At 51.0% G+C, this 57,671-nt stretch carries 42 protein-coding genes, 1 tRNA gene and 1 CRISPR repeat array (1 of these 44 running past the window's edge); of the genes, 22 read left to right on the top strand and 21 right to left on the bottom strand.

Annotation, left to right across the window (positions count from 1 at the left end; translation table 11 throughout):
• Nucleotides 1-249: 249 nt before the first annotated feature.
• Nucleotides 250-3,438, top strand: a complete 3,189-nt coding sequence (locus EA58_RS15935) for an AAA family ATPase (RefSeq protein ID WP_036755031.1) — start codon at nt 250-252, stop codon at nt 3,436-3,438.
• Nucleotides 3,439-3,507: 69 nt separating this feature from the next.
• Here EA58_RS15935 and EA58_RS15940 read toward each other — a convergent pair whose 3' ends face one another.
• The 3 genes from EA58_RS15940 to EA58_RS15950 all read right to left on the bottom strand — a co-directional run bounded on the left by EA58_RS15940 (nt 3,508) and on the right by EA58_RS15950 (nt 6,813).
• Nucleotides 3,508-3,981 (bottom strand): hypothetical protein, encoded by a 474-nt coding sequence (locus EA58_RS15940; protein ID WP_152548081.1) that lies wholly within the window; start codon nt 3,979-3,981, stop codon nt 3,508-3,510.
• A gap of 124 nt (nt 3,982-4,105) precedes the next feature.
• The gene (locus EA58_RS15945) at nt 4,106-4,573 is read right to left on the bottom strand and encodes a hypothetical protein (protein WP_036755038.1); all 468 of its coding nucleotides are present in this window, start codon (nt 4,571-4,573) and stop codon (nt 4,106-4,108) included.
• A gap of 413 nt (nt 4,574-4,986) precedes the next feature.
• Nucleotides 4,987-6,813: an NAD(P)-binding protein gene (locus tag EA58_RS15950; RefSeq protein WP_036755041.1), complete on the bottom strand. Its 1,827-nt coding sequence runs from the start codon at nt 6,811-6,813 to the stop codon at nt 4,987-4,989.
• Between the two features lie 541 nt (nt 6,814-7,354).
• Between EA58_RS15950 and EA58_RS15955 the strand changes: the two genes are divergently transcribed.
• Complete coding sequence (locus EA58_RS15955) at nt 7,355-10,297, top strand: leucine-rich repeat domain-containing protein (RefSeq protein ID WP_161781066.1); 2,943 nt, start codon at nt 7,355-7,357, stop codon at nt 10,295-10,297.
• Between the two features lie 528 nt (nt 10,298-10,825).
• Nucleotides 10,826-13,780, top strand: coding sequence for a leucine-rich repeat domain-containing protein (locus EA58_RS15960; RefSeq protein WP_161781067.1), 2,955 nt, complete (start codon nt 10,826-10,828; stop codon nt 13,778-13,780).
• Nucleotides 13,781-13,900: 120 nt separating this feature from the next.
• Here EA58_RS15960 and EA58_RS15965 read toward each other — a convergent pair whose 3' ends face one another.
• The 3 genes from EA58_RS15965 to pepA are packed head-to-tail and all read right to left on the bottom strand — an operon-like array spanning nt 13,901 to nt 18,787.
• The gene (locus EA58_RS15965; RefSeq protein ID WP_036755050.1) at nt 13,901-16,762 is read right to left on the bottom strand and encodes a valine--tRNA ligase; all 2,862 of its coding nucleotides are present in this window, start codon (nt 16,760-16,762) and stop codon (nt 13,901-13,903) included.
• A 26-nt stretch (nt 16,763-16,788) separates the two neighbouring features.
• Nucleotides 16,789-17,229 (bottom strand): DNA polymerase III subunit chi, encoded by a 441-nt coding sequence (locus EA58_RS15970; protein WP_036755053.1) that lies wholly within the window; start codon nt 17,227-17,229, stop codon nt 16,789-16,791.
• Between the two features lie 49 nt (nt 17,230-17,278).
• Nucleotides 17,279-18,787, bottom strand: a complete 1,509-nt coding sequence (gene pepA, locus EA58_RS15975; protein ID WP_036755056.1) for a leucyl aminopeptidase — start codon at nt 18,785-18,787, stop codon at nt 17,279-17,281.
• 192 nt (nt 18,788-18,979) lie between these two features.
• Here pepA and lptF point away from each other — a divergent pair, with 192 nt between their 5' ends.
• Nucleotides 18,980-20,080 (top strand): LPS export ABC transporter permease LptF, encoded by a 1,101-nt coding sequence (lptF, locus tag EA58_RS15980; RefSeq protein ID WP_036755058.1) that lies wholly within the window; start codon nt 18,980-18,982, stop codon nt 20,078-20,080.
• Nucleotides 20,080-21,150: an LPS export ABC transporter permease LptG gene (gene lptG / locus EA58_RS15985; protein WP_036755060.1), complete on the top strand. Its 1,071-nt coding sequence runs from the start codon at nt 20,080-20,082 to the stop codon at nt 21,148-21,150. The genes lptF and lptG overlap by 1 nt, the downstream gene beginning before the upstream one ends.
• Nucleotides 21,151-21,261: 111 nt before the next feature.
• On the opposite strand, the gene EA58_RS15990 is transcribed toward lptG, so the two are convergent.
• On the bottom strand, nt 21,262-21,756 hold the full coding sequence (locus tag EA58_RS15990) for an RDD family protein (RefSeq protein ID WP_036755062.1): 495 nt from the start codon (nt 21,754-21,756) through the stop codon (nt 21,262-21,264).
• A gap of 269 nt (nt 21,757-22,025) precedes the next feature.
• Between EA58_RS15990 and EA58_RS15995 the strand changes: the two genes are divergently transcribed.
• The 4 genes from EA58_RS15995 (at nt 22,026) to EA58_RS16005 (ending at nt 23,676) form a co-directional block, all read left to right on the top strand.
• Nucleotides 22,026-22,112 (top strand) — tRNA-Leu (locus EA58_RS15995).
• Between the two features lie 153 nt (nt 22,113-22,265).
• Nucleotides 22,266-22,415, top strand: coding sequence for a hypothetical protein (locus tag EA58_RS21735; protein WP_161781068.1), 150 nt, complete (start codon nt 22,266-22,268; stop codon nt 22,413-22,415).
• Nucleotides 22,416-22,611: 196 nt separating this feature from the next.
• Nucleotides 22,612-23,262: a hypothetical protein gene (locus EA58_RS16000; protein ID WP_152548082.1), complete on the top strand. Its 651-nt coding sequence runs from the start codon at nt 22,612-22,614 to the stop codon at nt 23,260-23,262.
• Between the two features lie 60 nt (nt 23,263-23,322).
• Nucleotides 23,323-23,676, top strand: coding sequence for a hypothetical protein (locus EA58_RS16005; RefSeq protein ID WP_036755067.1), 354 nt, complete (start codon nt 23,323-23,325; stop codon nt 23,674-23,676).
• An 84-nt stretch (nt 23,677-23,760) separates the two neighbouring features.
• Here EA58_RS16005 and EA58_RS16010 read toward each other — a convergent pair whose 3' ends face one another.
• Nucleotides 23,761-24,354 carry a TetR/AcrR family transcriptional regulator gene (locus EA58_RS16010; protein WP_036755070.1) on the bottom strand — a complete coding sequence of 198 codons (594 nt, stop codon included), beginning with the start codon at nt 24,352-24,354 and terminating at the stop codon, nt 23,761-23,763.
• A 121-nt stretch (nt 24,355-24,475) separates the two neighbouring features.
• On the opposite strand from EA58_RS16010, the gene EA58_RS16015 reads away from it, so the two are divergent.
• The 8 genes from EA58_RS16015 to EA58_RS16050 all read left to right on the top strand — a co-directional run bounded on the left by EA58_RS16015 (nt 24,476) and on the right by EA58_RS16050 (nt 32,323).
• Nucleotides 24,476-25,558 carry an MBL fold metallo-hydrolase gene (locus EA58_RS16015; protein ID WP_081819717.1) on the top strand — a complete coding sequence of 361 codons (1,083 nt, stop codon included), beginning with the start codon at nt 24,476-24,478 and terminating at the stop codon, nt 25,556-25,558.
• Nucleotides 25,559-25,799: 241 nt separating this feature from the next.
• Nucleotides 25,800-26,318: a CRISPR direct-repeat array (repeat unit 29 nt; unit sequence GTGTTCCCCGTAGGCACGGGGATGAACCG).
• 463 nt (nt 26,319-26,781) lie between these two features.
• Nucleotides 26,782-27,990, top strand: coding sequence for a NupC/NupG family nucleoside CNT transporter (locus tag EA58_RS16020; RefSeq protein WP_036755073.1), 1,209 nt, complete (start codon nt 26,782-26,784; stop codon nt 27,988-27,990).
• A gap of 136 nt (nt 27,991-28,126) precedes the next feature.
• Nucleotides 28,127-28,804, top strand: coding sequence for a MarC family protein (locus tag EA58_RS16025; RefSeq protein ID WP_051642153.1), 678 nt, complete (start codon nt 28,127-28,129; stop codon nt 28,802-28,804).
• Nucleotides 28,805-28,902: 98 nt separating this feature from the next.
• A complete protein-coding gene (locus EA58_RS16030; RefSeq protein ID WP_051642154.1) occupies nt 28,903-29,349 on the top strand; it encodes an Hsp20/alpha crystallin family protein in 447 nt (148 codons plus the stop codon).
• Between the two features lie 115 nt (nt 29,350-29,464).
• A complete protein-coding gene (locus EA58_RS16035; RefSeq protein WP_036755076.1) occupies nt 29,465-29,914 on the top strand; it encodes a c-type cytochrome in 450 nt (149 codons plus the stop codon).
• A 179-nt stretch (nt 29,915-30,093) separates the two neighbouring features.
• Nucleotides 30,094-30,978: a mechanosensitive ion channel family protein gene (locus EA58_RS16040; protein WP_051642163.1), complete on the top strand. Its 885-nt coding sequence runs from the start codon at nt 30,094-30,096 to the stop codon at nt 30,976-30,978.
• 356 nt (nt 30,979-31,334) lie between these two features.
• Nucleotides 31,335-31,910 (top strand): GNAT family N-acetyltransferase, encoded by a 576-nt coding sequence (locus EA58_RS16045; protein WP_036755079.1) that lies wholly within the window; start codon nt 31,335-31,337, stop codon nt 31,908-31,910.
• A gap of 5 nt (nt 31,911-31,915) precedes the next feature.
• Nucleotides 31,916-32,323: a GFA family protein gene (locus tag EA58_RS16050; RefSeq protein WP_200872196.1), complete on the top strand. Its 408-nt coding sequence runs from the start codon at nt 31,916-31,918 to the stop codon at nt 32,321-32,323.
• Nucleotides 32,324-32,439: 116 nt separating this feature from the next.
• Here the strand turns inward: EA58_RS16050 and EA58_RS16055 are convergent, their stop codons facing one another.
• On the bottom strand, nt 32,440-34,662 hold the full coding sequence (locus EA58_RS16055) for a methyl-accepting chemotaxis protein (protein WP_036755084.1): 2,223 nt from the start codon (nt 34,660-34,662) through the stop codon (nt 32,440-32,442).
• Between the two features lie 330 nt (nt 34,663-34,992).
• Here EA58_RS16055 and EA58_RS16060 point away from each other — a divergent pair, with 330 nt between their 5' ends.
• Nucleotides 34,993-35,172 carry a hypothetical protein gene (locus EA58_RS16060; RefSeq protein WP_036755086.1) on the top strand — a complete coding sequence of 60 codons (180 nt, stop codon included), beginning with the start codon at nt 34,993-34,995 and terminating at the stop codon, nt 35,170-35,172.
• Between the two features lie 54 nt (nt 35,173-35,226).
• Here the strand turns inward: EA58_RS16060 and EA58_RS16065 are convergent, their stop codons facing one another.
• Nucleotides 35,227-36,138 (bottom strand): D-alanine--D-alanine ligase, encoded by a 912-nt coding sequence (locus EA58_RS16065; protein ID WP_036755089.1) that lies wholly within the window; start codon nt 36,136-36,138, stop codon nt 35,227-35,229.
• Between the two features lie 409 nt (nt 36,139-36,547).
• Between EA58_RS16065 and EA58_RS16070 the strand changes: the two genes are divergently transcribed.
• The gene (locus tag EA58_RS16070; protein ID WP_036755325.1) at nt 36,548-37,045 is read left to right on the top strand and encodes a gluconokinase; all 498 of its coding nucleotides are present in this window, start codon (nt 36,548-36,550) and stop codon (nt 37,043-37,045) included.
• A gap of 208 nt (nt 37,046-37,253) precedes the next feature.
• Here the strand turns inward: EA58_RS16070 and EA58_RS16075 are convergent, their stop codons facing one another.
• The 11 genes from EA58_RS16075 to EA58_RS16125 form a co-directional block, all read right to left on the bottom strand.
• The gene (locus tag EA58_RS16075) at nt 37,254-39,176 is read right to left on the bottom strand and encodes a beta-N-acetylhexosaminidase (RefSeq protein WP_036755092.1); all 1,923 of its coding nucleotides are present in this window, start codon (nt 39,174-39,176) and stop codon (nt 37,254-37,256) included.
• 9 nt (nt 39,177-39,185) lie between these two features.
• Nucleotides 39,186-40,073: a glucosamine kinase nucleotide-binding domain-containing protein gene (locus EA58_RS16080; RefSeq protein WP_036755095.1), complete on the bottom strand. Its 888-nt coding sequence runs from the start codon at nt 40,071-40,073 to the stop codon at nt 39,186-39,188.
• Nucleotides 40,066-41,802, bottom strand: a complete 1,737-nt coding sequence (locus EA58_RS16085; RefSeq protein WP_036755098.1) for a glycoside hydrolase family 9 protein — start codon at nt 41,800-41,802, stop codon at nt 40,066-40,068. Before EA58_RS16085 ends, EA58_RS16080 begins: the two co-directional genes overlap by 8 nt.
• 53 nt (nt 41,803-41,855) lie before the next feature.
• Nucleotides 41,856-42,851, bottom strand: a complete 996-nt coding sequence (locus tag EA58_RS16090; protein WP_036755102.1) for an ABC transporter ATP-binding protein — start codon at nt 42,849-42,851, stop codon at nt 41,856-41,858.
• A gap of 23 nt (nt 42,852-42,874) precedes the next feature.
• A complete protein-coding gene (locus tag EA58_RS16095) occupies nt 42,875-43,840 on the bottom strand; it encodes an ABC transporter ATP-binding protein (protein WP_036755105.1) in 966 nt (321 codons plus the stop codon).
• Nucleotides 43,837-44,868 (bottom strand): ABC transporter permease, encoded by a 1,032-nt coding sequence (locus EA58_RS16100; RefSeq protein ID WP_036755107.1) that lies wholly within the window; start codon nt 44,866-44,868, stop codon nt 43,837-43,839. Before EA58_RS16100 ends, EA58_RS16095 begins: the two co-directional genes overlap by 4 nt.
• A 2-nt stretch (nt 44,869-44,870) precedes the next feature.
• Nucleotides 44,871-45,860 (bottom strand): ABC transporter permease, encoded by a 990-nt coding sequence (locus EA58_RS16105; RefSeq protein ID WP_036755109.1) that lies wholly within the window; start codon nt 45,858-45,860, stop codon nt 44,871-44,873.
• A gap of 143 nt (nt 45,861-46,003) precedes the next feature.
• A complete protein-coding gene (locus EA58_RS16110; RefSeq protein WP_036755111.1) occupies nt 46,004-47,677 on the bottom strand; it encodes an ABC transporter substrate-binding protein in 1,674 nt (557 codons plus the stop codon).
• Nucleotides 47,678-48,316: 639 nt separating this feature from the next.
• Entirely contained in the window at nt 48,317-51,748 is a 3,432-nt protein-coding gene (locus tag EA58_RS16115; protein ID WP_036755328.1) for a response regulator, read from the bottom strand.
• Between the two features lie 269 nt (nt 51,749-52,017).
• Nucleotides 52,018-53,058: a 16S rRNA (guanine(1207)-N(2))-methyltransferase RsmC gene (gene rsmC / locus EA58_RS16120; RefSeq protein WP_036755113.1), complete on the bottom strand. Its 1,041-nt coding sequence runs from the start codon at nt 53,056-53,058 to the stop codon at nt 52,018-52,020.
• Nucleotides 53,059-53,132: 74 nt separating this feature from the next.
• Entirely contained in the window at nt 53,133-54,215 is a 1,083-nt protein-coding gene (locus tag EA58_RS16125) for an AI-2E family transporter (protein WP_036755115.1), read from the bottom strand.
• Nucleotides 54,216-54,694: 479 nt separating this feature from the next.
• Between EA58_RS16125 and EA58_RS16130 the strand changes: the two genes are divergently transcribed.
• The 3 genes from EA58_RS16130 to EA58_RS16140 all read left to right on the top strand — a co-directional run.
• Nucleotides 54,695-56,926 carry a polymorphic toxin type 17 domain-containing protein gene (locus EA58_RS16130; protein ID WP_200872193.1) on the top strand — a complete coding sequence of 744 codons (2,232 nt, stop codon included), beginning with the start codon at nt 54,695-54,697 and terminating at the stop codon, nt 56,924-56,926.
• A 15-nt stretch (nt 56,927-56,941) separates the two neighbouring features.
• Nucleotides 56,942-57,220 carry an Imm31 family immunity protein gene (locus tag EA58_RS16135; RefSeq protein WP_036755117.1) on the top strand — a complete coding sequence of 93 codons (279 nt, stop codon included), beginning with the start codon at nt 56,942-56,944 and terminating at the stop codon, nt 57,218-57,220.
• A 271-nt stretch (nt 57,221-57,491) separates the two neighbouring features.
• Nucleotides 57,492-57,671, top strand: the 5' portion of a protein-coding gene (locus EA58_RS16140; RefSeq protein ID WP_036755118.1) for a bacteriocin immunity protein. 75 nt of this gene lie beyond the right edge of the window; 180 of the gene's 255 nt are visible here — the first part of the coding sequence; its start codon is at nt 57,492-57,494; the stop codon falls past the right edge of the window.

Below are 57,671 nucleotides of genomic sequence, written 5' to 3' on the forward strand. Positions count from 1 at the left end.
AACTTTTTTTCCCCCCCCCCCCCCGCAATTCCCCGTGTTTAGCAGCCCATCTTAGCTTTTTGAATTTCAGGTTTTGTCATCGCTATTTTGTGCGGTGGATCATCGTTGTTGATTCAGGATGTGTTGTTTTTCCTCGTGTGTTATGACACGACGCAGTTATTCCGTTCGTGATATGCCTGTTGATGCGTATTTTGTCTTGAGCATGGTATATTTTGACAAAACCGAATGATCTGACTGACGGAGTGAGCAATGGGACCCAAGGATGGGCGTATTCCTTTAAATGTTTCTTTCTTAAAAACACTGAGAAAACGTTGTGGATTAAGTCAGGAAAAAGTTGCAGAGCAGTGCCTGGAGAAAGGGCTTTACGTCTCTGTATCTTCGATTAAGCGCGCAGAGTCAGGCATGAATGTACTTTATCGCACGGCAATGAGCCTGGCCGATTTCTATGCTGTACCTGTTGGGCAGTTGTTAGCGGACGCGACGCCTGTAGCGACCGGAACACTCTCGAAACTGCCTTTCTATGACAGACAGTTGCTGACCGTTGTGCTGGAGATGAAAGCGCTGACACAAAAGGCGCAGGTCGAAGCACTGATGGATGGTACTCATACTCATTGTTGTCATCAGGACAATGTTATTGCGCTCGGCTGGTGTGTTCATGAAAGTGACGAGTATGTCTTCGAGCGAATTCGTCGCCTGTGTGCCATGTTGCAGTTTACTTTCAAGTCTGAGATCCGACTTTTTGTTGAGGCTGCGAGCGTCGGGCAAGACGGCGAATCGAAATGGATGACAGGGGCTGACGCTACAGATTTTATGGTGAGTGATCGAATGATGGCGATCCTCAGTCGTATTTCATGGGGAGATATTGTCGCTTGTCCGTGTTTTGTCTCTTCAAACTGTGCCCGACCCAAGGGGGAGTTTGCTCCAGAAGACGTTCGTTTTGCGCATTGGCGGGTTGTGTCGATGTGTCAGGTGAATACGGACTATTTTGTTGGTCGTACTCATGAGCTGGAGAGGCTGCAAAACGGTGTCAGGTTGTTTACCGAAACGCAAACTGGCATGGGGTATTGTCTTTCAGGAATGGCAGGGATTGGGAAAACACGCTTATTGCTGAAAACGCTGGAGTATGCTGAATGTTTGGGCTGTCGGGTGACGCAGGTTCAACTGCTGAATTACGGCATTGTTGATACACGTTCTCCGTTAACCCTACTGGTACGGGCACTGTTTGAATGTGATAAAGAGGATGCAGATGATGTGATTCGGGGGAGAATCTCAGTGTCTGCGATTCCATCGTCACATCACTTATTTCTGTACTGGCTCATGGGCGTCACCCTGCGGGATTCTGAAAAGAAATTATTAGACCTGATGGAATTTCAGGCACTGCAGCAGGCTGTCGAACAGAGTCTGACCGATTTGATTCAGGTTCGATGCGACATGCCTTTCCGTATTATTGCTGTGGAAGATATTCATTGGGCTGATCAGGTTTTTATGGGAGTGATTCAAGTGCTGTCTAAGCATGCCCGTGAATCAAACTTCTTGTTATTGCTGACATTCAGGCAACAAAATCAGCTGGCGGTCAAGCAGGCGTGGCTCGATGAGGTTGAGGTCATTGAACTGTCGTCGCTCTCTGAGGAAGAGTCTTATCAGTTAGCACAGTACATGGCGCCAGAACAGGACGAAATGATTCAGCATTGTGTTGAACTGGCGCAGGGGCATCCGCTGTTTTTAAGGCAAACTTTATTGTGTTCCCGGCTGGATCATGAAATTCCGGAGTCGTTAGAACATCTGGTGATGGTGCAGTTAAACCAGCTCGATGAAACGGATTTGAGTGCTGTGAAATCTGCCTCTGTTTTTGGTCAGTGTTTTGATCTGGAACAACTGAGGTTTGTGATTGGGGTGCCTGACTATGAGCCGGATAAACTGCTGGAATTGGGGTTGGTTAAGCCTGTGAATCATCAATTGATGTTTCATCATGATCTGATTTGTCATGCGATTCATCATCAGCTCACTGAGCCGGAGTTGATTGAAGTGAATCAACGCTGTGCAGCTTGGTATGAAAGCCGGGATAAACAGCAGCATGCATTGCATGCCAAGCGGGCGAGAGATGAAAATGCCTTCGGTATTCTGGTGGATGCAGCTCGATCGTATCTGGACAACTTTCAGTTTGAAAAGGCATTGAATCTGATTGAAGAAGCTCTCGATATTGCCCCTGAGACAGATCAGGCATTTACACTGAATTTCAAAGGCAATTGCCTGTATGCCATGGGGCGGCTGGAAGAAAGTATTCATGCGCTTGAGCAGGCTGTGACTTGCCTTTGTCGCGATCAGGAAAAAAGCCAGTATTATCTGGATTTGGTCAGACCCTATCGATTAACGGATGAAACGGAAAAAGCGCTAACGATTCTGGATCTTGCTCAGGCATTCGCAGAACAGACTCAGCAGTATGTCTTGCTTTCCGAGGTGCACTCAATGCGTGGGAATATGCTATTTCCCAGTGGCGATGTGGCAGCCTGTGAAGTGGAACATCAGCAAGCGTTGGCTTACAGCCAACAAGCCGGTAGTCGAGTTGCCATTGCAAAGTCATTTGGTGGGCTGGGAGATTGTGCCTATGCACAGGGAAAAATGACCACTGCCTATCAGTATCTTCAGGAATGCCTTTCCATTTGCGAACAAGAAGAATTACTCAGCATTGAGGCGGTAAACCGTTATATGCTGGCGACCGTGATGATCTATCAGCTTCGGTCAGGGCAGGCACTACAGCATGCCCAGCAAGCCTCGACACTGGCTTATCTGACAGCAAACCGGCGAGCGGAGATCGTCTCCAGACTGACTTCCGGCTGGATTTTTCTTGACCGTCAGGCACTGGTTCAGGCTGAAAATGAAATTGAAACGGCTTTGCGCATTGCAGAACAACTGAAAGCGAGTCGGTTTATTGCTTTTCTGCTGGAATCTAAAGCTCGCCTTTACTGGCAAAAAGGCGAGGTGGCCGCTGCGGAGCATGCGATCGATCAAGGGTTAGCGCTGGTCAATGAGCATCAGCTATCTCGTTTTATTGGCCCTTGGTTATGTGCAACCAAGGCGTTTGTGAGTCAGTCTGAAGCGGTTGCAATGGCCGCTTTAGCACAAGGAGAAGCCTGGCTGGAATCTGCTTGTGTCGGTCATAACTACCTCAGGTTTTATCAGCAGGGAATTCAGGCAGCATGGCGGCTGAAGAAACCGTCTCTTTTACGGCGATACAGAAAGGGATTGGCCGCATTTGCGACAGCGGAGCCAAATCCTTGGTGTGATTTTTATGTGGAGCAGGCGGATTTGATGTTGGCATTGATACGGAATGAAGCATCTGTCGCAAACTTGTTGAAGTTTAATCAATATGCAGAGACGGTTGCTTTGCCGGGCGCAATTATTCCGCTTACGGAGCTGAATAACTTACTGAGTCACTGACATAGTTTCAAGAAGAGGGTAGCTCAATGATGCTTTGAATTCAGCTACCCGACACTGTGAAAACGATGTTTAACTAAAGTGGGTATTCCCCGTGAATGCACCGACAGTGATGATACTATTGCAGTTTGTGGTGAAATAGTAATTCGGCTCAGGACATAATCCGGGCGCGACTAACGGCCAGTACAGGTCAATTGCCCCCACAAAAGCGTCGCCGCAATTCGTACGGTGAAGCAAGTCTGAAGCCAGTTGAAAAGCCTGTGAAATATCAATTGCGATCTTCTCAATATCGATACCACGAATGCCGACTCGTGCCGGAATTTCCTGTGGCCCACCGACCAGGTGATATTCTGGCCCTGGCCAAGTGATTTTATTCGTGAAAACCAGCCAGGTTTTTGCCGATGCACCGGATGTTCTGAATACTTGGTCCAGATCTTCAATACAATGAATTGTTGATTTACTGGACGTATATGTTTCATCCATGAGTGGTGCGTACGTTACTGAATTATCATGATTTGCTGTTTTTTCTAACGTTGTTGTAGCCATTTTATGAACCTCGATCAATTGAGTTTGTTGGGGTTGGGGTTATTTCATGTGATTTTCAGTTTTAACAATCGATTTGGGGAATAGAATCGGGGTTGCCAATCAGTCCCGATTCAATCGGTTTTACTTAAACGAGTGCGTGTTTGAGTTCATCTTTCACTGCGTTTGATGATTTGTCAGTCGCGTTCTGGATTGACACTTCACAGTGGTTACCATCGATGAAAGTATTTGCGTACAGCACTTTACTTTCAGGATCATGCTTGCTTCGGCTAATCGCTTTTGTTGTATCTTTTCCAGATAAAACAGCATGAAGTTCTCCGTCAACGAGTTTCCATGCACAGATAGAAGATTTCTCGACACTGAAAAATGGCTTGGTGACTTTGACTATCGAGGAGGTTAAAGAAAAGTCCATATAGCTGTCTTTCGTACCAGCGACTTTATAATAAAAAGTGTCGTTGGTGTTTTTGTATTTTACTTGCTGAAATTCAACGGCTTGAGATTCAGAACCATCGCCGTAAAATGTCCCGCTTTTATTGAGTCGAACATAGCCAAAGTCCTGACCTTCGAATTTCAGTTTTAAAATTTTTGTGCTCATCTTATTTTCCTTAATGTTTGCTGATGACGTTGTTTTGTGCAGAATGACAAGTGAAAGGAAAGCTTCACTCATTCAACTGCAATTTCGAGATTTATCATGTTCGACTATATTTTTATGACGGAATATAATCATTCAATCAAGATCTCATATTGATTTGTGAACCCTTGATTCACTGGGGTTACTATAATCAATGTTGGTTTTATTTATCATTCCACTTCCGTATCAGTTGCTCTTGTTTTTCGGTTTTTAAGATGAAATAACAGAGAAAAATAAGGCGGGAGATGACCATTGAATCTGTCTTATGACATGTGAATTAGAGGCATCTGAACCTGAAGTGAGCCGATGAGAATTAATTGAGATAAATAAAAAGCCGCACCAGTGAGGTGCGGCTTGGTTAATATGAAAAAAGTTATTTATTTTCGTGCAGAGAGCGACTGAATCAGCGTTTCTGCGGCAACTTTCGCTTGTCTCCAGCACGTTTCCTGTAACCCGACTTCCGCACACCAGGAGCCGGCAAAGGTAATTGGTACATAACCTTTTAGAACATTCTCCGGCAGGTTAGTGTGATATGCCGAGATCTCTTTCTGGCTGAGGTGGGCATCTTTGTCGTATACATTGTGGTTGAAATAGTAAATGGCTTTTTGATCATCTCGGCCAAGCAGGTTTTTGCTCGTCTCTCTTTTAAAGTGGCGTTGGGTGGCCTGAGGCAGGTGTTCAAACGAGGTGCCGCAGATAAATTCGAGATCCTGTTCTGAACGGACATTCAGTGTTGAGGTATCGACGGTGCGCAGCACAAACTTATCGTCAATTGGCTGGGTCGGATTCAGGGTAATAAAATAGCTCAGTTCCGGCGCGTGTTTGATATGACTGTTTTGCCAGTCGTTCTGGTGGCGGTTTTCCTGGAAGGTAATGCTGTATGGCAGCATGGTTTCGCCATGACGAATGGACACATTGAACGTACGCCAGCTGTTTGTATCAGATGCCATGACACTGGCATCGGTATGAACGATCCCAATACTCTGAGTGTATTTGATACGCCCGACAATGGGTGCCAGTTGATTCCCTTGTTCAGCATACTGGGCGCTAAATTGCAGATTCTGGCGGACCTGGCTGGCCAGAATCGTACTGATGACCCCTTGATAAAATGAGGGAATCTCAGGGTTTGTTGTCCCCTTGAGCAGGAAGCCGCCTTCAATGGCTTCCAGATTGGCTTCAACATCGAGATGAATATGCAGTGACAGATTGTCTGCTTGCTCGTACTGGGTACGCAGATAGGTTTCTAAATGCTCAATCCAGGTTCGGGCACCACCGTAAAAATAACGGCGGTCAGGTTTGCCAGCTTTGCCGCCCCCTTCCTGATATTTGAAATAGCCAAATGGTGCAGCGACAGGGAGTTGAGCCGGACCAATATCTGAGGTGAAGAACATCGCGGCAACACGTGGCAGGAATAGATTATCCCGGACCTCCGTGATGGCCGTGGCCAGCGTTTCGCCACTTAACTCCGACTTGTCCTCCAGCTTTTTCAATAAGTTGAGGACTAAATCGTTTGGAGCTAACTGTGTTGATTGCTCAGAGAACAGATGCGGCTGTTTCGCAGCGGCCAGAATGAGCTGTTCGAAAAAAGCAGATAACGACAGGTTCCAGGCGTCTTCAAGCTGTGTTTCGGTTAAGTGAGAGCCATAGTCAACAATCGTATTGAAAATGCAGCCGATTTTGGTCGACTCTAACTGACCTGACGGATTTAACTTTTCCAGACTGAATCGTCTGTCCAGCGGACGCGACAGGGGCAGGTTATCGTCATCGGTATACAGCCATTGATTGTTGAAGGAGAAGAAACAGGCACCATCTTCGATCGGTTTCATGTTGGATTCATTGGCGGTGGTGCCGTTAAATGGGCCATTGATGGTTTCAGTATTCAGATATCCGGTATTCAGCATCACGTCTTTTAAGGTGGTATATTCGCTGAGATTGATATCATTCACCCCCATATCTGCCCAGCGAACCAGATTTTTATATTCGTACAGGTCATCTTTTTCTGATTTACTGGAAAAGCTTTCACCCAGTTTGACGATTACCGTATGTACATTCCCCCCAAGGTGATTATTTTTTTCAAAAAGGTGAATGTCATAGTGTTCGGATTTGTTCTTTAAATGATTGAGTAAGTAATATGCGGCAGCCAGCCCGGATGTACCACCACCAAGAATCGCGATATTATTTTTTGTGCTCAGCTCTTTGTTCATATTTATTTTTCCTCGTGAGTTTAAAAAGAATGAATGCGTCCACGATCATTCACTCGGTATGAAATACCATGGTCAGTTTGAGTTGAGGATATTTGATTGTAAAGAGAAGTAGATCAATTTGATGTTTGCAAGTTTTTACTGTCAGACATGTTTTTAATACTGTCTGATGATGAAAGGTTTTTTATTGAGTCTGATGAATGAGTTTCGAGTGATCGATAAATCATAACTTTGTCAGATAAAAAGGGCGGATGTGTGGGGCCTTCAAACAATCCTCCTGAAAAGCCTCGCTTACAGACGGAAGGGGCAACAGTGAAATGACTGTATAAATCACCTTCAGTTGATGAATCTGATGTGAAAAAGGATTGAAGGGGGAAAATGGCATATGTGATGACTTGTATACTCGCCCATACTCATTGTATTATGCACGGTGTTTTATTGTGCTTTGTTTTGCTGTTCAGGCGCAGACTTTGTATCCAATCATCTCAGCCAATGGAAAATCATGATGATCTCATTTTCAAAAATCAGACAAGCATTGATATTTATGTCTGTGATTGCTCTGACTGCCTGTAATGGCGGTGATGGGCAATCGAAGAAGCAACCTTCAGTCACTGCATCAACTCAAGTTAATGGTCAGATTTTTAAAGGACCCGTTTCGTATGCAACGGTGAGTGCTTACGATGAAATTGGAAATTACCTGGGGGAAACCGTGACTGACGAGAAAGGTTTCTATCAGCTGTCTCTGGATTCGTCTTATCGGGGAGTGGTCCGGATTGACGCCAAAGGGGGCAATTATGTTGACGAAGCAACTGGCGTGTTGACCCCACTGACAGAAAGTTTGAGTGCACTTAGCGTGCTATCAGAAAATGAAACGGTCATGAATGTGACACCGCTGACAGAGCTGGCTGTGCGTGCCACGAATACTGATCATTCACCAGGAAAGGTTGTATGGGCAAACCGCCATATCGCGGACTTAATGGCCTTGGATCTTGATATTGTTAGTGAGACTCCGGTTGATTTGCTGGATACGGCACATCGAGGAAAATCCGGTGCTAATGTGGATTACGCGTTAGTGATTGCCGGAATGACCCAAATGGCAGAGACGCAAGGGATCGACTTTGGCAAATTGGTAAATGCCTTCAGGCTGAATGGCAATGGTCAGGTAGAGGATGAGCAGCAATTAACACGATTAAATACAGGAATTAACGCCTTTCTGGATTCAGTGCAGAACAAGGTTATTGTTGATCGGAAGCGGTATTACCGGAATAACCCACCGGTCTTAGAACGATTAGCGTGGCAAAATGTATTTGAAGGTTTTGAATTCAGATTTGCACCAAAGGTGAGTGATGACAGGGGGGGATTGACTTACCGATGGCAGCAGACTTTTGGGCCAGAAATTCAGTTTGAGGGGACAAATACAGCGGCAATTACGTTCCGTGCACCTGTAACTGAGGAAAAAGAGACGTTTGAGTTTCAGCTCACGGTCACAGACTCTGGTGGTTTGAGTGTCAGTCAAAAGTATGTTGTCAATGTTATGCCGACTCCTGTGATCTCCGGGGTTGCTTTCAAAGGACCTATTCAGGGGGCAATCGTTAAAATTACTCAGGTAGACGGTACATTGATTGGGGAAACCACGACAGCATCGGATGGCCGGTATCAAATCAAGAACACCCATGCTTATCAAGGTTTAGTCATTGCAGAAGTGACGGGTGGCACTTATGTCAGCGAAGCGACGGGACAGACTGTATCGTTAGAACAGACCCTGCGTGCGGTCACAAACATGAAAGCCACAAATACGTCGTTGAATATCACCCCTTTTACTGAGCTCGCTTTTCGCCGGGCAAAACATTTAGGGGAAACCCTGGACGTTAGCAAGGTTGAACAAGCTGCAAGTGATGTGTCCCGGGCATTTGGCGTATTTGGTCTTGTCAACAATGAACCCCTGAATCTCATGGATCCGTCGAGCAAGATTAACAGTTTCAGCACTGAGTCTGATTATGCGCTATCTCTGGCTGCCGCTATGGTTGCAATGCATGAAGATTCACAAAGCTTAGCTGAATGGCTGGATCGTGTGTCTGAAGATTTATCTGATAACGGAAAAATTGATGATATTGAGACACTGAATGCTTTGTATAGAGGGGTCTACAGCTTTATTAAATCACCTCAGAATAAAGCCAAAATTACAGAGCATGACAGCATCGTATATCGGAGTTTCTATCGAAGTACACCACCTACAATAGTGTCAATTTCTCCGAGTGATGGTCATGAAAGGGCGCAAATCAATGTGTTTGTACAGGCTCAAGATACGGGGATTGGTGGCATCCGTTTTTATTCTTTAGAGCAGCAAAGTGGGCCGGCAGCCGATTTCATAGAGAATCAATTTGAAAGTCCTCTAAAAATAAGATTGCCCGAACTGAATGGAGAGCAAGCAGAAACTCTGACCTTTAAACTCACGGTCAGAGACTGGGATGAACTGACCGCTTCCGCCACATTCTCGATTCAAGTACAGCCTTACCCAGACATTGTTCTGGATAAAATTATCGATCCGCAACTGCGTCAATGCATTGAATCTCACTCTCCGAAAATTCATGATATCGGGGGCTTAAGGAGCCTTCAATGTGGCCTTGATTACGTGGGGATCAGTCAGTTGGACGGCATGGAGCAATTTGTCTATCTGACAAACTTTGAGGTGCTGGCGAAAAACCAGATCAGGGATCTCACACCTTTGGCAGACCTGCCAAACCTGAGCAGCCTTGCAGTTGAGCAAACGGTGATGACGGATCTGACGGCATTGACAGTGCTCAAAAAGTTGAAGTACTTAAGCCTCACGGATAGTTCGCTATTGACTGACTTTAGCGCACTACCTCAATTGACTGGATTGCAGGACGGGAATTTTTATGGGACAGGTTTGAGTGATGGTCAGATCTTCCAGCAGTTACCGACACTGAAGGCGATCAACATCGGGAAAACGCAGGTTCATGATTTTAGTTTCTTAAAGGATAATAGCCGAATGAGTTCACTCGGGGTCTCTGACTTGGAACTTACGCATCTCGACCCGCTTGAGCTGGAACATCAACCCAATTTGTATGAACTGGATCTTTCGGGCAACCCGTTAACTGATATCACGCAACTGGCAGCGTTAACGAAATTGAGACGGTTGAATTTGTCAGGAGCGAAAGTTTCTGACTTGTCGCCTTTGGCCACTTTGACGCGTTTAATGAGAGTTGATGTTTCTGATACTGAGGTGACCGATCTGTCGGTGTTCAGGGAATTTAAAAGTGTCCGTGAGATTTATTTACAAGGGTTTAAGGGCAACGACCTCAGTCCGCTGATTGACCTGAAGAAAGCACAACCCCCCAGGTATTTGAGAAGGGTTGATCTCACGGGAGCAGTTCATGTGCCTTGTTCACAAATATCTACGCTGAGAAATCTGGGCGTTAGCACTGCAGTTGTTCCTGAGCCTGGCGTCACCTGTACTGCTGATTAGGTGTTGTCATGTTTTCAGCGACATAACAATAAAAAAGAGGCCATCCGGCCTCTTTTTTATGTCTGATGCCAACTGAAACGCTTACAGCGCCGCGATGGTTGCTTTTGGTTCTTCCTGTTTGATCCCAGTCTCTTAGTGACCTTTCAGCATCTCGTGCTCTTTGATAACGACAGCTTCCGGGGCTGTTGCGATTTGGAAAGGCCCGCAGCCTCCTTTCTTCAGTCACGGAAATCCATACACAGCGCGATTCTTCATGGACACCATGTGATCAATCTTTATCTAAGCGGCAGATCATCAAACGAAAGGCGAAATTTTTCAAATATTCTGCTGTATTGCTGAATCACTTATGAGTCTGGTTGTATATTTTTGGTATTTCATTATCTTATGTGCTTGCGCGCATAGCCTGCGGAAAGACAGTATAAATTTGCTTGAGCCATCTTCTGTGACTGTGCGTTTCTATTTTTTGATGTCAGCTCATGGAAGATAGTGATGATCTCATTTTTAAAAATCAGACAAGCATTGATATTGATGTCTGTGATTGCTCTGACTGCCTGTAATGGCGGTGACGGGCAATCGAAGAAGCAGCCTGCAGTCACCGCATCGACTCAGATTCAGGGGCAGATTTTTAAAGGGCCAGTCGCATATGCGACGGTGCAAGCTTTTGATGGGGCTGGAAATTATCTGGGGCAAACCGTGACTGACGAGAAAGGTTTCTATCAGCTGTCTCTGGATTCGTCTTATCAGGGGGTGATCCGGATTGCCGCTGCCGGGGGCAATTACATTGACGAAGCAACGGGTGAGTTCACGCCACTCACTGAAATATTGAACGCAGTGACAGTGCTGTCAGAACCTGAAGCGGTCATGAATGTGACGTTGTTGACTGAGTTGGCTGCACGTGAGGTCAGCCTGGGGATGTCGGCTGAGAAGGTTGTATGGGCAAACCGCCATATCGCTGAATCAATGGCACTGGATCTTGATATTGTCGGTGAGGCGCCAGTTGATTTGCTGGATGCCACACATCTGGGAAAATCCGGTGCCAATGTGGATTATGGTCTGGTGATTGCCGGAATGACGAAGATCGCACAGGCTGAAGGTATCGGCCTTGGGAAACTGGTCAACAATTTTCGTCTGGACTTTGCAGACAATGGCAAACTGGATGACCCCCAATTGCTGAATCGTCTGAATGTCGGCATTAATGATTTCCTCGATTCTCCATTGAACCGGGTTGGACTGGACCGTGGAAAAACATCGAAAGATAAGGTGTTTTACCGAAATACACCCCCAGTCATAGAACGACTGGCACGGTCAAGTCTGAGAGAAGGTCAGGAACACCAAATCGCGCCTGAAATTACCGATAATAAAGGATCATTGCGTTATCAGTGGCAGCAGATAAAAGGACCTGAGGTACAAATTCAAGGGGCAGAAACAGCAGCGATATCGTTTAAAACACCTGCACCTGTGACAACGACAGTTCTCATGTTCAAATTAACGGCCACAGATGCGGAAGGTTTGGCAGCTGAGCAGTATTATATTTTTGATTTGATTCCGGCCCCGGTGATTTCAGGCGTGGCTTTTAAAGGCCCGTTAGCGGGTGCAACCGTGAAAGTTCAACAGCTTGATGGGACGGTGATCGGAGAAGCGATCACGGCATCTGACGGTAGCTATCGCATCAAGAATCATGATTTTTATGAAGGCGTTGTGATCGCCGAAGTGACGGGCGGCACTTATGTGAGTGAAGCAACGGGTCAGACGGTCACCTTAGTGCAGCCCTTACAGGCCGCGACCTATACGGCGGCTAAAAATACGAAACTGAATATCACGCCGTTGACTGAATTAGCCGTTCGCCGGGCAAAAATGCTCGGTACCATGCTGACAAAAGATAACGTCATGCAGGCGAATCAGGATATTGCGCATGTGTTTGGTCTGCGTGGCAATCTTGTTGTTTACGCCCCAACGAATTTACTGGACGCGTCTGGCATCTTGCGGAGAGGTGATACCACTGAGCATGCGTTGGCGATTGCAGCCATGATGGTTGCGATCAACACTCATTCGCAGAGCTTAACCGACTGGCTGGAACAGGCGTCCAGAGACTTATCGGACAACGGAAGGTTTAACGATGCTGATTTGCTGAAAGCACTGCACCAAGGGCTGATCGATTTTATCCGATCATCGCTGAATGTACTTGGCGTTACGCCCGAAGATACAAGTTTGGATGAACAACTCAGTGGAAGAATTCCGCCTGAAATTGTTTCGGTGACGGGAAAGGATGACCTTGAGCGGCAAATGGCCTCGGCGATCGTCAATGTAAAAGACACGGCGGGTGTGAGCTACTCTTGGTCTCAGGTCGATGGCCCATATGTGAGGCTATATAATCGGTTGAGTCCTCAAGTATCATTTCGTCTGCCGGACATTGCGGATAATTTACCTCAAAGTATCACATTGGCGGTCACGGTAAGTCGAAACGACCTGCACAGTTCAGCGAGAATCACGCTACAGGCTCAGCCTTATCCTGCTGTTGAGTTCGATAAAATTACCGATTCACAACTGCGTCGCTGTGTCGAGGAACGCTCTCCGAAAGTTCAGGATACCGGGGATTTATACCGGCTTGAATGTGGTCCTGATTACGCGGGGATCAGTCAGTTCGATGGCTTGGCACAATTTGTCAACCTGGGACACATCGGGGTGCTGGCGCACAACCAGATCACCGATGTGTCACCCTTGGTGCCATTGGACACACTGAAAAGTCTTGCGCTTCAGCAAACAGTACTCACCGATTTGACGGTACTGAAAGATCTGGCCAACCTGACGGAGCTGGCTTTAACACATAGTCCATGGCTGACCGATTTTAGTGCACTGCCTCAGTTGACTCAGCTGATTGGCATTAACTTGTATGATACCGGCCTGAGTGATGGCCATATTTTTCTGCAAATGAATGCGTTGCAGAAAATTGCAATGGGTAAAACCCAGGTCACCGACTTCAGCTTCATCCAGGAAAAGCCCAACCTGATTTCCTTGGGACTCGCTGATTCAGGATTGACTCAGCTTGAGCCGATAGGACTGGCACATCAAGCCGGATTGAAGTCACTGGATATTTCGGGGAATCCACTGACAGATATTTCGATCCTGTCGGGATTGACGAAGCTGCAATGGGTCGATTTATCAGACACAAATGTCTCAGTGTTACCGACTCTGACCGGGCTGGAGGCATTAAGAATTGTGCACATGAATCATACCAATGTCACCGATCTCTCTGTCTTCAGAGCGTTACCGAAAGTGGTGAAGATTTCTTTACAGGGCTTCAAGGGCAAAGATATCAGCCCGTTGATTGATCTGAAGAAAGAGGAACCATTCAGTTCTCTGTCACAGGTTGATTTAACGGGCGCGGTTCAGGTGCCTTGCTCGCAAATGACGGCCTTAGAGCAACAGAGTGTTAAGATTTTTGTAGATGTGAAGCCAGGCGAAACCTGCACGGCGAACGAATGATGAGTCGAATTTCAATGCAGGCCGCTGGTATGAATGCCAGAAAGCACGGATAAAAAAGCAGATAAAAAAAGAGGCCATCCGGCCTCTTTTTCTTCATGTCTTGATTTTGACTGAAACCGCTTACAGCGCCGCGATGGTCGCTTTCTGCTCTTCCAGCTTGATCAGGGTTTCTTTGTAGCCATCCAGCTTCTCACGCTCTTTGGCGACCACGGCTTCCGGGGCTTTCGCCACAAAACCTTCGTTGCCCAGTTTGCCTTCGATGCGCTTGATTTCGCCCTGAGTCTTCGCCATCTCTTTATCCAGACGTGCCAGCTCGGCGTCTTTGTCGATCAGGCCAGCCATTGGGATCATCAGCGTCGACTTGCTCACCAGTGCGGTCGCACAGGCTGGTGTTTCTTCACCGGCTGCCAGAACGCGCAGGCTGTCCAGTTTCGCCAGTGCAACCAGCACGGCCTGATTGGCTTGCAGACGGGCAGCGTCTTTGTCATCAGCGGCTTTGAGCATCACATCCAGGCCTTTGCTTGGGGCAATGTCGTATTCAGCACGCAGGTTACGAATGCTGGTGATGAAAGTTTTCACCCATTCAATGTCTGCCAGTGCGTCCGCATTGAAGTTTGCTTCATCATACTGCGGCAGCGCCTGCGTCATGATGGTATCGCCTTCCACACCGTCAACCAGTGGCTTCACGCTCTGCCAGATGGTTTCCGTGATGTACGGGATCACCGGGTGGGCCAGACGCAGAGTCTTCTCCAGTACCGTAATCAGGGTACGGCGGGTCGCACGTTGCTGTGCTTCAGAACCTTTCCACAGAACAGGCTTTGTCAGCTCCAGATACCAGTCACAGAACTGGTTCCAGATGAACTCATAAATGGTGTTGGCAGCCATATCCAGACGGAAGTTTTCAATGTGCGCATTGAATTCTTTCGCGGCCAGCTCGAACTGAGATTCGATCCACTTGTCTGCCAGTGAATATTCCAGCTCGGCACCTTCGGCAAAACCGCAATCCTGATCTTCGGTGTTCATCAGCACGTAACGGCTGGCGTTCCACAGTTTGTTACAGAAGTTACGGTAACCTTCCAGACGCTTCATGTCCCAGTTGATGTCACGGCCGGTGGAAGCCATGGCAGCCAGGGTGAAACGCAGAGCGTCTGTACCATAAGGTTCAATGCCGTTTTCGAAGGTCTTACGGGTGTTTTTCTCGATCTTCGCGGCCAGTTGCGGCTGCATCATGTTTCCGGTTCGTTTCTGAACCAGAGACTCCAGATCGATACCGTCGATCATGTCGATCGGGTCCAGCACGTTCCCTTTTGACTTCGACATCTTGTCGCCGTTTTCGTCACGGATAAGACCGGTGACATAAACGGTTTTGAATGGAACCTGTGCTTTGCCGTTTTCATCTTTGCAGAAGTGCATGGTCATCATGATCATGCGGGCAACCCAGAAGAAGATGATATCGAAGCCGGTCACCAGCACATCTGACGGATGGAAGACTTTCAGATCATCGGTTTGCTCAGGCCAGCCCTGAGTCCCGAATGTCCACAGAGCAGACGAGAACCAGGTATCCAGCACGTCGTTGTCCTGTTTCAGGACGATTACTGGTGCCAGACCGTATTTTTCACGAACTTCTTCTTCCGTGCGGCCAACATAGACGTTGCCGTCGTTGTCGTACCATGCCGGAATGCGGTGACCCCACCACAGCTGACGGGAAATACACCAGTCCTGCACATCACGCATCCAGGAGAAGTACATGTTCTCGTACTGTTTTGGCACGAACTTGATGTCGCCATCTTCAACGGCCTTCACGGCAGGCTCAGCCAGCGGCGCTGTGCGCACGTACCACTGGTCGGTCAGCATTGGCTCAATCACCACGCCGCCACGGTCGCCGTAAGGCACAGTCAGGTCGTGATCTTTGATTTCGTCCAGCAGGCCCAGTGAATCAAATTCAGCCACGATAGTTTTCCGCGCGGCAAAACGCTCCATGCCCTGATAAGCTGCTGGAAGATCGGTGCTGTAAACGTCTGTTGGCTCGCCGTTGCTGTTGAACACCTCAGCTTCGTTGCGGATGTTGGCATCGAAAGTCAGGATGTTGATCATCGGCAGGCTGTGACGTTTGCCGACTTCATAGTCGTTGAAGTCGTGCGCTGGAGTGATTTTCACACAGCCGGTGCCTTTTTCCATGTCCGCGTGCTCGTCGCCCACGATTGGAATGCGGCGGTTCACGATTGGCAGCAGGATGTGTTGGCCAATCAGATCTTTATAGCGCGGGTCTTCCGGGTTCACGGCCACACCGGTATCACCCAGCATGGTTTCCGGACGCGTGGTCGCAACCACGATGTAGTCTTTGCCGTCTGCGGTTTTCGCACCGTCAGCCAGCGGATAACGGAAGTGCCACATGTGGCCCTTCTTGTCTTTGTTCTCAACTTCCAGATCAGAAATTGCGGTGTGCAGTTTCGGATCCCAGTTCACCAGACGCTTGCCGCGGTAGATCAGATCATCTTCATACAGACGAACAAAGACTTCGCGGACGGCATTGGACAGACCGTCATCCATGGTGAATCGTTCACGATCCCAATCGACGGATGCGCCCAGACGGCGCAGCTGCTTGGTGATCGTGCCGCCGGATTCGCCTTTCCATTCCCAGATCTTGTCGATGAAGGCTTCACGACCGTAATCGTGCTTTGTTTTGCCTTCTTCTGCTGCGATCTTGCGCTCCACAACCATTTGGGTGGCAATACCTGCGTGGTCAGTACCGACCTGCCACAGGGTATTTTTGCCTTTCATACGCTCACAGCGGATCAGGGTATCCATGATGGAATCCTGGAATGCGTGGCCCATGTGCAGGCTGCCCGTGACGTTTGGCGGTGGGATCATGATGCTGTAGGCATCTTTCGTCGTGTCACCGTGAGGCTTGAAGTAACCGGCCTCTTCCCAGCGCTGATACAGCGCCTGTTCAATCGATTGTGGGTTATATGTCTTTTCCATAGCGCTCTTGATGGATCTAGGTGGAATTAGGGCGACTCAGGCGCAGCCGTTGTCTGCAATTGAATGCCTGCCATGCGGTACACTTTATAGCGTTCGCGGGCCTGCTGCTTGAGTTTTTCATCGCAAGGGACGAAGTCTACCACTTGTGCAAAGGTCACGGCAAAATTTGGTGCATCCTGAGCGAGATTGATCAGGATGGCACGCCGGCCACTGTGTCGCATGCCGGGCCAGCCGATTTCGACTGGCGACCCCTGACGCGGGCCTTCCCCTATCAGGTTATGAGGTACAAAATTGTCGGGGTCCTGTTGCCAGAGGTACTCGTCGAGCCATTCTGCCTGCTGGCGGCTTTCTGCCAGTAAGTAGACGGATTGTCCTTGCTGATAGCGCCATGCTGCCTGCTGACAGGCCAGTTTCAGCCGTGCCTCGGGGGCGGCGTCATCAATGATATAAAAGGTAGCATGGCTCATAAATGTCTATCCGAAAAAAGGGGCCGGCTGGCCCCTCTGTCGATGATGATTAATCGAGGTTTTCCAGTCCGGCCCGGTTGAGCAGGAACTGGACCAGCAGTGGCACCGGACGACCGGTAGACCCTTTATCTTTGCCGCCAGTCCAGGCTGTGCCTGCGATATCCAGGTGGGCCCAGTTATATTTCTTGGTGAAACGGGACAGGAAGCAACCTGCGGTGATGGTACCGGCACCCGGGCTGCCCAGGTTTGCAATATCTGCAAACGGGCTGGCCAGCTGTTCCTGGTACTCATCGGTCATTGGCAAACGCCATGCACGGTCACCCGCTTGCTCTGATGCGTTCACCAGCTCGTGCGCCAGTGGGTTGTGGTTCGCGAGCAGACCACTGATGTGGTTGCCCAGTGCAACCACACAGGCACCGGTCAGCGTCGCAACATCGACCACACACTCCGGCTCGAAACGCTCTACATAAGTCAGCGCATCACACAGCACCAGACGGCCTTCCGCATCGGTATTCAGCACTTCAACGGTCTGACCGGACATGGTCGTCAGGATGTCACCCGGACGATATGCAGCGCCGCCCGGCATGTTTTCACAGCCAGCCAGTACACCGATCACGTTAATCGGCAGGTTCAGCTTGGCCAGAGAACGCATTGCACCGAACACCGTCGCGGCACCACACATGTCGTATTTCATTTCGTCCATATTGGCGGACGGCTTGATTGAGATGCCGCCGGAATCGAAAGTCAGTCCTTTACCGACCAGCACAATCGGCTTAGCCGTCGGATCCGGATGGCCCTTATATTCGATCACGGACATCATGGCTTCATTTTTAGAGCCCTGGCCCACAGCCAGATAAGACGTCATGCCCAGCTCTTTCATTTCCTGCTCGCCAATAATTTTGGTACTGACGGTTTCGAAATCATCGGCCAGACGGCGAGCCTGTGAGGCCAGATAAGCCGGATTCGCCACGTTTGGTGGCATGTTGCCCAAATCTTTCGCAGCGCGGACACCAGAAGCTACCGCAAGGCCATGATTTATGGCACGCTCACCCAGTGACAGTTCACGGCGTGTCGGGACATTAAAGACCAGTTTACGCAGTGGGCGACGGGTTTCCGGTTTGGTGCTCTTGAACTGATTGAAGGTGTACAGGCTGTCTTTGGTGGTTTCAACCGCCTGACGGACTTTCCAGTAGGTGTCACGGCCTTTGACATGCAGCTCTGTCAGGAAGCAGACGGCTTCCATCGACCCGGTTTCATTCAGGGTACTGATGGTTTTCTTGATGATCTGCTTGTACTGGCGTTCATCCAGCTCACGTTCTTTACCACAGCCGACCAAGAGGACACGTTCGGACAGCACATTCGGGACGTGGTGCAGCAACAGCATCTGGCCGGGTTTACCTTCCAGATCGCCGCGTCGCAGCAAGGAACTGATGTAACCCTCGCTGATTTTATCCAGTTGTTCAGCAATCGGAGAGAGGCGGCGTGGTTCGAAAACGCCAACGACGATACAGGCACTGCGCTGTTTCTCGGGGCTACCACTTTTAACACTGAACTCCATGCGTACTCCTACATCCTATAAAGACAATTAAGGCTAAATGTTACATAATGCCGCACTGACTTGTTGGCTCTTGAATTCAGGTTCAGATTTAGTGCAGGCAGACAGTTAGCCGAAAGATAAAAAAATAACTGATTTACCGGAAAATTATAGTGATTCCAGCAAAAAAACAAGTTTTCTATGGGTATATAACGCGTGATTATTGTTCGTTATTTGACACGTGAGACAATAAAGAGCCAGGTTTCAGTCCTTTTTGTGCTGTTTCTTATCTTTATTAGTCAGAAGTTTATTCGCATCCTGGCCGATGCAACAGAAGGGTCGATTCCAGGTGATCTGGTGCTGACTCTGATGGGCTTATACATGCCCTCTATGGCGATGTTGATGCTGCCGTTGAGTCTGTATATCGGGATCTTGCTCACATTTGGGCGATTATATGCGGAAAGTGAAATTACTGTGATGAATGCCACAGGGATCGGAAATACTTTTCTGATCCGTGCTGCGTTATGGCTGGCAATTATCACGGGTTCGATCGCTGCATTTAATGCTTTGTGGCTGGCACCCTGGAGTGCTGAAAAAGAAACCCAGGTGATGGAGCAGTTGGAAGCTGATTCTGGTCTGGATCTGCTGGTCAAAGGGCAGTTTCAGGGCGCGCCGGATGGCCGGGGCGTTGTCTTCGTTGACGACATCACTGAAAAGGGCGGTAAGCTCCACCGGGTGTTTGTGGCGCAGCCAACCGCGAACGATACATTGCGTCCGAGTGTGATGTTTGCAAACAGCGGCACGGTGAGCGAGCTGAAAGATGGCCGTCAGGTGCTCGACTTGCAGGATGGCGTTCGTTATGAAGGACTGCCAACCCGTTTGGATTACAGCATTACCTCGTTTGATAATTATCAGGCTGTGATCGGCCAGCGCGCCATTAAAGAAAAGAACCGGGACTGGGATGCCCTGCCAACACTGGCATTGATGCAGCGCCCGGAGCTGGCGGCTCAGGCTGAATTTCAGTGGCGGATGTCACTGGTGCTCTGTATCCCGTTGCTGACCATGGTGGTGGTGCCGCTCTCTGCGGTGAATCCGCGGCAGGGACGTTTTGCCAAACTGGTACCAGCGGTGCTGATTTATCTCTCTTACTTCTTGGCGATCAGTGCAGCCAAATCTGCGGTTGAAGACGGGACTTTGCCGGTCGGTATTGGCCTGTGGAGCATCAATATTGTGATGTTGCTGGTGGCCATTGCATTGAACAGCTGGGATTCCTTAGCGATGCGACAATTCAGAGAAAAATTCCGGAGACGCGGCTGATGTTTAAGATTCTCGACTGGTACATTGGCCGTACCATCATTGCCACGTCTGCTCTGACGCTGTCGACGCTGGTCGGGTTGTCAGCCATTATCAAATACGTTGAGCAGCTGCGAAAAGTGGGCGACGGGACTTATGATTTATGGAAAGCGCTGATTTATGTTCTGCTGAGTGTGCCGCGTGACATTGAAATGTTCTTCCCGATGGCGGTGCTGCTCGGGGCGCTGATTGGTCTGGGCACTCTGGCTTCCAGCTCAGAGCTGGTGGTGATGCAGGCGGCTGGTTTCTCTAAGCTGGATATTGGTTTATCGGTGCTGAAAACAGCCGTGCCACTGATGCTGCTGGTGATGGTACTGGGGCAGTGGGGGGCACCGGAAGCCCAGAAAGCTGCGCGTGAGCTGCGTGCTATCTGGACCTCCGGCGGGAACGTGTTTTCGGTGCAACGCGGGGTCTGGGCCAAGGATGACAATGACTTTATCTATATCGGCCGGATCCACGAGCAGACCAACCTGAATGCTGTCAATATCTGGGAATTTGACGAAAACGACGTGCTGAAAGAGAGTTTGTTTGCCCGTTCGGCCACCTTCATCAAGGGAACAGGCTGGGAACTGAAAGATGTGACGGTGACACAGATCGGGGAAACAAAGCAGGAAAATACGCAGTATGACACCCAGTTATGGCAGACCAGCCTGACACCGGATAAGCTGGCCGTGGTGACTGTGAAACCGGAAGAACTGGCGCTTTCAGGGGTGTATGAGTATGTGAAGTATTTAAAAGATACCAAGCAGGACGCATCCCGGTATGAACTGGCGTTTTGGCGAAAGGCCCTGCAGCCATTCTCCATTGCCGTGATGATGCTGCTGGCATTGTCTTTCGTCTTTGGCCCGTTGCGTTCCGTGACCATGGGTGCCCGGGTATTGTCCGGGGTGATCTTCGGTTTTGCGTTTTACATTTCAAATGAGGTCTTCGGGCCACTCAGTATGGTGTACCGGTTACACCCGGTGATCGGAGCTTTGGGGCCAAGTCTGGTGTTTCTCTTGATCACGCTGTACCTGCTGAAACGGAAACTGTAAAGCCGCGTGTCCATTGTTCTCTGGAAGAGAGATATATTCAGGACGGTACAGTCAAAGGAAATAGAAAAGGCGCCGAACAGGCGCCTTTTTGATCGCTGACGTTTGATGAAATCAATTGGGTTTTGGCAGCAGAATCATCTCGCATTCTGCCATCAGGTCTTGCAGCGATTGTTTGGTGTGGCTGAAAGGCACCAGCAGGTTGCCCAGACCAAACGCTGACGTTGCCATTCGGATCAGGGCCTGAGTGAAACGAATATTCGAGCCGTCTGCATTTTGAATTCTCAGCTTCCAGGCGCGCATGCCCAGCGTTTGTCCGGCCTTACACCAGAAATAGCCAAAGAAGGCGACAACAGACAGCCCCAGATAAATGGAATATAACGGTGCTGCAACCGGATGTTTCGTGAGGTAATCACTGGCATCTAGATAAGGGGTCAGTGTCAGCACACCGGTGTTGAGCAGGATCGCGATAATGGCCATCGCCAGGCCACCAGCGATCATCAGCACGGCCGCCACGACCAGTGCATCATAGATCCAGGCGCCAATACGGCGAAACAGCCCCGGATACTGTTTTGTCGGAATCGCGTTTTGGTTTGCTTTCGTTGTCATGGTTCCACCAGAAAAAATCAAAAGGGGCCGGCAATTTTTGCGGGTCCAAAAATTCTGGCGCCCAGTGTATACCTAAGTGACCTGAAGATACCAGATTCAACACCGGGTCTGGTTCACAGTCACGTTGCTGATTCAATGTGGAAAATGTGACGGAACGGGAGCAAATTGGTTGAAGGGTTAACGCTATGCTGAAAAAACAAGCAAACAGTTTGATCCCCCTGATAAAGTTGCTTGCGCATCAAGACGGTATACGTATAATGAGCGCCATTGCCCGGGTGGCGAAATTGGTAGACGCAGCGGATTCAAAATCCGCCGGTGGCAACACTGTGCCGGTTCAAGTCCGGCCCCGGGCACCAATTTCAAACAACAAAGCCTCGACGAATGTCGGGGCTTTGTTGTTTCTACTCGTTACAAAACAGATGCCCGCTTTCTCTTGTCATCAAACGCCGGAAAGCGGGTTGATGTTTTCTCGCCTGCTGTTCATTGTGTGTTGCTTACTTTCGTGAAACTTGGATACCGTACTGCTGCGGATTAAGATGCAGCGTATTCAGGGATCAAACGGTCGTGTTTCAATGGACGACTCAAAACGTATTCATTCCGTCTTAAATGATCTGGAAGCCCATTGCTGCGAAGATATCCGTCTGGATGATACCGCATAGTGTGGCGAATTTGTCGTCCGATGCCGGGCTGGCTTACCCTAAACACACCAATCATGCACACCGCTTTACACTGAATGTGACGAAGTTTGTCAACGTTCAGGCCAGGAAGCATTCTGCGGGATTGGAGTATGAAAACCCGAGCGTGTCTGCATATACTGGATGTTCAGGGACTGATGCTTCACACAGGGAAAGTGCTTTGAAGGCTCAATTCATTTATCTGTTGTCCACACTCTGGCTCACCGGATGTGGTTTGCAACTTCATCATGATCGTCCGGATTATCTCACTGAGCACGCCAGATATACGATTCAGGAACAGTCGGATGCGTCCGGCAGATACATCCGGTTTGCTGACTTTCAGGGCGAGGTGCGTAAAAGCTGGGTGAATCACAACGAAGACGATGCGGTGCCTGATGATCGTCGTCAGCGGCGCAATACACAGGATGTCGCGCTTCAGCTTTCGGGGATGACCGGCACACTGGCATCCATGAATTACCGCCAGGCATGTTTTCAAAAACAGTCAACCTTCGGGATGGGGAATTCATCGTCTGTCGATGATTCAGCGCTGCTCAGTGGCGAAGCGCAAGTGAAGCAACAGGTTTGGGATGTCCAGAGTACGACGTTACTTGAAAACGAAGAGAAAGGAGATGCGATTGAGGTCGGTGGAAACCGCGTCCGTTTCAACGAACGTGTCATCGCTGAATATCACTTCTCGTCAGGCCAGCCCATGGTCAATCGGGACGATTATGTCTGGCTGGATGAATCACAGCCGGATGAGATCCGCGCTCTGGCCGCATTAATGGTGCTCTATGCGATGACGTATGAGGCGGTTTTCTGTGTATTGAATTAGTTCAAAATCCACTTTAACCTATGCTCCTTATTTCTTAATAAAAACAGATTGGAGCAAATCATGAAATATCTTTTAACGGCTGCACTGATGGCTGCCAGTGTGTCGGCTCAGGCTGCAGAGACAATTGACTGTGGTGAGGTGGCTTTGAAAACTGTTTATGTGCAGGCTGATCGCGAGGATGGTTCTTTTCATGCCAACAAAATGCTGCTCTTGATGGGGGCGGGTAAGAATGCTGCTTGTAGTGATATCACTTTTGCCTATTTGGAAAATAATGATGATGCCTATGACAGTACGTTATCGATGGCGATTTCGGCTTACATGGCAGGAAAAAAACTCCGGGTCGTCGTTGAAGACGCGCCAGCCCAGGCTGATGCGAAAAGGATTGCTTGGGTAAACTTTGGAATCAGAGACTGAATTCCATGTATTCAGCCCGGTTATCACGGATTGATGATGACATGTTATGAAAGCACTCACATCGAAGACCATTGCTGAGTGTTTTCATTTCCCATATCTCGCCACAAACATCTTCACGGTTTCTTCAATCACTTTCTCTTCACTGGTGTTTTCAAGCTCGCTGAACCCGTAGAGTTTGGGGTAAAACGTGAAGGACTTGAGCTGATAGATGAACTGGCGGGCGGCAAAATCGCAGTCGTCTACCTTCAGTACATTCGCTGCGTGGGCATCTTGTAAAAAACGGACCAGCGTCTTCATGCAGCCGATGTCTGTGTTATCCAGTGACTGCATGAGTTCCGGCTGTTGCAGCATCTGCATAAAGGCGATTTTGCCAATGCGCAGCAACTGGGGAGAGGTCAGCAAAGCCACTTCCTGTCGGGCAATGTGTGACAGTTGCTCAGTAATCTCTCGGTTGACATCAAAAGGCTGTGCCGCACCCTGATCCAATTGGGCGAACATTCGGGCCATGATGGCCTGAAAGAGCACCTGCTTGGTTTCAAAGTGGTTGTACACGGTGCGTTTTGAAACACCCGCCTCAGCCGCAACCTGATCCATGCTGGTTTGCTCCACGCCGTGAGAGTGGAACAGCGTCTCAGCGGCATCCAGAATCGCCAGCTTTTTCTTTTCCGATAACTTCATCTCAGTCCTCATACCTTTCTCCGGCATTGTAACCAAGATCAAAAAAACTTGCACTGACTGGTTTACTTTTAAATATGACGATGTAAAACTACACCGTATAGTTTACTTTTGGTGTGTGCAGATGCGTGGTCTGAAAGGAGCACTCGCTGGTGTGGCAGCTTTAGGAGCAGGTGTGTTGATGATGAATCATGATTTATCCGCAGAAATGACAGAAACGGCAGAAACATCCGACCATTTTTACGCGGGAAGCTTTCACAATTCCCAGAAAAAACAGCAGCCGGGTCTGAAAAAGACGCTGGGGATTCTGGGGCGTTATCTGACGGAAAAGCGGGTGGATATCGCGCCGTCTGGCGCGCTGCCAGTAATGCCACTGAGCCGTGAGCAGCTTGATGCCCTGAGTGACGATGAGGTACATGTCGTCAAACTGGGTCACTCTTCTGTGTTGCTGAAAGTGCAGGGTGCATACTGGCTGCTGGATCCGGTTTTTTCTGAACGTGCTTCTCCCTTCAGCTTTCTGGGGCCAAAGCGCTTTCATCCAACGCCGATCAGCATTGAAGCATTGCCGCCCATTGAGCGGGTGCTGATTTCCCATAATCATTATGATCATCTGGATAAAGCGGCAGTGAAAAAGCTCGCTGCGAAAACAACAGAGTTTCTGGTGCCGCTGGGGGTTGATGCTTCCCTGAAAAAATGGGGAGTATCCGAAGAAAAAATTCGCACGTTCGATTGGTGGCAGGAACATCAGCACGGCGAGACTTTGGTTGTTTTCACGCCGACGCAGCATTTTTCCGGGCGTAGCCTGACAGATGGCAATCAGACGCTCTGGGGCTCCTGGGTCATTCACACCCCGGATACCCGTCTTTATTTCAGCGGTGATTCGGGCTATTTCGATGGGTTTCAAGCGATTGGGAAGAAATATGGCCCGTTTGATCTCACCCTGATGGAAACCGGTGCCTACGATAAAGACTGGGCCAGTGTCCATATGACGCCGGAAGAGTCGGCACAGGCGCATCTGGATTTACAGGGAAAAGTCATGATGCCAATTCATAACGGGACCTTCGATCTGGCGTTCCATGCCTGGTATGAACCGCTGGAACGGGTCTCTGAGGCAGCCAGGATTCGGGGGATTGCTCTGTCCACGCCCGTGTTCGGCCAGCCGGTGACGGCAAAGCAGATCCCTGAAACGGGTGCCTGGTGGCGTTAGGATCCGGTGTATCAGAAGGCGTCATCCGTCTATTTTTGTGAAATTGCTCCGAGTCTTGCGAGATTGATCCGAGCGGTTTTTCAGGCTTCAGGGCAGGGCCATGAGGGGCTTGGAAACAGGCGGTTTCGTGATGGACTGTCCGTATTCACAGAACCGCAAGAATGCGCGTTTTTCCCCAAAAAAATCTGGTAGAATTTTTGGTGTTGAAAAAATCCTTTCAGAACAGCAATATAAATTTAGAGTGTTCCCCGTAGGCACGGGGATGAACCGGCAGTTGGCTCACTGATCAATAACGAGTCTGTGTGTTCCCCGTAGGCACGGGGATGAACCGTGCTCGATGGCGATTTGGATGACACAAACCACGTGTTCCCCGTAGGCACGGGGATGAACCGAAAAAACCATCTACCGCACTAGTACCAACTAACGTGTTCCCCGTAGGCACGGGGATGAACCGAGCGGGTTATGGTGACAGGAAATACGGATACAGTGTTCCCCGTAGGCACGGGGATGAACCGCGCGAAATAATGTTACAGTGATGCGCTCTATTCGTGTTCCCCGTAGGCACGGGGATGAACCGGTGAGATGATTTGCTATGTGTATGAGTAACAGGTGTTCCCCGTAGGCACGGGGATGAACCGGAGGTGCCCAAAACCACCCTCACGCAATCCGCGTGTTCCCCGTAGGCACGGGGATGAACCGCCGATGTCTCGTGTGATTTGGTAAACCGTCACGTGTTCCCCGTAGGCACGGGGATGAACCGGAGTACAAAGAAGAGCTGGCCTTTCTTACTGCGTGTTCCCCGTATCGACGGGGAGAATCCATGACGGATAAAAACCCCGCAAAGATGATGAAATGTGCTTCGTATGTTTCTGTCAGGGCAGGAATTCCGATTTTCATCGGTCATAAAGACCCCTGGCGATGGCTGGAGAATTTATCATTCAGAGAAGCAAACGTTTTCTTCGTAAACTCAATAAATAAACGCTGGAAATTCGAGCTATATCACACTATTATGCGCTCCCGGCTTGCGTGTTGAATCTGTCACAGATTCGGCAATGCAGTTGCCAGCTATCAACAGCTATCTGTCTGCCAAAGGATGTCGGACCGGGCTTTGATGTGCTTCCTGGTGACTGAGGGCAGCGACGCATGACGGATATTCTCGCCTTCGGCAGCTTTGCGTGCGCCAAGTCACCGGCCATCGGACTTCGACATTGCAAGGTAGGTTTATGCAGTTCCTCTACAGCGCGGCAGGTATCGTCGCTATTTTTTTGTGCGCTTACGCACTCTCCACCAATCGTCAGGCCATTCGCTGGCGTACCGTTCTGGGCGCATTCGGCTTGCAACTGGGGCTGGCAGCCTTAGTTCTCTATGTTCCTTTAGGACAATATCTGCTGGGTAAAATGAGCCATGGCGTCGCCTCTGTGATTGGTTTTGCCGATCAGGGGATCAGCTTTGTCTTTGGCCCGCTGGCAGAAAATGGGTTCGTGTTTGCTGTCAAAGTTTTACCTTTAATCATTTTTATCAGCGCACTGATCTCTCTGTTGTACTACCTGGGCGTGATGAGTCTGGTGATCCGTGTGATTGGCGGCGGACTGGAGCGTCTGCTGGGCACAACTCGTGCGGAATCTCTGGTCGCAACCAGCAATATCTTTTTGTCGCAGGGTGAGTCGCCGCTGGTGGTCCGTCCGTTTCTGGCCTCGATGACCCGCTCTGAACTTTTTGCGGTCATGGTCGGTGGTATGGCTTCGGTGGCAGGCAGCGTACTGGGGGGGTATGCCGCGATGGGCGTTGACCTGAAGTACCTGATTGCGGCCAGCTTTATGGCAGCTCCGGGTGGCCTGCTGATGGCGAAAATCATGGTGCCGGAAACCCAGCAGCCGGTTGATCAGAGCAATATTGATCTGTCAGACAGCGATCAAAGTAACGCCATTGATGCGCTGGCTTCCGGGGCGATGAACGGGATGAAAGTTGCGGTCGCAGTCGGTACCATGCTGATCGCTTTTGTGAGTGTGATTGCCATGCTCAATACCGGTCTGGAATGGTTGGGCTCGCTGTTCCATATCGAGGGGCTGACCCTGCAACGCATTTTTGGCTATCTGTTTGCACCGCTGGCGTTTGTGGCCGGTGTACCAAGCCATGAAGTCATGGCTGTTGGCAGCCTGCTGGGACAGAAAATCGCCATGAATGAATTCGTTGCGTTTCTGGATTATGCCAGCGTGAAAGAGTCGCTGTCGGCGCACAGCCAGATTATTGTGACCTTCGCGCTGTGTGGTTTTGCCAACATCGGCTCGATTGCGATTCAGCTGGGTTCGATTGGTGCCATGGTGCCGGAACGCCGTAAGGATGTTGCGACGCTTGGTGTACGTGCTGTCGTGGCTGCGACCTTCGCCAACCTGATGAGTGCGGCACTGGCCGGGCTGTTTATTTCCCTTTGATTTCTTTTCTGGCGGGCCTTGTACTGAGGTTCCGCCTGTTTCCTCGCTATCTGCTTCTATGCATATCGGTTTATCCTCCAAAGTGCAGCGCCTCAGTCTAGACTGAATCACATCTCTATGTTTTCAGGACAGTAACATGATTGATTTGGTGACTCTGGGTGTGACGGTCTTCATGGGGTTCTTTGCCATCATGAACCCGATTGCCAACACGGCGGTTTTCACCGGACTGACGGCACATCAGACCGGGCAGGAGAAACGGCAAACGGCGATCAAAGCCCTGACGGCTGCATTTTTTATTGTGGCGGCTTTCAGCCTGCTCGGGAAAGGGATCTTTCAGCTCTTTGGCATTACGCTGCCAGCGCTGCGACTGGCTGGGGGACTGCTGGTGTTTGTGGTCGGCTATCACATGCTGCAGGGCAGCAGTTCGTCGATGCATACACAAAGTCCGAGTAAAGAAGTGGAGGATATTTCAATCTCTCCGCTCGCCATTCCAATTCTGGCCGGCCCTGGGACGATTGCGACAGCCATGAACTATTCAGCAGCGAAAAGCCTGCTGCATATTCTAATCACTATTTCTGCTTTTGCCGTGCTTTGTCTGGTGACGCTGGCCTGTTTTTTATATGCCCAAAAGCTGGTCGATTTTCTGGGAAAAGATGGGGTGAATGTGATCACCCGGATTATGGGGTTACTGTTGACCGTGATTGCCATGCAGATGTTGATTCAGGGCGTGCATGATGCCTTGCATCTGTTCACGCCGGCAGGGCCGGGAGAATCAGCCGAGGTGTCCAGCGTCATTTTTTCCATCCGATCTTGATTTGAATCAAACTTGAGCGGCGTCAATTTTCAGTGGCTTACTATACTCATATCGGATGAACAGTCCGTTGTGGTCAACACGCCTTAAGGAGAGAGAGCATGAGCACTGAAATGAAAAAAGGTGGTTTTCCTTCTTTATTGGATCATGATTTCGACAGCCTGTTTCAGGGGTTCTTCCGACCTGTTCTGGGGGATGATTTTACGAAACAAGCCAGCCAGTTGCCTGCTGTTGATATTCATGAAAGCAAAGACAACTACGAGCTGACGGCTGAATTACCCGGATTCAGTAAAGAAGAAATTCAGGTTTCATTTCATCAGGGAAAACTCACCATCACAGCGGAACATCAGGAAGAGACTGAAAAGAAAGAGGAAGGAGAAGCGGTGCTGAAAGAGCGTCGTTATGGCAGTTATGCACGAACCTTCCAGTTTGGAGCAAATGTCTCGGAACATGATATCGAAGCGACGTATCAGGATGGTGTGTTGCACCTGATCCTGCCGAAAACGGTCGCGAATGTGCCAGAAGTGCGCAAAATTGAAGTCCGCTAATCTCGTGATCCAATCTCGTGATATTGGTTGTTCTTGCGTGTTCATTGGGTGCTGGTGGAAACCGGCACCTGTTTCTGTCCAAGGGCGCCAGCCCTGAATTCGGAGGTATGGAAAGATGAAACCATACACGTTTGCAATCCTGATCAGTGCGTTGTCTGGTCTGGCGGGATGTGACACGGCCAGTCAGAGTTTCAGTCTGCCAACCGGGGATGAAGCACAGGGCAAGGCTGTTTTTCTGAAGTACCAGTGCCTGGCTTGTCATAGCATGACTGGCTTTGAAGACGAAGCATCGAAGCTGACCCGCGCTCTGGATACGCCAGTTGTCCTTGGTGGTGAAGTGAGCCGTATCAGAACTTATCCTGAGCTGGTGACTTCGGTGATCAATCCTTCTCACAGACTGGCCGAAGGTTACGACGACCAAGAGATTCAGGTTGATGGCCAATCAGTCATGCCAAGCTTTAACGATGTCATGACGGTCACTGAAATGGTGAATCTGGTTTATTTCCTGGAATCTCATTATTCCCTGGAACCTTACCCACGGACCGACTATATCAGCCCGCATTAATCTGGTCTGATGGCCGTCAAAGGATGTGATAGCCAGACAAAAGCGATCTCGTTCTGCTTTACAAATGTACGGTGGTTGGGGGAGACTGCCCGTTGTCATTCATGGTCTAGCCGTCCCTGTTTCTGACTGCGTATTCGCTGTGTAGAACAGAATGAGAACAAAAAATGTGGGATCCCTTTCTGGAAAAAACTGAACTCGTCGTCACCTACTTACTGACGCACAAACTTTTACTGAGTGCATGCATTGTTGTGGTTGCTGTGCTGATTCGCCGGGTGGCGATCGCACGGATTCGTGGGGAAGCGAGCTTTCTCAGCGAAGAGCAGCGGAAATGGATTTCACGAACCAAGAACGGTGCATTTACTCTGATCATGCTGATCCTGTTTCTGTTGTGGGAATCGGAGATCAGCAAGTTTGCCTTGTCGCTGACTGCGATTGCCGTGGCATTAGTGGTTGCCTCGAAAGAAATTATCCTCTGTATGACCGGCTCGCTCCAGCGGGCAAGTTCACGTTCATTCAGAATCGGCGACTGGATCGAAGTCGGTCCGGTGTACGGTGAGGTGATTGAGCATAATCTGATGGCAACAGTGGTTCAGGAGATCGCCCTGCAGCAGGGCCAGTACCATTACACGGGCAAAACGACCACGTTGCCAAATAGTATGTTTTTTACCGTAGCGGTGAAGAACCTGAATTTTATGAAGCGCTATGTGTACCACGGTTTCACAGTGACGGTGAAAGAAACGGTGAATCTGTATCCCATGGTGCCGGTCATGCTGGCGAAAATAAACCTGCATATTGCCGACTTTATTGATGTTGCCCAACGATACAATCACATGATTGAGCGACATGCGGGTGTTGATCTGCCCGGCGCTGATCCGCATCTGTACATCACGACAACACCGACCGGCGAGCAACAGGTGCATTTCAAACTCTTTTGTCCGACGGTTCTCGCTGCTGAGCTGGAAGCGAAAATCCGGGAAGATTTCATGACCCTCTACTGCGATCAATATTTGCCAGGCTCGCCCAAATCGTTGCCAGAGGCGGAGGAAGAACTGCCTGTCATCTGACAAAAAAGCAGCGTCATCAGACGCTGCTTTGTTTTTGCACAAACACAACCTGTTCGCTGTCAAATTGCTGTGTGCAAAAAGACAGCCTTTCCCTGAAGTTTCTCTTGCGAAGACAACACGGTTTGGTGATTGAAGCACCATTCAGTTCAAGGCAATTCCGGTGCCAATTTTTATGACTGAGGGAACGGACTGATTTCAAACCAAAATGACGGAGCGTGCAGTTTTCAGCAGACCAATTTTTGCGAACCGTTTCCGGTTCGCGTTTCAAAATGCAGCAACCGTGAAGAGTATTTGCATTTTGATAAAGTTCTCGGCATTGTGCTATCAGGTGAATAAGTCATTGAAGGATCGCAGCGATGTTTAGTCAGACCGTGGATACGGATATTCAGCTGGCGTTGGTCCAGCCTTCTTTTGCCCCCCGTTATGTAGAACTCATCAACACGCATTTCGATTATCTGTCTCAGTGGCTGGCATGGCCGCCGCATTGCAACACAGAATCTGATTTTCTGAACTTTATCCGTCGTTCACTTCAGGAGTATGCCGAAGGCAAATCGATGGTCTGCGCCATTTTCTATCAGGGGACCCTCGTCGGGAACTGTAGTTTTAACACTATCAATCACAGTCTGAAAACCGTTGATATCGGTTACTGGCTGGCCGCCGATAAGCAGGGGAAAGGGATTATTACCCGGGTGTGCCGCCACCTGATCAGCATCGCTTTTGAGCAACTGGAGATGGAAAAAGTCGTTATTGCTGCAGCGGTTGAGAATCAGGCCAGTCGGGCGGTTGCAGAGCGGCTGGGGATGACCCGGGAAGGGGTGATTTCCCGAAGCGAAAACCTCAATGGCCGTATTCTGGACCATGCCATCTATGCCCTGCACCGACAGCATCATCATACCGAATTCACATCAAAACTTGCTGAGGAGCGAACATGAGTCAAATCACTTATCCAATCCGCGGTGCCTGCCAGTGTGGTGGCGTGACTTATCAGTTGCTGGCACCGCCGAAAATGGTGGTGGCCTGCCACTGTAAGGAATGCCAGAAGCTGTCGACCAGTGCGTTCAGTATCACCGCCATGGTTGATGCCAAGGATTTAGTGTTCCAAGGGGAGATGAAAGACTGGTCGCGTCTGGCAGACAGCGGGAATACCAGTGCCGCTAAATTCTGTCCGACCTGTGGGAACCGAATTTATCACTATGATCCGAACCATCCGGAAGCGATTAAGCTGAAACCGAGCAATCTGGAAAATACCCGGATCATTGAGCCGACCCTTCATGTCTGGACCCGTGAAAAGCAGGACTGGTATCAAATCCCGGAAGGGGTGAAACAGTTTGAAGGGCAGCCTTGATTTGGTGCGCTGAGCTGAGCGTAAAGTCACCCAGTTGCAAAGCCATCCCTGAGCGGATGGCTTGTTTATTTCTGGCTTCCCGTCGTGGGTCACTCAAGCGCTGGGGAGAGGCTGCCTTAAACCCGGAAGTGGCTGGTGATCTGTTCCAGTTGTGCCGAGAGCGTGGACAGTTCTTCGCTGCTGGCGGAGATTTGCTCCACGGCAGTGCTGGTATCCCGCGACATCATATTGATCGTATTAATGTTATTGCTGATCTCTTCGGCCACTGCCGACTGCTGCTCAGAGGCAGCGGCAATCTGACTGGTCATGGCTGCGATATGTTCAACCGATGCGACCACCTGCTGTAAGCCTTCGGTTGCCGCGACCGCCTGCTCAGAGACCCGGCTGGTATGGTTGATACTTTGGGTCATCACATCACTGACATCCCGCCCGTGGCTGAGTAGTGTCTCCAGCATCGCTGCGGTGTCATTGGTGGCTTCCTGTGTGTGCTGGGCCAGATCCCGAACTTCCTCTGCGACGACTGCAAACCCCCGGCCGTGCTCGCCGGCCCGGGCGGCTTCAATGGCTGCGTTGAGTGCCAGCAGATTGGTTTGTTCGGCAATGCCACGGATGGTTTCCAGGACTTTTGTGATGTCATCAGAACTTTTTCTCAGCAGGCTGAGTTTATGGTTGGCTTCCTGCATATCCACCGACATCTTGCCGAGATTATCTGAACTTTGCTGTAGCAGGAGCGAGCAATCATTGACGCTGTTCTGTGCTTCGTTGCCGGCATGGGCCACGGAGGCAATATTCCCCGAGATGTCTTTGGCGGTCGCACTCATTTCATCAATGGCCACGGCTAGGTGAGCCGTTTCCTGCTCCTGCTGGGAAACCGCCTGTGCGGTTTCTACGGCGCTGGCAGCCAGTGCTTCCGCTTCATTGCGTTGCTGGCTGGCAGCGACTTTGAGCTGATTGATAATCTGGCTGAGTTTGGCGGTCATCGCTTTCATGGAGGCGTATACACCCGTTGCCTGACTGCTACCGTTGTCTTTCATACTGGCACGTAAGTCACCTTCAGCAATCGTGCTGGCAATCTGTTCCATGTGCTCGGGTTCACCGCCGATAGGACGGGTAATATTCCGGCTGACGAAGATGGCCGCCGGGATGATCAACGCAATGACGGCAAGAATGATTGTCAGACCGCTGAACTGAAGACGCGTGATGGCTGACAGTGCTTCCGCTTGATCGATTTCCGCAACGATGACCCAGTTGGTGCCACCCAGTGCAATCGGGGCAAAGGCCGACAGAACGGTATTGCCTTTGTAATCGGTGATTTCAGCGATCCCGCTTTCACCCGCCAGTGCCCGCTGAACGGCTTGGGTGTCGATGCTGCCCTTGTCGGGGTGGCGGAATGATGCCGCGACGGAATGATTGATCGGATCGATGAACGAATTCGAGCGCATCAGTTTGTCCGGGCCGACCAGATAAGTTTCACCACTTTGACCCAGCCCGGCTCTGACCCCCATGATGGCTGTCAGGCGATCGATCGGAAACTGGAACACCAGCACGCCGGAGAGGGTGTTCTGGTCATAGATTGGCGCAGCCATAAAACCTGCCGGAGACTGGTAGGACGGCAGATAAAGATTGAAATCGATCAGCGCAGTCTGCCCTTGCGGTAAACGGAGTCCGGCCTGGTAGGCATCTTTGAGTAAACTGTCGCGGAACGGACCATCACGCAGTGAAGTGGCAAAATCTACTTCTTTGTAGACACTGTAGAGCACCTGGCCGGTCTTCGCATCAATCAGGAACAGATCGTAATAACCGGACTTGTCGATCAGATCCCGGAAGAACGGATGGAAGTTTTCATGTGCTTGATCATAAAAGGTATGGCCTGCATTAAGCAGGCGCTGTTTTTCCCCCAGACCGTAGGGGCTGTTGGCAATATAGGCCGACTGTAATGCCTGCGCAGTTGGCGAAAGCTGGTTGGCCAGTGTCTCTGCGGTCAGGTTCAGATTGGGGGCGTTTTCTTTCAGGCGTGGTAAAAACTGTTCCCGATAAAACTGAGTGATTTGCGCCCGGGCATTGGGGTTTGCCGCAGGCAGATCGGCCATACCCTGGCGGAAATCGCGGAGTGCATTGAGTGTCAGTGGATTGGATGCTTCCAGTGTGATTTGCTGGGTCAGGGTATTGAAATACCGTTCAATCGCATCCTGCTTGACTTCACGTAGTGACTCCAGCTGGTTGTAGGCTTGTTGCTCCAGCGACTGACTGGCCTGATACATGGTGAGTAAAGAGATCGCTGCCGCAGGCAGCAGGCCTGTGAATAACAGACAACTCATGATCTTATGTTGCAGTTTCATAATTCCCCCTGGATCCTCCCCACAGATACAATCGAAACTAGTCCAGCTTTCGAGTTGCGACGAGTATTTCAGTCGGGGTGTCATGCAGAATCATTCGCATTTGTGATATCTGTCAATGACGATATAACCTACCGGAATTGATTCAATGCACTCTCACGATGGGAGATGAATTTTTCTCTGTTTTGTCCTCACACTTTGTCGTTGTTTTAGAAGGATTTATGGCTGTATTGTCTGGATTCATCTGAAAATCAGACTTTCTGTTTGATAATAAAGTGTCGCATAAACAACAAGATGCCTGTTTTTTTTATGGGATTGAGAAGTGAGGTGCCAATGGCAAAATCAACAAGGCTGACTGCAGAGGATAAACAGAATCTGGTCAATGAGCTGAAGCAACTGATTGCTGCCCGCATGGGTAAATCGGTCAATGTGACTCATCAACGGGACGATGAGGCTGGGTTGGTCGTGGAATTTAGTGTTGAAGGCCAGCGGTTTGCGGAAGTGACCATCTAAGCTGAAGTTGCCCGGCATTCGATCTGCCGCCGGGCATATTCTTCATGAACACATCTACACGGGATCAAAACTGGCCAGGGCCAGGATCTGCTCGATCGTCTGCGGAAAATCCAGTCCGATCTCACGGGTTGCCATGGGAAAGACACTGCGTGGCGTCATTCCGGGGGAGGTGTTCATTTCAATCGGATGGATTTTTCCATCATCCCCCAGGATCACATCCAGCCGCCCCCAGCCACGGCAACCCAAGGCATGGAAAGCGTTGAGTGCCAGTTGTTGTATCGCTTGTTCGGTCTCTGCGGCAAGATCGCTGGGACAGTGATAACTGGCCGTCTGAGCACCAAATTTGGCACTCCAGTCAAAAAAGGTATCGGAACAGATTTGTACGACGGGCAGCGCACGATCGCCCAGGATGCCACAGGTATATTCCCGCCCGCTGATAAAGCTTTCCAGCAGAATATCGTCATCATAGTCAAAGGCTTGTCGGATGGCGGTTGCCAGTTCGTCCGGGGATTCGACTTTGTTGACGCCAATACTGCATCCCTGTGAACTGGGTTTGACGACCAGCGGATATCCCATTGAGTCAGCGATCGCGATGTTTTCTGCCATGGCATGCTCACGGTGTACGCTATGCCAGTTGGCATAGTGAAACCCGCGTTGAGCCAGGATTTGTCGGGTTCGGAGTTTATTCAGGCACAATGCGGACGACGCCAGTCCACTCCCGGTATAAGGAATTTTCAGCCAGTCCAGTAATCCTTGCACATGACCACTTTCTCCCAGACTGCCATGGAGCGCAATGAAAACTTTATCAACCGATGTTAACGCGTCTAACGTTTCATACAGTTCTTTCGGATCGATGGCCACCACGTCATAACCCAGTTCAGTAATGGCATCACTCACGGCCTGTCCCGATCGTAATGATACACTCCGTTCACTGGATTCCCCTCCCATCAGTACACCCACACGCATAAACAACTCCCTCCATAGGTTCACGTGCACATATACTAATGCAATGCGAGGCATCTCACAAAGCTATTGATTTATATGGTAATAGTGAAACATGACATTTGTTCAATGAATTCTTTTTCATCAAATAGGTTGCTGTTTAGGTATATGTGCGCTGTGTCTTATATTGTAGATAAAGATGATTCAGGTGACGTTATTGTGATGCCCTTCATAGACAGAATTGTGTGTATTTCTTAACCAATGTCTCAAGTGCAATGCAGTTCGAGATCACTTCGCGTCAGGTTTAGAAGTGACCTTGTCTTCCTGCGGTCAGCACTGTGGCGATCAGCGAAACATTTCAGTCAAATATTTCAGCGAAACCTTGTAATCTTCCAGAAATGTTCCTGATGACATGAGGGCAGAGAGGATGGCGGTGAAACCGAGAAAAATGATGGTGATGGGTGTATCCGGCTGCGGTAAAAGTACGATCGGTCGTCGTCTTGCCCGGACGCTGGGGCTGAAGTTCTTTGATGGTGACGATTTTCATTCGCCCGAGAGCGTGAAAAAGATGCGTGTGGGGATCCCGCTGACCGATGCCGATCGTGCCGAATGGCTGGCTCGCCTGAACCAGTTGTTGCGTGATGAGCCTCATGTCGTACTAGCTTGCTCGGCGCTGAAACCTGAATACAGAGTGCAGCTTTCACAAGGCGTTGAAGAGCTGTGCCTGATTTATTTACAGGGCGATGTCGAGACGATTTGGCAGCGCTATCAGCAGCGTGACAATCACTATTTTACCGGCCGGAGCATGCTGGAAAGTCAGTTTTCGACGCTGGTGGAACCTGAACTGGGCGAAGCCCTCTGGATTGATATTCGCCAGTCGCCGGATTCTGTGCTGAGCGATATCCTCAATCGTCTGCCATCACCTTGCTGACGGACGAACAGGATACGGTTCCAGTGGTTGACCGCTCAGTAAAATCTCAGCAGTTAAAACCGGGCACGAAAGATCGGACAGAAAAAAAGCGGGGACCGATGGTCCCCGAACATGTCGCCAACACAACCCTCTAGGATGTCAATAACACTTCACGACACATGAGGGAACCCTGTCTGTGTACAACTTGGCCGCAGGATTCCCGGCATGTTTAAGAACACGGACGGTAGTTCACGCCGATTCGGTCTAAATGACGGAGCTGACCGTTGAGGCGTGCTTTAAAGTCTTCCCAGTCTCGTTGCTCCGGCGGACACCAGCAGACTTCGCTGACCGCGAGCAGGCGCGGGAACAGCAGGTAGTCAAAACGGGACTGGCTGAACACATGCTCGCACCACAGAGCGCACTGAATTCCCAGGATTTGATCCAGTCTCGGATCTGTCGCTGCCAGTTCGGCCAGCGGACGATAGCTGTAGACCGTTTCCAGCGGCAGGAACCCGGCCCAGTTGGCCCCGGGCTCTTCGGCAGAATGCCCCTGAGCCAGATCCAGATAGGTATACTGGGCTGGCTGCATGATCACTTCATAGCCATTGCCTGCGCATGTCAGACCGGCTTCTTCGTTCATCCAGGGCAGGACAATGGTGTGTTGACTGACCTTGTCGCCTTTGACGACTTCCTGCCATCCCAGCATACGCTTGCCTTTCTGAGCCAGATAGTCTTCAACAAAACGCAGGATATGTCCCTGTAACTCGAACGGATCCTCGTATCCATGCTGCTCCATCATCGCACGGCAGGCCGGGCTGTCGGTCCATACACCGCTGGGGACTTCGTCTGCGCCCACATGCAGGTAAGGGGCAGGGAAGAGATCGCAGACTTCGTCCAGCACAGCGGTCAGGAAGGTATAGGTGCCGGGCAGAGCCGGAGACAGCACGTTGTCCGGGTAATTCTGGATACTGCGATAGACGGAGCGATCGGCCGGATCGATCAGTAATTCTGGCAGCGACTTGATCGCGGCGCGGCAGTGGCCGGGAATATCGATCTCCGGGATCACCTGAATGCCACGGTCGGCGGCGTATGCCACAATCTCGCGGATTTCCTGCTTGGTGTAGAAACCGCCGTAGCGGCGATCCACGGTCGAAAACTGAGGTGCCAGTACCTCTTCAGGGCCGCGCCAGGCACCGATCTCGGTCAGGGCTGGGTAGGCATCAATTTCGATCCGCCAGCCCTCATCGTCGGTCAGGTGCCAGTGGAAAGTGTTGAACTTATAGCGGGCCAGCTGATCCAGCAGCCGCTTGATCCGGGCCACGGGATGGAAATGCCGGGCACAGTCGAGCATCATGCCCCGGTGGCCATAGTGGGGTTGATCATGGATGTCCACCATCGGAATGCTCAGCAGGCTTTCTATCTGGTGTGATGGATGAGTTGGCAGTAACTGTAACAGACTGGCCGTTGCATGGCTGAATCCGGCGGCTGAACTGGCTTCCAGCCAGATGTGGTCACACTCGACCAATAAGTGGTAAGCGCCTTCTGCCAGCTCTGGTTTGTATTGATAATGAATCTGGCCGTCCGCGCTGACTGACAGGGGCGTGTCCAGCCAGTGTGACAGCTCCTGCTGCAGCCAGTTGACACTCCCCTGTGCCGCTTCCGGCACTGCAGCCAGTGCGGTCTCCCGAAGGAACTGAAACTCACCCGGCAAGTGTGCCAGACGGGCGGGGGCCGGGATCAGGTTGATGGCTTTGGCTTCCGGTAAATCAATCTGCAGTTTTTCCTGTGCCGGCTGGCGAAGATTCAACGGAGTGACGATTACGGGCACGGCCTGACGATGCTGGCTGGCATAGAGACAGGCTTCTGTGATGCCATCGCTGTGCAGCGTTAACGGCGGCGTCTTGATGGTAAATTCGGTATAAAAATGGCTGTTTGCGGACAGGGCTTCGTTGCCGGTCGCAGACAGCGAACAGTAACTGCCGAGTTGCTTTAGCTGACCATGACTGACCGATGCCGGTTCTATCCAGCGGCTGAGGATAAAGTCCAGCGACCAGGCACGCAAAGGATGCTCCCCGAGATTATGCAGGGTCAGCGCAAAGCGGGATTCAGTATCAGTCTGATTGATCACGGTTAAATCAAGGCGATAGCTCATGATAGCCCCTTATCGTGGATACAGGTTGTGATCGCCCTGGGCGATCAGAATGGCACCGTCCATGGCGTCTCCCTGTGGGGGAGCCAGTCGGCGCTGAATGGCTGGTGTCAGCCAGGGCGCAATGCGTTCTGCAATGCCGCCCATCAGGCAGATCTGGTCTGCGCCGCGAGCGATCAGTGCATTGAGCCACATTTCAATGTCTGCGGCGGTCTGTTGCAGCAGGGCAACCGCCAGCGAGTCATTGGCTTCGGCCAGTCGGAAAATCTCCGGTGAAAACTGACCATAGTCACAGGGCAGGGCGGTTTTCGACCATTCGACAATGGCATCCACATCGTGGTCAAAGTGCGCCAGGACGAGACGCGCCAGTTCCGTCTGAGGCATAATGCCGTCGACGCTCAGCAGCACCTGCTGGATCAGGCGGAGTCCCATGACTGCGCCGCTGCCCTGATCTGAAATCGGAAATTCACGGCCACCGACCACAGAAATCTGTTTTCCCTGCCGCAGCAAACCGACGGAGCCGGTGCCGGCTATGAAAATCGCGCCGTCTCGTCCCTTCCAGGCTCCCAGACAAGCGCCATAGCCGTCGGTGTTCAGGGTGAGGCGGGCAAATGGGTGCGGCTGGGCCATAAAGTCATACCAGGCTGTGCGCTGTTCAGCGCCGGCCAACGCCAGCCCAACCGACATCTCGCCATAGTTTCGCTCACTGAGTCCGGCCAGTGATGCTGCGGTGGCAATCGCATCCAGAATCGATTTCATGGCAACGTCAGCGCCTAATAAGATATTGGCGCTGCCGGTTTTGGCTTCGGCCAGCACCTTGCCCTGGGTATCGCATAAGCGGGCCCGGCAGGACGTGCCACCCCCATCAATACCAACCAGATAACGAATATGTTCAGTCATGACGACGTTCCTTGAATTGCAGGGACACAGCCAGCAGATACCAGGCCGCATGCGGGATCCATTGTTCTCCCCAGCGCCAGTTCTGGTAGGTATCGTCGGCCTGAGGGGCTGGCGCGAAGGCAATATCTGCTTCGTTATCGAAGCCGGATGTGATCCCGTTACACACACCGCCTCTGGCGTTAAAAAATCCCAGATGTGGCAGGTATTCAGGATTGTTTCTGCCAGCGCCATCGAGCATACAGCGGTCAAATGGATTCAGTCCCAGAATCCAGTTCAGTAACTGTTGGCCGTAGACCTTCAACTGTCGGCACAGATCCGCATCACTGACCACAGGGGCGGCCATAAAAGCCATCGCGGCCAGTGAACCCAAGCGGGCATTTTCGCCCTGCCACCAATAGCCGCTTTCATTGTGGTGTGGCATGAAAAAGCGGCTGTGTTTGTTGCCGTCAACCGCTTTGACATACTGGCGCGGATAACCAAAGGGGTTTGCGACCGCATGGGTGATGTTCAGTTCAAACTGTAATGCATTGTCCAGCACCTGACGGATGGCCTGCAGGCGAGGCTGTTCCGGTTCAACGTGCAGGTATTGCAACAGGCTGATCACGGGCAGACCGGCTTCGACTGCGTGGTAATACGGGCGGCTGCCATCCGCGTTGGCGCTCCAGTAAAACTGCTGCTGACTGTCACTTTGCTGACGTGCTGCCAGACGTTCCGCCCAGTGACGGGCTTCCGTCAGATAGCGGGACTGTTCCGTGGCTTTGAGCAGCTCGACGGCGGCCAGCAGCGCACAATATTCATCAATGATATTTTCCTGACCGTCATCCAGATAGCGGCTGTTGTGCGCTTTCAGATGCCAGTAACCTGTCTGTGCAGCAATCAGGTAAGTTGCTGCGTTTTCAAGATGCCCCAGTTCCAGTCTGGCAGCGGCCGGACTGTGTACCAGTCGCGACGCTGCAGCCAGCGCGGCAATGGTGACACCACCGCCCTGACGGAAGCCAGCCTGAAAATGGTCTGTTTTGATTCCCTCCTGCGTTGAATAACTACAAATCTCCCGTTGCCCGGTGGATTTACTCCACTTATCGAACACTGTCATATAAAAATAACCCTGCGGAGAAAGCATCCGCAGTAAAAAATCCGCGCCATAAAGTGCCTCTTCAATCAGGCGGACGCGGGAAAAATCCGCAAAGGCGGGGTCATCCTGCAGCGACTCAAAGGCAGTGAGCATGTTCCACACCACCATCGGCGTCTGCTGGGGATTCAGGTAATTGGCATAGGACAGGTGACTGAGATATTTGCTGACGTCACCGGAAGCGTCATACCAGCCTCCGTGGACATCGACGGTCTCCTGACTGCCAAACAGCGGGACGGCACGATCGCACTGATCGAATTTGCCACCACAGCGCTGGGATTTGAAATAGTGCAGCACATCACTGAAGGTACGCTGCATCAGTAAACCTTCACCAATCTCGAAATCTGCCGACTCAGTGTCACCGAGGTGGAGCCTGTATTGGCCGGATTCCTGCCAGGTACTGAAATCGATCTGAGCAGCAGCACCGGTGTGCCACGCATCAGTCTGCTGACTGATGGAAAGTGTCAACTGCATCACCGGCTGTTGATCCCGGCTGCGGATCAGGGTCGCCTCTGTATGTGACAAAGGGGCCTGATGCTGGACGATGGCAATCTTACTGCCAGTGCGTTCATATCCGAGGTGGTTGATTAACAGCTGCATAGATTTCCTTTATTATTGTTGGTTTTTGGGCTTTCTGTCGGCATTGGCTCGACTTAGCTTTGGTACAGATAGCAGCGGACAAAATGGTTTTCTGCCAGTTGCGTGACTTCCGGTAGTCGCTGGCGGCACTGTTCCGTCGCATGGCTGCAACGTCCGGCAAACGGGCAGCCCAGGCTTTCCGGTGTCCAGAGCGGAATATCCCCTTTGTTGCCAGCCAGCGGTTCATGGATCGATTTACTCGGATCAGGCACAGCGGAGATCAGCAACTGAGTATAGGGGTGCTGCGGATTGTGGATGATCTCTTCCGTATCGCCCCATTCCACCATATGGCCGACATACATGACTGCCAGATCCTCAGCGATATAACGGGCTGTCGCGATGTCGTGCGTGATATAGAGCAGCGCCATTTCCCGTTCGAACTTCATCTCTTCCATCAGGTTGAGTACCCCGGCTCGAATGGAAACATCCAGCATTGAGGTTGGTTCGTCTGCCAGAACCACTTCGGCACCGACTGCAATATTCCGGGCCAGATTCACCCGCTGACGCTGACCGCCGGACAGTTGGTGCGGGTACTTGGCGGCGGTTTCTTTCGGCGGGATCAGGCCAACCTGTTCCAGCAGCGTGTAGACTTTTTCTTCCAGCTCTTTTTTATTGCCCTTGCTGATTTTGTTGTGGATCAGCAGCGGGCGGGCAATATGGTGAAAGATCGTGTGGGTCGGGTTCAGGGAACCGAACGGATCCTGCCAGACCATCTGCACGCCCTGACGGTACTGCATCAGGTCAGTTTTCCTGGTGATGCTTTGAATGTCTCGACCGTAGTATTCGATGCTGCCGGCGGTTGGCTCGTACATTTTGGCAATCATCTTGGCCGTGGTGGACTTACCCGAGCCTGATTCACCGACGACCGCCAGACCGCGGCTTTTGTACATTTTAAATGACACCTGATTCAGTGCCCGCATCTTGGATTTGGCCAGAGAATTGCTGTTCACCGCAAAGTCTTTGACCAGATTTTTCCCTTCGATAATTGGGGTTCCGACTGGATTGCTCATCTTGCCTCCGATCCTTCTTATTCTTACTTGTTATACAGGTGGCAGTTGCTTAAACGGCCGGGTTCCAGTTGGCGAAGTTGCGTGCTTTGTGAAAAACAGGCGTTATGGGCTTTGCTGCATCGCGCCTGAAAACGACACCCCTGCGGCACATCCAGCAGATTGAGCGGGTTGCCCGGAATTCCCTTCAGACGGGTTTTTGGCCCGGTCAGTGGCGGGAAAGAACTGCTCAGCCCTTCGGTGTAAGGGTGATACGGTGTCTCCAGAATTTGCTTGGATGGTGCCACTTCGACCAGTTCACCGGAGTACATGATGCCGATGCGGTCTGAGAACTCGACCATCAGCGACAGGTCATGAGTAATGAAGAGAATGGCGAAGCCGAATTCTTCTTTCAGCGCGTAAATCTTTTGCAGGATTTCACGCTGTACCACCACGTCGAGCGCTGTCGTGGGCTCATCCATGATGATCAGCTTCGGATTCAGTGCAAGGGCAATCGCAATTACCAGTCGCTGACGCATGCCGCCGGAAAACTGATGTGGGTAATCCTGCAGGCGATCCGGATGGATATCGACAATCTCCAGCAGGCCCTGTGCGCGTCGCACGGCCTGCTCCCGGGTCAGGTTGGTGTGATGCATTATCACGTCACAGAACTGCTCTTCCAGCGTCAGTACCGGGTTGAGCGCATTCATGGCACTCTGGAACACCATGGACATTTCGCTCCAGCGGAAGCTGCTGAGCTTTTGATCGTTGAATTTCAGGATGTCGCCATGACCATCAAACAGGATTTCTCCGCCGGTAATGAACGCAGGCGGCTTATGCAGACGCATCAGCGAAAAGGCCACGGTAGACTTGCCACAGCCGGATTCGCCAGCCAGCCCGAAGACTTCGCCTTTACCAATGTCGAAACTGACATTGTTCACGGCGCGGACATCTCCGGCGTCGGTGATGTAGTCGACGCACAGGTTACGGATAGATATTTGTGGTGTGGTCATGACTTCTCTCCTCCCTGAAATGCAGGCTGAGCGGTTACTTCGGAAGCAACTTGTGCCGCTTGGTTTTTCTTGGCCATGTTCTTCCAGCGGCGCAGACCCTTATGGGAACGCAGCTGCGGGTTGGCTATTTCATCGACAGCGAAGTTCAGCAGGGCCAGACCAATCGCAATCAGGGTCAGTGCTACACAAGGGGCCAGCAGTTCCCACCAGGCACCGACCAGCATGGAAGATGAGGTCTGTACGTTGTAGAGCATGATGCCCCAGCTGATGGAGTTCGGATCGCCCAGTCCCAGGAAGGACAGCGTGGCTTCTGTCATAATGGCCAGCATCACAGAGCCGATGAAGCTGGCACCGATGATGGAAATCAGGTTCGGCAGAATCTCGACAAAAATGATGCGCCAGGAGGATTCACCCAGCACTTCAGCGGCTTTGACGAACTCTTTTTCACGCAGGGACAGGGTTTGTGCCCGCACAACCCGAGCGCCCCAGGCCCAGGACGTCATGGCAATCACAATGGTGATGGTGAGTGGCCCAGCCTGACCGATGAAGGCTGCGATGACGAACAGCAACGGGAGCTGAGGCATCACCAGCATGATATTCATGGCCGCTGTCAGCACATCATCCACCCGGCCGCCAAAGTAACCGGCAGACACCCCAATGACGGTGGCCAGGAAACAGACCATCAGACCGGCACCAAAGCCGACCGCCAGCGAGGTACGGGCACCGTACACCAGCTGCGACCAGATATCACGGCCCATGCGTGAGGTGCCCAGCACGTGATCCGCTTTCTTCGACATCCGCAGAGTGCGTTTGTTGTCTGCCAGATTCTCAGCGACCCAGCCATCCGGATTGTTCTGCGCGGCTTTGACCACAAAGGATGGATATTCATGCGGGTTGCCGGTGCGGCGATCCGGATCATGCTTGGTGACCAGAGGCGCAAAGACCGCAGCCAGGATAAAGCAACTGATGATGATCAGACCTGCCAGTGCTTTATTGTTGTTTGCCAGGAGCTTGATAAAACCTTTCATGATTATTTACCTCCCTTACGCAGGCGAGGATCCAGGGCCACAATCAGCAGATCGGCCATGAAGTTAAAGAACAGCATAAACAGGGTCATGATCAGTAGCTGGCCTTGCAGTACCTGATAGTCACGGGCGTGAATGGCATTGAGCATCACGGTGCCCAGCCCCGGATAGTTAAAGATAATTTCGACAATCAGCTGACCACCGATCGCCATCCCCAATGCCATCGACAGGGCCGTGACGCTGGGTAGCATGGCGTTGCGGGCAGCGTAGTTGAAGACCACACGGTTTTCATTCAGACCCTTGCCTTTCGCCATGGTGATGTAGTCTTCGTTGAGCAGGTTGATCATGTTGTTTCGCATGTTGATCAGGAAGCCGCCGATTTGAATGGCCGTGGCACAGATCAGAGGAAGCACGGCGTGATAGAGCACATCCTGATAGAAAGCCAGGCTTGTCCAGTCCGGCAGAGTACCCGGCGTGTACGCATAGCTGGTTGGAAACCACTTCAGACCCAGACCAAAGGTAAACAGCACCAGCATGGCAATGACCACAGGCGGAACCGCCTGAATCACCAGCATCCCCGGAGAAATAAAGGCATCGTATTTACTGCCGCGCTTCCAGGCGGCGAAGATACCGAGCACAGAGCCGATGCAGAACGCGAGAATGACCGCGGAACCAGCTAAGAATAGCGACCAGCCAAGTGCCCCGCCCAAAATGTCATTGACCGATTGCGGGTAGAATTTGATGGAGATCCCCAGATCCCAGTTCAGAATGCTTTTGATGTAGGTGAAATACTGCTGATACCACGTCTGAGCTTCATCAAAGCCCAGCAGTTTTTTCATGGCTTCAATTCGTTCGGCGGTGACCTGAACCGAAGCGTTGGCGAACATCATGGTCACCGGATCGCCGGGCATTGCCCGGGGAATTGCGAAGTTCAACGTGGCTGCAAACAGCAGGGCAACCAGGTAGAACGATAAACGACGTAGAAAAAATCCCATAACTCACACCTTTCCCAACCAGTGACATCACGACCCTGGGCTGAACTCTGGACGAAAAACCCCCTGACGTCTCGCGCCATACGCTTAAATAGTGTGGGGGAAGAGGCGGTGCGCAAGAAGACGCACCGCAAATGAAGCAATAATTATGATTTTGGTTTCAGGTCGAGCACTTGCAGCAAACGCTCCGGAATGCCTGCCCAAACCATCGGACGACCTTTCGGATTCTGCTCGTTCCACCAACCGGTGAAATTCGTGGTGTTGTACTGGAACATGTCTGCACTGGACATCACCGGAACGGTTACCTGATTTTCAGCAATGATCTTCTGGATTTTGTGTGCCATCGCCATTTGCTTTTTCTTATCCGCGGTTTTGTAGAAACCGTCCAGAAGCTGGTCCAGCTCTGCATTCTTGTAGAAGTGCATTGCAAAGCGCGGGTTGCCTTCACCCTGCAGGCGGGAGTTGAAACCACTGTTCCAGTACAGGTGCGGATCGGCGCCGTTGAAGTAGTTGGTGTAGGACACATCGTAGCTGCCTTTTAGCATCGCTTCGTTATACACAGCGAAGTCTGGCGTGCGTGCTTTGGCCTGAATACCGACTTCCTGTAACTGCTCAACAGTCAGCTGAACGGTGTTGTTGAAGTCGGTCCAGCCATTGGGTGACTGAATATTCAGTTCGATTTTCTTCCCGGTTGGGGTTTCGACAAAACCGTCGCCGTCGATGTCTTTAAAGCCGGCTTTTTTCAGCAGCGCTTTTGAACCTTCAACGTTGTAAGTGTTGTATTGCTTGTACTGGTCATAAACCGTTTTATCAGACCAGGCTTTGAATCCGTCGCCCAGACCTGACGCATAATGGTTTGGTGTCCCGTTGCCGTAGAATGCGATATCAATAATGGTCTGACGGTCAATCGCCATGGAGAAGGCGCGGCGGAAATCAACATTGTTGATCGCTTCTTTATTCCCTTCTTTTGGCGACTTGTAGTTCAGCACGTATGACTGGGTTCCCGCGGCCGGATACCAATATTTATGATTTGGGTTTGCAGCGGCGTAGGTGCTGTCGATATCCGGAATGAAGGAAGACGTCCAGTCCAGCTCAGAGGCAATGACTTTGCTCAGCAACTGGTCGTTGTTGGCAATCTGCGGCATACGGATACAGTCGATATCCAGGTTCGCGTTGTCCCAGTAGTGTGGATTGCGGCACTGAATGTACAGCTGCGGCGTAAAGGTATCAATATCAGTAAACGGACCGGTTCCCACCGGATTTTCGTTGGCAAATGTCTCAGGTTCTTTCACCTTGCTCCAGATATGCGCTGGCACCACAGGCACGAACGACATTTCGTAAGGCACGTTGGAGTTCGCTTCTGTCAGATCGAAGGTGATTTTATTGCCGTCAATGTTGACATCTTTCACCCACTTGATGATACCGCGCTGATCAAGCGCCGGGTGCTTTTTCAGCAGGTCATAGGTGAAGGCAACGTCTTTGGCGGTAAATGGGGTGCCGTCTGACCATTTCACGCCATCGCGGATGACGTAGGTGACCTGCAGCAGGTCATCAGACATATAGAAATCTTTTGCCAGACGCATGACCGGTTCATTGCCGTGCATCTGGTTGAAAACCACCAGTTGTTCGAACACGAAGTCAGTGGTGGTTCGCAGATTGGTTTGCAGGTAAGGGTTGAAGTTACGTACCAGGGTCGGATAGAAATCCGGCACCATGGTCAGCTCAGTGCGCTCAGCACTCATCGCTGGAGAGGTCATAGCGGCTGCTGCGGCAGCCAGGATGGCAAGGGTTATCTTTGTTTTCTTTATGTTGGCAAGCATAGCTGTTCCTTACTCTTTGCTTTGTAGGGTTTTGCATCACTTAGGTTCCTCCTCCCTTCTATGGGGGAGGCTGTTTATCCACTCTGCGCGGGTTGAGTAACGCGACCCGTGCAGATGGCCTGTGGACATTCAGTGCCCTTAAGGAAACGTCTTCAGCGAGTGTTCGTCAATTGTATTGCACGTTAAAAACGTCAAAACGGCTTTGTGCGTTGTCAAAATCGTAAAAATCGGCGTTGATTTTACCTGTGCCGATCCGGATTTTCACTCAGAGAACGCAGAAAATCGTTTAAATTTGTAAGTGTTTACTATCGTTATATTGGCCTATTTATAAGGTTTTTTAGTCGGTTGATTCACGTTTTCAGATTTTTCCCGTTGAAGAACATCCCTTATTTTCACACGGAAATTTTTTGTGAAGGTTTTGTTGTGACTGACGTCTCATAACATGAATATTGTCATTAGAGACTCTCTGTTCTCCTGAAAAAGTCGATTTTTTCAGCAATGCATGGTGGGGATTTATCCATGTTTGGGGGTGAAAAATGGGGTTATTCTTCATGGGGAGAATTAAGTCGCGGTTCAGTTTCAGGCACGGTTCTGACACCTGAGCAGGCAGGCGTCTCACTGATGATGCAGAGGCTGTGTTTACTGGTTGATCATCAATTGCAGCTGATTTCGCATCTCAACGATGTTCTCCCGTTCGGCACCGGGCTGAGGGCATCGTTCCAGAACAAAGTCCAGCGTGTTGAGCACCGTGCGCCAGCGTGGTGTTTTCGGTAGCGTCTCAAGGTGCAGATACTTATCCAGTGTACGAGTCTGCAGTGTGCTGCGATCGAGATAGACGCGCCACAGGCCACTCTCTTCTGCCAGATCAAACTTACTTTTACCTGTAGTGCTTTCCCAGAACAGCAGGCTGCTTTTCATCACGTCAACCAGCAGATGGCGCAGCCGATCGGCTTTATCCGGCTGTGACAGGTCGAGACGGTCGGCCAACTGACTGAATTCGTCGCCCAGTTCACGCAGGCGCTGCAGATTGTGCTTGTCGCCATCTGAGGCAAAGCCGGACAGGACATCTACCGCATTTTCCAGCAGAGCAATCCGTTCCCCGGAGCTGGGTCCTTGCTGATCAAAAACGAACATCTGACTGAGGCCGGATTCGGCCGGTAACTGGATTAAATCGGTGGCCAGTGTCTGATTTTGTTCCTGAATCCGGTAAATGAGTTCGCCATGATAGTGGCGGTTCTTTTCAATCTCATCAGGGAGCTGGGTGAGCAGGAGATCCTGAATGGAAAGCCGCTCTAACTGAGCTGGAGCACGCTGGAATAACTGGCCGGCCGCATTGTTGGCATACCGGATACGGCCGTCCTCCCGGGCGCAGAGGATCGCTTCGCTGGTGGACTCCAGCAGCCCCAGCAGCCGCGTCTGGGTATCCAGCAGGGCAGCCTGAACCTGTTCACGATGGCGGATTTCCTGTTGCAGGGCCTGATTCTCCTGCCGCTGGCGTTCTGTCTGTGCAGCCTGTAAGTGGGCACGAATGCGGGCCGACAGTTCATCTTTGTGAAAAGGTTTACTGAGGTAGTCGTTGGCACCGCATTCAAAGCCTTTGACTCTGTCCTGAGCCTGCCCTAATGCCGAGAGCATGATGATGGGCAGTTCCGTCATATTGTAGCGGGTGCGCAATTGCTGACAGACTTCATATCCGTTCATGCCGGGCATCATGACATCCAGCAAAATTAGCGATGGCTGCCGGCTTTCCATGATTTTCAGTGCCTGGGCACCGTTGTCTGCGGTGATCACCTGATAACCGGCAATGCGCAGAAAACTGGTGACGATCTGAAGGTTGACCGGTTCATCATCGACCACCAGTAACAGTTCACCATCCGGGTTGTCTGGTAGGGTTTCGGTCTCAAGGGTGCTTTGTTCCTGACGGGGGGCCTGAAAATGCGCCTGTGTTGCTGGCTGACAGTGGGCAATATCGGCTTCCGTTGCCAGTGGCAGGGTAAAGCTGAAGGTGGTGCCAATCATGGGCTGGCTGCTGACATAGAGGCTGCCCCCCATCAACTCAATGAGCTGACGGCTGATGGAAAGTCCCAGCCCGGCCCCTTGCCGGTAATTGGCAGAGCCGGTATTGGCCTGAACCAGCGGTTCAAAAATGTGTTCCAGTTGCTCCGCTGGAATGCCCTGTCCGGTATCCACCACCTGAACTCTGACCTGAGTTTCCAGGACGGTGGCCGAGAGAATGATTTTCCCTTCAGAGGTATATTTGATGGCGTTACCGACCAGATTATAAAGCACCTGTTCCAGTCGCTGTTCATCGGCCCGAACCAGAGGTAGATCCGGCTGAATCTGATTAATCATCCGAACCGGTTTGTTGTCGAGCAGGTGAGCGGACAGTTCCAGCACCAGGCGGTTGGCTGCGGCCAGATCGACGGCATGGGGCCGAATGTCGAGATCGCCATAACGCATTTTATGGTAGTCGAGCAGATCATCGACCAGTTTGGTCAGACGCTGACCACTGCTGATGATCATGTCCAGCTGGTGTTGCTGGCTGGCTTGCACCGGCCCGTTCGCCCCGGCCAGCAAGGCTTCCGCAATCCCCACCATCCCGTGCAGTGGCGTACGGAGTTCATGCGAGGTGGTGGCCAGAAACTCGTCTTTCAGCTTGTCGGCAGTCTGTAATTCTTCATTCTGTTGCCGGATCACGGCCAGATTCTGTTCTAATTCTGCATTTTGCTCCCGGATCAGGGTGATTTTTTCCCGGATCGAGCGTTGCATCCGAGCGAAGCTGATAGCCAGACGGCCGATTTCATCCCGGCGGTCGGTCGAGTTGATTTTCTGATCCAGATCGCCCGCTGAAACCTGCTCGGCAGCCCAGGTCAGCCGCAGCAGTGGTGCGGTAATGTAGTTGGATAGCCAGTGCGCCGTCAGCGTCACCAGCAGCACAGCCGTCAGGATTGCCAGCAGGAAGAATTCTTCCAGTTCGTGAATGCGTGCAAAGGCTTCCTGTTCGGGGAGTTCCACCACCAGTGCCCATGAATTGCCCAGCACATCAATGGGAGCGTAGGCACTCAAAACCGGGATTTGCTTGTAATTCAACAGGCTGCCAACACCGGTTTTACCGGACAGTGCCTGATCAATCCCAGGGCTGACCAGCTGGCCTGGCAACTGACTGTCATTGGGCAGACGCAGGCTGTGATCCGGGCCGACCAGCAGGGTCTGTACAAACTGGTTCCCCTCACTGCTGTTGGCCATGACGGCAGCGATAGCCCGGTTGCTCAGTTTGAAAAATGCATAGCTGTGCAGGTAGCCATGCTGGATGATCGGCGCTGCAAACCAGGCGGTTGCTTCTCCCGTGTCTTCATCCGCGGCAAAATCGGTATAAGTGACAGGTAACTGCTCTGACTTTTGCTCATTGAGTTGCTGGCTGGGGTTTTCCGCGCGGCGTTTCCGGTATTCATGTGTCAGCGTTTTGATACGACTGAATGTCTGGCTGAGCGTCGGGTATTGTGCGGTCTCGGTACTCAGACTGGCGGCAAATAATGCCGGGCTGTTCGAGGTGTAAACCACGTTGCCATCCAAATCGACCAGCAGGATATCGCTGAAGTCTGAGCGCTTCAGGTACGCTTCGTAAGCCCAGTGGTAGCGTTTATAAATCAGACGATAACGTTCCTGCACGATAAAATCCGGCGAGGTGTTATCGACATGGCCGGACAGTGGTCGGGTGGTCAGGGCTTCGTTGAAATATTCGCCCCGACTGGCTCCTTTGCTGAGACGCTGAATATCTCCCAGCTGGCGAAAAGCTCCGACGATGCCATAAAAGCGTCCGCCACTGGCATTCGCCAGTTCGGAGCTGACAAAGCTTTGAATTTCAGATTCTTTTGCAGCAAAAAAGGCATCCAGTTGCTGACTTTTGTTGTCGCGTAATGAGGCCAGGTGGCTGGTACTCTGTTCAGCCAGATCCCGGGTATGGGAATGAAGAAAGAACAGGGAAGACAATGTGAGTGGGATCAGGCTGAGCAGAAGAAACGCCAGCATCAGGGTATGCTGGAGGCGTTTGAAACGGGTGGTTTTCTGCATTGCTGACTGACCTTTGACCTGCGATTGACAAATGTGTCTGCGCTGCAACCGGGTGACATACTTCAGGGTGTCAAAATGAAAGCCGTATTTTTGACCGTTTAATAAGGCGGTTGCACCAGAACACCCGGTTATACTGAGTTTTTTTTCACAATCAAGGAAGTCTGCTGCGAAGCGTGTGCCAAGGCACAATTTTGGCGTTTTTGACGGATTTAGCGGGGAAAAGCGTGGAATTGATGCCCTGCCAGTCTCAGGAATGGCAGGGCAAGGGGTTATTTTTTCGCGTGATAAATTGAGAATCTATTGTTTTTCGCACGAATATCATAGCCACCCAGACACTGTTCCAGCAGAGGCGGATACTGCAGGAAGTTGTTGGCGACGATCACCAGTTCACCGCCTTCGTTCAGGTGGTCGGGTGCCTGTTTGATAAACTGCTCCGTCGCCGCATAGAAGGTTTTCAGGCCTGCATGGAAAGGCGGATTGCTGATCAGAAAGTCATATTGTTCCGGCAGCGAGGAATAGACATCTGTGGCAACAAAGTGGCCCTCAAGATGGTTTTCGCGGAACGTTTCCCGGGCGGATGCAATGGCCAGCGCACTGACGTCGGCCAGATCCAGGGTGATTTCCGGGTAACGGGTTTTCAGGACTGCACCAATCACTCCGGCACCACAGCCGAAGTCCAGCACCCGGCCAGAGAGGGCTGGCAGGTTCTCAATCAACAGGAGTGAGCCCTGATCAAACTCGCCATGGCTGAACACGCCCGGTAATGAGCGGATGGTCAGGGTTTGCTCGCCGACGCTCAGCGGGTAGCTGCGGAACCAGTCGTCCATCTGGAAGGCCGGTACCTCATTCTGGCAACGTCCCCAAAAGAAGCTGCAGCGGCGGGCGGAATCGTATTTGTTGATCGGCCCGTAAGCGGCGAACATCTTTTCAGCACTGCGTACACCACTGCGGTTTTCACCCACGATGCAGATTTCGGTGTCTTTACCGCACCGGGCCAGCAGCATGGCCAGCAGGTACTCTGCTTCTGCTTTCGCTTTTGGCCAGTACAGCAGGATCATGTCTACGCCTTGCACGTCATCGGCAGACAGCTCAGCACCAAAATGACTGGTGATCTTGCTGCTGCGGCTCAGGGCGATGTGCTGGCCGTAGTGTGTGTTAAACACGTGCACACTGGCAGCCACTTTTGCCAGCTCAACCGGATAGAGATCGTCCAGCTCACCGGCGACCAGGACATGGCGGTCGGTAAAAAAGTCGGTTTGACGGGCCACTACCTGACTGGCAGGGCTAAAGGTTGCAGCATTGGCAGACATGAGAGCCTCTGTGGGTGATTCAGAATCGGGCGCGAATTGTTCCACAAAAGCGCCCGGATGGAAAGGCAGCCAGGTTACTGATTGTCCTGTTGTTCCAGGAAATCTTTAAACTCGACTTCATAGAGTTTAAACAGAACCAGCGTGACTGAGAAAATAATCGGGCCGTAAATCAGACCAATCAGGCCAAACAGGTGTAAACCGCCCAGGATCGAGAAGAAAATCAGCAGGGTATTCATGCCCGAGTTGCCCTGCATGAGCAGCGGACGCACGAAGTTGTCGATTGAACCCACCACGATGATCCCCCAGGCGATCAGAAACACAGCCCATTCCCACTGGTTGAGCAGGAGCAGATAGAGCGCAGCGGGCAGCCAGATTAACGCCGTACCAAACACCGGAATAAAAGAAGCGAAGGCCATCATAGAACCCCAGAATAAGCCGGGGAAGCCCGCCAGCCACATGGCAAAGCCACCGGCGATACCTTGTGCCAGCGCTGTCAGAAACGACCCCATGACCGCGGATTTCGCGACTTGTTCTACTTCCGTCAGCAGCGCATCTTCCTGGCTGCGGGACAGCGGCAGGACATGACGCAGGGTGGCCACAATCTTGCTGTGGTCACGCAACAGGAAAAACAGGACGAACAGCATCAGCATAAAGCTGAGGATGAGGTTGGTCGCATCACCGAGCAGTCTGGCACTGATGTTGAACAACTGCGTGCCAAGTTTGGAAGCTGCTGTTGCCAGCTTCTGTACAATGGACTGAACATTCAGACTTTCAAACGGAGACCATTTATTGATCGTATCCAGCGCCGTCTGGGCAAAAGGGTGAGCCAGCAGGTCTTGGGGGCCGCCGCTCGTCAGCCAGGCGTAGCTGTCTTTCGAAAAGGTCGAGCCTTGCTGCACAATGGAAGCAAAAACGATCAGCACCGGAATCACGATGATGAAAGTCAGGATGGTGCAAGACAGGATGGCGGAGCGATTCGGCCGGCCAAGTTTTTGCTCAATCCGGGCATGCAGCGGATAAAACAGCAGGGAAATGATAAAGGCCATCACAATCGGCCCCAGATACGGTTCGATCAGCCGGTAACTGGCATAAGCTGCCAGAACTAATGCGACAACGAGCATCCAGTGGCGTGACTGGGGTTGAAACGGTTTTGGCACGGGATTTCCCTCAAGCTGTTTTGAATACTTTCATCATTGCATCAGCTTGCGGGCGTGGCAATGATCAGCCCTGATCTTTCTCTGAAATTTCAGAGACATCAGTTCCGTGAATCTCATCGGGTGGGATTGAGGCAGTCGGGGAATACGAGCCGGAGAGGGAGCAGTAAATCTTCGCCATGTTGATGTTCTGAAACGGTGTCGGAATCATTCAGCCCCCCCGATGATACATTGTAAAAAGCACCTTTCTGGAATTTGATGGCGGGATCCACCGCCATCAGCATCACCCAACGCAGAAGATGGCGTACTCAGGCGTTTGATCGCTTACTTTCGATTTGCAGGCTCAAATTGTCGATTCGACAGGATGCACCTGTCATTTTCACTGGCATTCCCCCCTCAAATTCCGTCACACCGCAACCCCCTCTGGATGATAAAATCTGCGCAATATGTTTGATATTTCAGCGTTTTATTCAGGGGGCATTATGAGTGTTGATGATGATACTGTGACAAGAAAATATCCGAAGGCGTCCTTTCCTCAGTTGGGAGAAAGCATCACCTGTGTGTTACCACAACCGGTACGGGAAGATCCGGCCCCAGTGGCACAATTTGAGTACAGCTTTGACCTGTCCTGCTCACTAGATGCGCTGCGCAAGCACAATAATTGTGAGTTCTTCCTCAGTAAGACCAAGGAAGAATACCGGGTGTCAAACTGGCAGGAAAAGCCGGTGGAACATGGTTTCCGGCTCACAACGCCTGTGATGGTGAATGAAACCAAATGTCTGTATGCGGCCCGGGCCTGTGAATCTCTGGGGGTCACAGAAGGGAAGCCGGTGACGGTACATCCGAAAGGCACGGATCAAGCGCTGGAAGCCTTGATGGCCGTGATCCCCGCAGTGGAAATTGACGGACGTCTGGGGCACCCCAGTCAGGGGTATTTCTATCACTTCTGCAACGGTAGACTGATGCAGGAATATCAGATTCTTGGGGAAAGACGCTGGGCATTTCGTGCCACACATACCACGCACGAACGGTTCCGGGATGACTATTATCAGGGCCACCTGAGTGCAATTTTGTTGCCGTGGAAGCGCGGCGGTGTGCTTGTCGATAATCAATATCTTGTGTACCGCCGGGAGCGGATCACCCGCCTGCATCTGGATCACCTGAGTGAAGACTGGCTGTTGCTGAACGGTGTGAAAATCGATCTCAATGCATTGCTGGATACCATCAAGCAGCCTGCGCTTGAGCGAACAGCCGCAGAAGGTAACCAGCAGCCGGCACCAGTGGTGAAAACGCACACCGTGCAGCGAGATCCGGTCACCGGTGAGCGCGAGACATGGCCTGACATAGCCGCCCAATACGGCCTGAACGCCCGGGAGTTGCTGAATTTAAACCCGCACTATGAGGCTGACCCGTTATCGCTGGATATCGGGCATCAGTTAATCGTACAGTCACCAGATGCCGTGGATGCCCCCAAACCCATTCGGGAACTGCCACCGGAACCGCCGCAGGCGTTTAATCAGGCACTGAACAGCCACTACCGCTACGACGGCCCGTGTATTGAAGACACCATCATTTATCCGCTTCACGGGAAGCATCTGGTTCAGGATATTCCGGTCGTCCGCATCAAATCTGTCGTCACGCCGGTGTTTGCCAAGTCGTGTAATCTGCCGCAAGGCAGCACAAATGCAGGCGCAGCACCCGAACCCATCACCAATTTCGGACCGTTTTCATGGTTTTTCAGCTCGGCGCATGCCAACCCGATCGGCGGTATAATTCAGGCGCAGCAGGCAACTCAGGCAGCACTCTCGGGCAGTGCGGCAGCAGGCGCAGCCGGAAATTGTTCGTCCTGTTCAGCCAACAAAGACGCCGCGGTTGCCCTGACCCGGCTGGCCGGGAAACTCGACAATGCACTGGATGAATACCGGCTGGTAGCGTCGGCTGGTGTCGCTTCTGTGTTCCTGATGCCACAAAGAATCTGGCACAACGACGACACCCAGCACACCGAAGCGGAATTGCATCAGCTAGAAAGTGTGCAAAGCCGTATCCGTATCAGCCTGACCGACCCCGCCCCGGGCGAACAATACCCGACCGTTCGCGCATGGCACATGAATTTCGCCAGCATTCCGGTGCTGAAGGTTGATTTTAATCAGCACAATCAAAGTTACTCCGTCGCGCTTGAGAAAGACGGCCCTCATCTCACCTGGCTCCCGACAGAAACGGGCAACCCTGAATGGCAACTGACGCCGGGTCATGAAGATGGTTTTGAGAAAGAGGACATTCATACTACACCGATTCCGGATGAATGGTTCCCGACGGTTGAAACCTACCCGGCCGCAGAGGAAGCGCACTGGAGCGACGTCGTTCTGGTGTTCCCGCAGAACTCGGGAATTGCGCCGATCTATTTGGTTTATAAAGTTGCAAAGCACACGATAAAAGGTCGATTGAAAGATGCCCAGTTACCAACGACAGGTAAAATTAGGTTTGTACCAAAGCGGGGTTATAATCCTTCAAACCCACTGAACAGAGGTCCCAACAAAGGTTTCATTGATCGGTTTGATAACGAATGGGTAAAGGGACCTTCCAGAACTGAGGGGCAAGCTTTTGAGTGGGATGTTCAATTATCTAAAACAGGGAGGCAAAAGTTAGGTTGGGCGGCGAGTGGAAAAAATAAAAGTCATGCTAATATTTCGCTTGATGGTAAAATCACACATTAATTAGAGGAAATAATTATGAAGGGAAAGTTTAACTTTTACGAAGTAGTGAAGATAAACTCGAAAAGATCTGAATTATCGGATGCAAATGGTTTAGAGTGCGCTATTTTAGGTATGGCAGAGAATGATGATGGAATTTACTGGTATTCTGTCAGCTCATTAATTGGAGAATTCAGTTGGGATCTTCGCGAGGATGAATTGGTTTCCACTGGTAAAACAATGAAGAGAGAGGACTTTTATACTGGAGAGTCAATTACCGTCAGCGTTAATCAGGATGGAGAAGGTAAGTTGAAGTAATAACTACATTTTTAGTTCAGTATTTATGAGACCCAGTAACCGTTCACTGAATTCCCGTCTGATGGCGGGATTTATCAGCTTTGTGCGAATGGTTTATTTCTTTGTATGATCTGAAAGCACCTCGTATCTCAGAGCAAAGAATCGTATCGCGAGATAAACAGATGACTGGTATCATAGATCATTTTAAGAAAATTAGTGTTTATCTTGATCAAGACACGATATTGATAAAATAAGGGTAAATTCTGTAAAGATAATATAAGGATTCACTCAAATGAAAAATGAACTGATCCAGTACACGGAACAAGATTTCCTAGGACTAGTGAAAGAACCCTATGATGAAAATTGTGATGATCAATTAGTTGAGGAACTTTTAGTTTTCTTCAATGAAATGATTCGACATCCCAAAGGAAGCGTATTAATTACACATCCAATGATGTGTGGTATTGAAGAC

It is taken from the genome of Photobacterium galatheae (assembly GCF_000695255.1).
Lineage (GTDB): Bacteria > Pseudomonadota > Gammaproteobacteria > Enterobacterales > Vibrionaceae > Photobacterium > Photobacterium galatheae.

What these genes read in the sequence shown, in the direction of transcription:
- EA58_RS16010 (WP_036755070.1), bottom strand. Translation starts at nt 24,354, where the DNA reads ATGAAGTTATCGGAAAAGAAAAAGCTGGCGATTCTGGATGCCGCTGAG.
- EA58_RS15965 (WP_036755050.1), bottom strand. Translation starts at nt 16,762, where the DNA reads ATGGAAAAGACATATAACCCACAATCGATTGAACAGGCGCTGTATCAG.
- EA58_RS16065 (WP_036755089.1), bottom strand. Translation starts at nt 36,138, where the DNA reads ATGCGTGTGGGTGTACTGATGGGAGGGGAATCCAGTGAACGGAGTGTA.
- EA58_RS16035 (WP_036755076.1), top strand. Translation starts at nt 29,465, where the DNA reads ATGAAACCATACACGTTTGCAATCCTGATCAGTGCGTTGTCTGGTCTG.
- EA58_RS15960 (WP_161781067.1), top strand. Translation starts at nt 10,826, where the DNA reads ATGTCTGTGATTGCTCTGACTGCCTGTAATGGCGGTGACGGGCAATCG.
- EA58_RS16005 (WP_036755067.1), top strand. Translation starts at nt 23,323, where the DNA reads ATGAAATATCTTTTAACGGCTGCACTGATGGCTGCCAGTGTGTCGGCT.
- pepA (WP_036755056.1), bottom strand. Translation starts at nt 18,787, where the DNA reads ATGGAGTTCAGTGTTAAAAGTGGTAGCCCCGAGAAACAGCGCAGTGCC.
- EA58_RS16060 (WP_036755086.1), top strand. Translation starts at nt 34,993, where the DNA reads ATGGCAAAATCAACAAGGCTGACTGCAGAGGATAAACAGAATCTGGTC.
- EA58_RS16095 (WP_036755105.1), bottom strand. Translation starts at nt 43,840, where the DNA reads ATGACCACACCACAAATATCTATCCGTAACCTGTGCGTCGACTACATC.
- EA58_RS16105 (WP_036755109.1), bottom strand. Translation starts at nt 45,860, where the DNA reads ATGGGATTTTTTCTACGTCGTTTATCGTTCTACCTGGTTGCCCTGCTG.
- EA58_RS16025 (WP_051642153.1), top strand. Translation starts at nt 28,127, where the DNA reads ATGATTGATTTGGTGACTCTGGGTGTGACGGTCTTCATGGGGTTCTTT.
- EA58_RS16015 (WP_081819717.1), top strand. Translation starts at nt 24,476, where the DNA reads ATGCGTGGTCTGAAAGGAGCACTCGCTGGTGTGGCAGCTTTAGGAGCA.
- EA58_RS16055 (WP_036755084.1), bottom strand. Translation starts at nt 34,662, where the DNA reads ATGAAACTGCAACATAAGATCATGAGTTGTCTGTTATTCACAGGCCTG.
- EA58_RS16080 (WP_036755095.1), bottom strand. Translation starts at nt 40,073, where the DNA reads ATGACTGAACATATTCGTTATCTGGTTGGTATTGATGGGGGTGGCACG.
- EA58_RS16075 (WP_036755092.1), bottom strand. Translation starts at nt 39,176, where the DNA reads ATGAGCTATCGCCTTGATTTAACCGTGATCAATCAGACTGATACTGAA.
- rsmC (WP_036755113.1), bottom strand. Translation starts at nt 53,058, where the DNA reads ATGTCTGCCAATGCTGCAACCTTTAGCCCTGCCAGTCAGGTAGTGGCC.
- EA58_RS16130 (WP_200872193.1), top strand. Translation starts at nt 54,695, where the DNA reads ATGAGTGTTGATGATGATACTGTGACAAGAAAATATCCGAAGGCGTCC.
- EA58_RS16045 (WP_036755079.1), top strand. Translation starts at nt 31,335, where the DNA reads ATGTTTAGTCAGACCGTGGATACGGATATTCAGCTGGCGTTGGTCCAG.
- EA58_RS16090 (WP_036755102.1), bottom strand. Translation starts at nt 42,851, where the DNA reads ATGAGCAATCCAGTCGGAACCCCAATTATCGAAGGGAAAAATCTGGTC.
- EA58_RS15935 (WP_036755031.1), top strand. Translation starts at nt 250, where the DNA reads ATGGGACCCAAGGATGGGCGTATTCCTTTAAATGTTTCTTTCTTAAAA.
- EA58_RS16085 (WP_036755098.1), bottom strand. Translation starts at nt 41,802, where the DNA reads ATGCAGCTGTTAATCAACCACCTCGGATATGAACGCACTGGCAGTAAG.
- EA58_RS15940 (WP_152548081.1), bottom strand. Translation starts at nt 3,981, where the DNA reads ATGGCTACAACAACGTTAGAAAAAACAGCAAATCATGATAATTCAGTA.
- EA58_RS15955 (WP_161781066.1), top strand. Translation starts at nt 7,355, where the DNA reads ATGTCTGTGATTGCTCTGACTGCCTGTAATGGCGGTGATGGGCAATCG.
- EA58_RS16100 (WP_036755107.1), bottom strand. Translation starts at nt 44,868, where the DNA reads ATGAAAGGTTTTATCAAGCTCCTGGCAAACAACAATAAAGCACTGGCA.
- EA58_RS15970 (WP_036755053.1), bottom strand. Translation starts at nt 17,229, where the DNA reads ATGAGCCATGCTACCTTTTATATCATTGATGACGCCGCCCCCGAGGCA.
- EA58_RS15990 (WP_036755062.1), bottom strand. Translation starts at nt 21,756, where the DNA reads ATGACAACGAAAGCAAACCAAAACGCGATTCCGACAAAACAGTATCCG.
- EA58_RS15950 (WP_036755041.1), bottom strand. Translation starts at nt 6,813, where the DNA reads ATGAACAAAGAGCTGAGCACAAAAAATAATATCGCGATTCTTGGTGGT.
- EA58_RS16110 (WP_036755111.1), bottom strand. Translation starts at nt 47,677, where the DNA reads ATGCTTGCCAACATAAAGAAAACAAAGATAACCCTTGCCATCCTGGCT.
- EA58_RS15945 (WP_036755038.1), bottom strand. Translation starts at nt 4,573, where the DNA reads ATGAGCACAAAAATTTTAAAACTGAAATTCGAAGGTCAGGACTTTGGC.
- EA58_RS16030 (WP_051642154.1), top strand. Translation starts at nt 28,903, where the DNA reads ATGAGCACTGAAATGAAAAAAGGTGGTTTTCCTTCTTTATTGGATCAT.
- lptG (WP_036755060.1), top strand. Translation starts at nt 20,080, where the DNA reads ATGTTTAAGATTCTCGACTGGTACATTGGCCGTACCATCATTGCCACG.
- EA58_RS16135 (WP_036755117.1), top strand. Translation starts at nt 56,942, where the DNA reads ATGAAGGGAAAGTTTAACTTTTACGAAGTAGTGAAGATAAACTCGAAA.
- EA58_RS16020 (WP_036755073.1), top strand. Translation starts at nt 26,782, where the DNA reads ATGCAGTTCCTCTACAGCGCGGCAGGTATCGTCGCTATTTTTTTGTGC.
- EA58_RS16115 (WP_036755328.1), bottom strand. Translation starts at nt 51,748, where the DNA reads ATGCAGAAAACCACCCGTTTCAAACGCCTCCAGCATACCCTGATGCTG.